At 70.8% G+C, this 57,547-nt stretch carries 46 protein-coding genes and 6 pseudogenes (2 of these 52 cut by a window edge); 28 read left to right on the forward strand and 24 right to left on the reverse strand.

The window, feature by feature from the left end:
• Positions 1 to 365, reverse strand: the 5' portion of a protein-coding gene (gene egtA / locus E4N62_RS40020; protein ID WP_230222617.1) for an ergothioneine biosynthesis glutamate--cysteine ligase EgtA. Its footprint begins 910 nt before the window's first position; the window shows 365 of its 1,275 coding nt (coding positions 1–365); it begins with the start codon at positions 363 to 365; the stop codon falls past the left edge of the window.
• Positions 366 to 672: 307 nt separating this feature from the next.
• On the opposite strand from egtA, the gene E4N62_RS40025 reads away from it, so the two are divergent.
• Complete coding sequence (locus E4N62_RS40025; protein ID WP_230222619.1) at positions 673 to 1,566, forward strand: TIGR02452 family protein; 894 nt, start codon at positions 673 to 675, stop codon at positions 1,564 to 1,566.
• Positions 1,567 to 1,618: 52 nt separating this feature from the next.
• Here the strand turns inward: E4N62_RS40025 and E4N62_RS40030 are convergent, their stop codons facing one another.
• The 4 genes from E4N62_RS40030 to E4N62_RS40045 form a co-directional block, all read right to left on the reverse strand.
• Positions 1,619 to 2,065, reverse strand: a complete 447-nt coding sequence (locus tag E4N62_RS40030; RefSeq protein ID WP_230222621.1) for a type II toxin-antitoxin system PemK/MazF family toxin — start codon at positions 2,063 to 2,065, stop codon at positions 1,619 to 1,621.
• 132 nt (positions 2,066 to 2,197) lie between these two features.
• Complete coding sequence (locus tag E4N62_RS40035) at positions 2,198 to 3,610, reverse strand: flotillin family protein (RefSeq protein ID WP_230222623.1); 1,413 nt, start codon at positions 3,608 to 3,610, stop codon at positions 2,198 to 2,200.
• Between the two features lie 160 nt (positions 3,611 to 3,770).
• Positions 3,771 to 3,995, reverse strand: coding sequence for a hypothetical protein (locus E4N62_RS40040; RefSeq protein ID WP_184902426.1), 225 nt, complete (start codon positions 3,993 to 3,995; stop codon positions 3,771 to 3,773).
• Between the two features lie 34 nt (positions 3,996 to 4,029).
• Positions 4,030 to 5,454 carry an amidase gene (locus tag E4N62_RS40045; RefSeq protein WP_230222625.1) on the reverse strand — a complete coding sequence of 475 codons (1,425 nt, stop codon included), beginning with the start codon at positions 5,452 to 5,454 and terminating at the stop codon, positions 4,030 to 4,032.
• A gap of 1,292 nt (positions 5,455 to 6,746) precedes the next feature.
• Here E4N62_RS40045 and E4N62_RS40055 point away from each other — a divergent pair.
• Positions 6,747 to 7,781 (forward strand): LacI family DNA-binding transcriptional regulator, encoded by a 1,035-nt coding sequence (locus tag E4N62_RS40055; RefSeq protein WP_230222628.1) that lies wholly within the window; start codon positions 6,747 to 6,749, stop codon positions 7,779 to 7,781.
• A 36-nt stretch (positions 7,782 to 7,817) separates the two neighbouring features.
• Here the strand turns inward: E4N62_RS40055 and trxA are convergent, their stop codons facing one another.
• Entirely contained in the window at positions 7,818 to 8,204 is a 387-nt protein-coding gene (trxA, locus tag E4N62_RS40060) for a thioredoxin (RefSeq protein WP_184902431.1), read from the reverse strand.
• Between the two features lie 130 nt (positions 8,205 to 8,334).
• On the opposite strand from trxA, the gene E4N62_RS40065 reads away from it, so the two are divergent.
• From E4N62_RS40065 to E4N62_RS40080, 4 genes are all read left to right on the forward strand, one after another.
• Entirely contained in the window at positions 8,335 to 9,801 is a 1,467-nt protein-coding gene (locus E4N62_RS40065) for an NAD(P)/FAD-dependent oxidoreductase (protein WP_230222629.1), read from the forward strand.
• A gap of 551 nt (positions 9,802 to 10,352) precedes the next feature.
• Positions 10,353 to 10,670: a hypothetical protein gene (locus E4N62_RS40070; protein WP_230222631.1), complete on the forward strand. Its 318-nt coding sequence runs from the start codon at positions 10,353 to 10,355 to the stop codon at positions 10,668 to 10,670.
• A gap of 43 nt (positions 10,671 to 10,713) precedes the next feature.
• Positions 10,714 to 13,020: a beta-L-arabinofuranosidase domain-containing protein gene (locus tag E4N62_RS40075; protein ID WP_230222633.1), complete on the forward strand. Its 2,307-nt coding sequence runs from the start codon at positions 10,714 to 10,716 to the stop codon at positions 13,018 to 13,020.
• 160 nt (positions 13,021 to 13,180) lie between these two features.
• Positions 13,181 to 14,827: a lectin gene (locus tag E4N62_RS40080; protein WP_230222635.1), complete on the forward strand. Its 1,647-nt coding sequence runs from the start codon at positions 13,181 to 13,183 to the stop codon at positions 14,825 to 14,827.
• 198 nt (positions 14,828 to 15,025) lie between these two features.
• On the opposite strand, the gene E4N62_RS40085 is transcribed toward E4N62_RS40080, so the two are convergent.
• Positions 15,026 to 15,685: a peptide deformylase gene (locus tag E4N62_RS40085; protein ID WP_230222637.1), complete on the reverse strand. Its 660-nt coding sequence runs from the start codon at positions 15,683 to 15,685 to the stop codon at positions 15,026 to 15,028.
• Positions 15,686 to 15,883: 198 nt separating this feature from the next.
• Here E4N62_RS40085 and E4N62_RS40090 point away from each other — a divergent pair, with 198 nt between their 5' ends.
• Positions 15,884 to 17,293 (forward strand): PepSY domain-containing protein, encoded by a 1,410-nt coding sequence (locus E4N62_RS40090; protein WP_230222639.1) that lies wholly within the window; start codon positions 15,884 to 15,886, stop codon positions 17,291 to 17,293.
• Between the two features lie 9 nt (positions 17,294 to 17,302).
• On the opposite strand, the gene E4N62_RS40095 is transcribed toward E4N62_RS40090, so the two are convergent.
• Both E4N62_RS40095 and E4N62_RS40100 read right to left on the reverse strand, forming a co-directional pair.
• Positions 17,303 to 17,752: a MarR family transcriptional regulator gene (locus tag E4N62_RS40095; RefSeq protein WP_230222641.1), complete on the reverse strand. Its 450-nt coding sequence runs from the start codon at positions 17,750 to 17,752 to the stop codon at positions 17,303 to 17,305.
• Positions 17,749 to 18,249 carry a MarR family winged helix-turn-helix transcriptional regulator gene (locus E4N62_RS40100; protein WP_230222643.1) on the reverse strand — a complete coding sequence of 167 codons (501 nt, stop codon included), beginning with the start codon at positions 18,247 to 18,249 and terminating at the stop codon, positions 17,749 to 17,751. The genes E4N62_RS40095 and E4N62_RS40100 overlap by 4 nt, the downstream gene beginning before the upstream one ends.
• A 156-nt stretch (positions 18,250 to 18,405) precedes the next feature.
• On the opposite strand from E4N62_RS40100, the gene E4N62_RS40105 reads away from it, so the two are divergent.
• Entirely contained in the window at positions 18,406 to 19,371 is a 966-nt protein-coding gene (locus E4N62_RS40105) for a pirin family protein (protein WP_230222645.1), read from the forward strand.
• Between the two features lie 125 nt (positions 19,372 to 19,496).
• Here E4N62_RS40105 and E4N62_RS40110 read toward each other — a convergent pair.
• A protein-coding gene (locus tag E4N62_RS40110) for an IS5 family transposase (protein WP_230222647.1) occupies positions 19,497 to 20,371 on the reverse strand; the annotation gives its coding sequence in 2 pieces (ribosomal slippage) (positions 19,497 to 19,979 and positions 19,982 to 20,371; 873 coding nt in all).
• A 1,024-nt stretch (positions 20,372 to 21,395) separates the two neighbouring features.
• On the opposite strand from E4N62_RS40110, the gene E4N62_RS40115 reads away from it, so the two are divergent.
• From E4N62_RS40115 to E4N62_RS49000, 4 genes are all read left to right on the forward strand, one after another.
• Entirely contained in the window at positions 21,396 to 21,986 is a 591-nt protein-coding gene (locus tag E4N62_RS40115) for a redoxin domain-containing protein (protein ID WP_230222649.1), read from the forward strand.
• Between the two features lie 7 nt (positions 21,987 to 21,993).
• Positions 21,994 to 22,857, forward strand: a complete 864-nt coding sequence (locus E4N62_RS40120; RefSeq protein WP_230222651.1) for a cytochrome c biogenesis CcdA family protein — start codon at positions 21,994 to 21,996, stop codon at positions 22,855 to 22,857.
• Positions 22,858 to 23,314: 457 nt separating this feature from the next.
• On the forward strand, positions 23,315 to 24,565 hold the full coding sequence (locus tag E4N62_RS40125) for a serine/threonine-protein kinase (RefSeq protein ID WP_308186129.1): 1,251 nt from the start codon (positions 23,315 to 23,317) through the stop codon (positions 24,563 to 24,565).
• A complete protein-coding gene (locus E4N62_RS49000) occupies positions 24,535 to 24,960 on the forward strand; it encodes a hypothetical protein (RefSeq protein ID WP_308186130.1) in 426 nt (141 codons plus the stop codon). The genes E4N62_RS40125 and E4N62_RS49000 overlap by 31 nt, the downstream gene beginning before the upstream one ends.
• A gap of 796 nt (positions 24,961 to 25,756) precedes the next feature.
• Here E4N62_RS49000 and E4N62_RS40130 read toward each other — a convergent pair.
• Positions 25,757 to 27,190: a hypothetical protein gene (locus E4N62_RS40130; RefSeq protein ID WP_230222653.1), complete on the reverse strand. Its 1,434-nt coding sequence runs from the start codon at positions 27,188 to 27,190 to the stop codon at positions 25,757 to 25,759.
• A gap of 604 nt (positions 27,191 to 27,794) precedes the next feature.
• On the opposite strand from E4N62_RS40130, the gene E4N62_RS40135 reads away from it, so the two are divergent.
• The 4 genes from E4N62_RS40135 to E4N62_RS40150 all read left to right on the forward strand — a co-directional run bounded on the left by E4N62_RS40135 (position 27,795) and on the right by E4N62_RS40150 (position 31,167).
• Positions 27,795 to 28,931 carry a molybdopterin-dependent oxidoreductase gene (locus tag E4N62_RS40135; protein WP_230222655.1) on the forward strand — a complete coding sequence of 379 codons (1,137 nt, stop codon included), beginning with the start codon at positions 27,795 to 27,797 and terminating at the stop codon, positions 28,929 to 28,931.
• On the forward strand, positions 28,928 to 29,329 hold the full coding sequence (locus E4N62_RS40140; protein ID WP_220650821.1) for a hypothetical protein: 402 nt from the start codon (positions 28,928 to 28,930) through the stop codon (positions 29,327 to 29,329). The genes E4N62_RS40135 and E4N62_RS40140 overlap by 4 nt, the downstream gene beginning before the upstream one ends.
• A 93-nt stretch (positions 29,330 to 29,422) precedes the next feature.
• Entirely contained in the window at positions 29,423 to 30,043 is a 621-nt protein-coding gene (locus tag E4N62_RS40145) for a hypothetical protein (protein ID WP_230222657.1), read from the forward strand.
• Positions 30,044 to 30,114: 71 nt separating this feature from the next.
• Positions 30,115 to 31,167, forward strand: a complete 1,053-nt coding sequence (locus E4N62_RS40150; RefSeq protein ID WP_230222659.1) for an NAD(P)-dependent oxidoreductase — start codon at positions 30,115 to 30,117, stop codon at positions 31,165 to 31,167.
• A 106-nt stretch (positions 31,168 to 31,273) separates the two neighbouring features.
• Here the strand turns inward: E4N62_RS40150 and E4N62_RS40155 are convergent, their stop codons facing one another.
• On the reverse strand, positions 31,274 to 32,386 hold the full coding sequence (locus tag E4N62_RS40155; RefSeq protein ID WP_230222661.1) for a sensor histidine kinase KdpD: 1,113 nt from the start codon (positions 32,384 to 32,386) through the stop codon (positions 31,274 to 31,276).
• A complete protein-coding gene (locus E4N62_RS40160; protein ID WP_230222663.1) occupies positions 32,376 to 33,110 on the reverse strand; it encodes a response regulator transcription factor in 735 nt (244 codons plus the stop codon). The genes E4N62_RS40155 and E4N62_RS40160 overlap by 11 nt, the downstream gene beginning before the upstream one ends.
• Before the next feature lie 94 nt (positions 33,111 to 33,204).
• Here E4N62_RS40160 and E4N62_RS40165 point away from each other — a divergent pair, with 94 nt between their 5' ends.
• The 8 genes and pseudogenes from E4N62_RS40165 (at position 33,205) to E4N62_RS40195 (ending at position 40,611) form a co-directional block, all read left to right on the forward strand.
• A complete protein-coding gene (locus E4N62_RS40165; RefSeq protein WP_268270320.1) occupies positions 33,205 to 33,984 on the forward strand; it encodes a glycosyltransferase family 2 protein in 780 nt (259 codons plus the stop codon).
• On the forward strand, positions 33,981 to 34,628 hold the full coding sequence (locus tag E4N62_RS40170) for a DUF2064 domain-containing protein (RefSeq protein ID WP_230222668.1): 648 nt from the start codon (positions 33,981 to 33,983) through the stop codon (positions 34,626 to 34,628). Before E4N62_RS40165 ends, E4N62_RS40170 begins: the two co-directional genes overlap by 4 nt.
• Positions 34,625 to 35,491: a methyltransferase domain-containing protein gene (locus tag E4N62_RS40175; RefSeq protein WP_374117193.1), complete on the forward strand. Its 867-nt coding sequence runs from the start codon at positions 34,625 to 34,627 to the stop codon at positions 35,489 to 35,491. The genes E4N62_RS40170 and E4N62_RS40175 overlap by 4 nt, the downstream gene beginning before the upstream one ends.
• 57 nt (positions 35,492 to 35,548) lie before the next feature.
• Positions 35,549 to 36,160 (forward strand): annotated as a pseudogene (locus E4N62_RS40180) (TerC family protein); the annotation flags it as partial.
• A 560-nt stretch (positions 36,161 to 36,720) separates the two neighbouring features.
• Positions 36,721 to 36,927 (forward strand): DUF2180 family protein, encoded by a 207-nt coding sequence (locus E4N62_RS49900; protein ID WP_374117194.1) that lies wholly within the window; start codon positions 36,721 to 36,723, stop codon positions 36,925 to 36,927.
• Between the two features lie 119 nt (positions 36,928 to 37,046).
• Positions 37,047 to 38,338 (forward strand): annotated as a pseudogene (locus E4N62_RS40185) (NAD-binding protein).
• 205 nt (positions 38,339 to 38,543) lie between these two features.
• Positions 38,544 to 39,059, forward strand: coding sequence for a hypothetical protein (locus E4N62_RS40190; protein WP_230222670.1), 516 nt, complete (start codon positions 38,544 to 38,546; stop codon positions 39,057 to 39,059).
• Positions 39,060 to 39,177: 118 nt separating this feature from the next.
• Positions 39,178 to 40,611: a flotillin family protein gene (locus tag E4N62_RS40195; protein WP_230222672.1), complete on the forward strand. Its 1,434-nt coding sequence runs from the start codon at positions 39,178 to 39,180 to the stop codon at positions 40,609 to 40,611.
• 118 nt (positions 40,612 to 40,729) lie between these two features.
• On the opposite strand, the pseudogene E4N62_RS49905 reads toward E4N62_RS40195, so the two are convergent.
• From E4N62_RS49905 to E4N62_RS40220, 5 genes and pseudogenes are all read right to left on the reverse strand, one after another.
• A pseudogene (locus E4N62_RS49905) lies at positions 40,730 to 40,867 on the reverse strand (IS256 family transposase); the annotation flags it as partial.
• Positions 40,868 to 40,870: 3 nt separating this feature from the next.
• Positions 40,871 to 42,258 (reverse strand): annotated as a pseudogene (locus tag E4N62_RS40205) (SulP family inorganic anion transporter).
• 911 nt (positions 42,259 to 43,169) lie between these two features.
• Complete coding sequence (locus E4N62_RS40210; protein ID WP_230222674.1) at positions 43,170 to 44,987, reverse strand: copper resistance protein CopC; 1,818 nt, start codon at positions 44,985 to 44,987, stop codon at positions 43,170 to 43,172.
• Positions 44,988 to 45,192: 205 nt separating this feature from the next.
• Complete coding sequence (locus tag E4N62_RS40215) at positions 45,193 to 45,810, reverse strand: DUF1775 domain-containing protein (RefSeq protein ID WP_230222677.1); 618 nt, start codon at positions 45,808 to 45,810, stop codon at positions 45,193 to 45,195.
• Positions 45,811 to 46,738: 928 nt separating this feature from the next.
• On the reverse strand, positions 46,739 to 47,038 hold the full coding sequence (locus E4N62_RS40220; protein WP_230222679.1) for a hypothetical protein: 300 nt from the start codon (positions 47,036 to 47,038) through the stop codon (positions 46,739 to 46,741).
• 740 nt (positions 47,039 to 47,778) lie between these two features.
• Between E4N62_RS40220 and E4N62_RS40225 the strand changes: the two genes are divergently transcribed.
• The gene (locus E4N62_RS40225) at positions 47,779 to 48,933 is read left to right on the forward strand and encodes a lactonase family protein (RefSeq protein ID WP_230222681.1); all 1,155 of its coding nucleotides are present in this window, start codon (positions 47,779 to 47,781) and stop codon (positions 48,931 to 48,933) included.
• 375 nt (positions 48,934 to 49,308) lie between these two features.
• Here E4N62_RS40225 and E4N62_RS40230 read toward each other — a convergent pair whose 3' ends face one another.
• Complete coding sequence (locus E4N62_RS40230) at positions 49,309 to 49,815, reverse strand: nitroreductase family deazaflavin-dependent oxidoreductase (protein WP_230222683.1); 507 nt, start codon at positions 49,813 to 49,815, stop codon at positions 49,309 to 49,311.
• 159 nt (positions 49,816 to 49,974) lie between these two features.
• Between E4N62_RS40230 and E4N62_RS40235 the strand changes: the two genes are divergently transcribed.
• The 3 genes from E4N62_RS40235 to E4N62_RS40245 all read left to right on the forward strand — a co-directional run bounded on the left by E4N62_RS40235 (position 49,975) and on the right by E4N62_RS40245 (position 52,578).
• Positions 49,975 to 51,063, forward strand: a complete 1,089-nt coding sequence (locus E4N62_RS40235) for a PP2C family protein-serine/threonine phosphatase (RefSeq protein WP_230222686.1) — start codon at positions 49,975 to 49,977, stop codon at positions 51,061 to 51,063.
• Positions 51,064 to 51,097: 34 nt separating this feature from the next.
• A complete protein-coding gene (locus E4N62_RS40240) occupies positions 51,098 to 51,631 on the forward strand; it encodes a MarR family winged helix-turn-helix transcriptional regulator (RefSeq protein WP_230222688.1) in 534 nt (177 codons plus the stop codon).
• Between the two features lie 242 nt (positions 51,632 to 51,873).
• Entirely contained in the window at positions 51,874 to 52,578 is a 705-nt protein-coding gene (locus E4N62_RS40245) for a hypothetical protein (RefSeq protein WP_230222690.1), read from the forward strand.
• Here E4N62_RS40245 and E4N62_RS40250 read toward each other — a convergent pair.
• The 5 genes and pseudogenes from E4N62_RS40250 to E4N62_RS40270 all read right to left on the reverse strand — a co-directional run.
• Positions 52,570 to 53,325 carry a DUF4142 domain-containing protein gene (locus E4N62_RS40250; RefSeq protein ID WP_230222692.1) on the reverse strand — a complete coding sequence of 252 codons (756 nt, stop codon included), beginning with the start codon at positions 53,323 to 53,325 and terminating at the stop codon, positions 52,570 to 52,572. The genes E4N62_RS40245 and E4N62_RS40250 overlap by 9 nt on opposite strands.
• Positions 53,326 to 54,196: 871 nt before the next feature.
• Positions 54,197 to 55,030: an alpha/beta fold hydrolase gene (locus E4N62_RS40255; RefSeq protein ID WP_230222694.1), complete on the reverse strand. Its 834-nt coding sequence runs from the start codon at positions 55,028 to 55,030 to the stop codon at positions 54,197 to 54,199.
• Between the two features lie 307 nt (positions 55,031 to 55,337).
• Positions 55,338 to 56,120 carry a transposase gene (locus E4N62_RS40260; protein WP_230222696.1) on the reverse strand — a complete coding sequence of 261 codons (783 nt, stop codon included), beginning with the start codon at positions 56,118 to 56,120 and terminating at the stop codon, positions 55,338 to 55,340.
• A 182-nt stretch (positions 56,121 to 56,302) separates the two neighbouring features.
• A pseudogene (locus E4N62_RS40265) lies at positions 56,303 to 56,998 on the reverse strand (ISL3 family transposase); the annotation flags it as partial.
• 96 nt (positions 56,999 to 57,094) lie between these two features.
• Positions 57,095 to 57,547 (reverse strand): annotated as a pseudogene (locus E4N62_RS40270) (IS5 family transposase); it runs 521 nt beyond the window's last position.

Genomic DNA, 57,547 nt, shown 5'->3' on the forward strand with positions numbered 1-57,547 from the left:
AAGCCGCTGATGCCGAGATCCAGCTCCCGCAGCGTCGCGCGGACGGCGGTGAGGTCGGCGGAGACGGACCCGACGCACTCCATCAGGGAGGCGGCCGGTGCCGAGCTGAGCTCCAGCTGGCCGCCGGGTTCGACGGTCAGGGGCGAGTTCAGGGTCAGGGTCCGCAGTGCGGCGTAGGCCGCTTCGAGTCGTGCGGGTGTTGCCGGGAGCCGTGGGTCACTCAGCTCGTGGACGTGCCATTCCAGCTCGACACCGAGGGTGCGGGGTGGACCGGTCTTGAAGCAGATGCCCCGGACCAGGGCCTCGACCTCCGCCTCGGTGACCGGGGAGCGGTGCTCCGTACAGCCACTCGTCGAATCTGACATGTCGGGATCCTCCTGAGATGCCATCTCGTCAGCCAAGCCGCCGATCGCCGCCCGGTGGGGCCGGAGCGGCAGCGCTCGTCCCACCCAAAACCCTCGCGCCGCTTTCGCACAAGGGGGCACATCGTGGCAATGCGGATCGGCGATCTCCGTCTTCGGGGACTCCTGGCACCTCTTCCCGTACCCGAGCGGGTCATTCACGCGAGGAAACTCCGTTGCGGACACTCACCAGCATCGCCCAGGATGCGCCCATGAGCACGACGGGGGAGTACGCGCGGGCGGCGCTCGCGGAACACACCGGGGTGACGCGATGAGCGCCCGCCTGCGTGGAATCGCACAGGAGACCGAGCGGATCGTCGCGGCGGGCGGCTACCGGGCCCCCGCCGGCCACGAGGTCTCCCTCGCGGCGGAGATCGAGGCCGCGCGGTCCGCCACCCGCCTGTACGGCCCGGCCCCGGTGCCGGTCCCGGCGGTCGATCCCGTGCCGTCGACCGTCGAGGTCACGGGCGAGAGCAGCCTGGAGGCCGCCCACCGCCTGACGACCACCGGCGCCACTCCCGTGGCCGTCCTCAACTTCTCCTCCGCGCGCAACCCCGGCGGTGGCTATCTCAACGGCGCCCAGGCCCAGGAGGAAGCCCTCTGCCGGGCCTCCGCCCTCTACACCTGCGTCCGTGAGGCCCGTGCCTTCTACGACCACCACCGCACCCACCGCGATCCCTTCTACACGGACCGTGTCATCCACTCACCCGCCGTCCCCGTCTTCCGGGACGACCGGGGAACCTTCCTCGACACCCCGTACACGACCGGCTTCCTGACCTCGGCCGCCCCGAACGCGTCGGTCGTCCGCCGTACGACGCCGGAGCGAGCCCCCGAACTCCCGCGCGCGCTCGCGGTACGCGCCGAGCGCGTCCTGGAGACGGCGGCGGCGCACGGCTACCGCCGCCTGGTCCTGGGCGCCTGGGGCTGCGGCGTCTTCGGCAACGACCCCACTCAGGTGGCCACCGCCTTCCGTGCGCTGCTCATGGACGGCGGCGGTCGTTTCGTCGGTGCTTTCGCACATGTCGTGTTCGCCGTCCTGGACCGCACGAGGGGAACGTCAACCCGGGTCGCCTTCGAACGAGAGTTCGCAACAGTCGCGTCCCGCCAGGGGCGCGGGGAACTGTGCGACCAGCCACGCACGACCCGCACCCGGCCCACGACCTAACGCCACCCGCACCCGGCCCACGACCTAACGCCACCCGCACCCGGCCCACGACCTAACGCCACCCGTACCGCTCCCGCAACCGCTGCACAACGGAGTTGAACCGCATCCGGTCCAGCGCGCACGCCTCCCGCCGCATGCCCGCCTCGCGCAGCCGCAGCACCCGGTCCACGGCCACCCACGAGTCACGCCCCGACCGGTCCCACGGCCCGCTCCCGATCGGCACCCACTCCCGGTCCCCGTCGTGCCGCTTGCTCGACAACTGCACGGCGAGCAGGGTCCCTCCGGGCTCCCGGGCCACGACCAGCACGGGCCGGTCCTTCCCCCGCCCGTCGTTCTCCTCGAAGGGCACCCACGTCCAGACGATCTCCCCGGGATCCGGGTCCCCGTCGTACGCGGGCGAGTACTCGGTCCGCACCCGCCCGACCTCACGGGGATCGGCTTCGGTGGTGGCGGAGGGCCCGTAACGCCCCGGTACGTCCTGCTCGGCAAAGGAAGTCACGCCCTCACGCTAGCCGTAGCGTGGACCCGCGCCCCGTCGGGGGCGTGGGTCCGTGTCGATCTGCGGCTCCGCCGCGTGAGCGCGATCACCCCCCGCCACCCGCAGTCGACCACTGCGGTCGAAGCCACGGCGCTACGAATCCTTGTCGACCTGTACCTTCTCCGCCTTCTCCACCGGCATCCCGTTGACCTCGGCCGAGCCGTCGGAAGGCACCCCGTTCTGGTTCATCGAGGCCAGCAACTGCCGCGCCAGCCCCAACCCCGTCCCGCCCATCGTGAGTGCCTTGGCGAACATGTCCGCCATTCCGTCGGCCCCGTTGAGCAGCACCATGTTGTCGACGTTCCCGAACGCGGACGCCCTCGCCTGCACGATCTCCGGCCACCGCTCGGCCAGTTGCTGCGCGATCACCGCTTCCTGGTTCTCCGCCAGCGCGGCGCTTCGCGCCTTGATGCCCTCGGCCTCGGCGAGCCCCTTCGCCCGCGTGGCCTCGGCGACCGCGAGCCCCTTGGCCTGCCGGGCGGCGGCCTCGGCCTCACCGGTGACCTGCGTCGCGGTCGCCTCGGCGGCGGCCGCGAGTTCGGTCTCCTTGGCCTTGGCCTGCGCGGCGGAGATACGGGCGTCTCGCTCGGCCTCGGCGAGGGTCCGCTTCTCGTAGGCCTTGGCGTCGGCCGGCTTGCGGACGTCCGCCTGGAGCTGCTGCTCGCGCCGGGCCGCCGCCAGCTCCGCGACGCGGGTCTCCTGGACGACGACCTCCTGCAGGGCGGCCGCCTCGGCCAGGGGGCCGGCCTGCTTGGCCTTCGCCGAGGCGTTGTCCCGCTCGGCCTGGTAGCCGGCCTGGAGGATCTCGCTGTCCCGGGTGGCCTCCGCCATGCGCGCGGCGGCCTGCTGCTCGGCCTCGGTGGCGAGCCGGTTGGCCTCGGCCTGCGCGATACGGGCGTCCCGCTGGACGGCCGCCGCGTGCGGCATGGCCAGGTTCTTGATGTAGCCGGTCGGGTCCTCGATCTCGTGGATCTGCAGCGAGTCGACGATCAGGCCCAGTTTCTCCATCTCCGTACCGCACGCGGCCCGCGTCTGACCGGTCAGCTTCTCGCGGTCACGGATCATGTCCTCGACCGTCAACCCGCCCACGATGGACCGGAGATGGCCGGCGAACACGTTGTGCACCCGCTCCGAGACCCGTTTCTGCTGGCCGAGGAATCGGCGTGCGGCGTTGGCGATGGACACGAAGTCGTCGCCCACCTTGAAGATGACCACGCCCCGGATCTTCAGCGGAATGCCCTGGAAGGTCACGCACTCCACGGCCAGTTCGGTCTGGTTGAGGTCGAGCGACAGCTTGCGCACCGCCTGCATCCCGGGCAGCACGAGCGTGCCGCGCCCGGTGACGATACGGAAGTTCATGCCCTCCGTCAGGCCCTCCATCTTGTGCTTGGAGCCGGAGATGATCAGGGCCTCGTTCGGTTCGGCGACACGCCACATGAGCTTGAACAGAGCGATCAGTACCAGAGCCACCGCTACGGTCGCCCCCGCGATGATGCCGATGAACATCGGCACACCCCCCTCGGCCAGGTGCCCTTTCGGCACCGAACGTCGGGAGTGTCCCGCGTGGTTCAGCGGGGGTACAGGTACCGGGAGACCGTTGTTGCAGTCCTGATGCCAACCGGTTCCCGAAAGCCGACAGAGCACGGTCCGAGCGCCTCACGGACCGTCAACTGTCGTACGCCGCCGACACATACACGGTGCGCGGCGGCAGATACTCCATCACCATCACCAGGGTCCCCGGTTCGATCCGGTCCTTCGCGGAGGCGGGGTAGGCGAGGAAATGCTCGGCGCCGCCCCGCACCCGGACGATCACCTCGCCGACGAGCCCGGGACCGACCGCACCGGTCACCCGTCCCATCAGCCCGACCATCGACGCTTCGTCCATGGTCACAGCCTACGGGGCAGGTGCCGGGCTCCGAACCCGCTCAGACGGCGGGCGAGTTCGCGGTGGTGTGCTCCGGCGGCCACAGCTCGTGCCAGCGCTGGTCCGCCTCCAACTGCGCGGCCAGGGACAGCAGGAGAGGCTCGCTGTTCGCGGGGCCGAGCAACTGCGCGCCCACCGGCAGTCCGCCGTCCACGAACCCCGCCGGTACGTTCACCCCGGGCCAGCCCAGCACGTTCCACGGCCAGGCGAACGGGCAGGCCGCGATCATCGCCCGGTCGGTGCCGAGCCCGCCGAGGTTCAGCATGGCGCCGACGCGGGGCGGGGGAGCGGCGGTCGTCGGGGCCAGCAGCACGTCGTACGACGAGAAGAGCGCGCCGATCCGCCGGTGCAGCGTGACCTCCGCACGGCGGGCCAGCCGCAGGGGCGCCCCGCCGAGCAGTCGGCCGAGGCGGGCGGCGTCGAGGGTGCGTCGGTCGAGGAGGCCCTGCTCGGTGATGGCGCCGACCCGTTCGGCGATACCGGCGGTGGCGCGCGGGACGAACGTCAGCCCGATCTGCCCGTACCGGGGCTCCGCCTCCTCCACCACGTGCCCCAGCGCGGCGAGCCGCTCCGCCACCGCCCGCACCCGCTTCTCCACACGGGCGTCGAGCCGCGCGGGCAGCGCGGTGAACGGCGGCTTCAGCGACAGGGCGATCCTGAGCCGGCCCGGATCCCTCCCGACGGCCTCGGAGGCGTCGATCGCGTCCGGCCGGTGCAGGTCGCCCTCGTGGTTGCCGCTCGCCGCGTCGAGGAGGAGTGCGGCGTCGGCGACGGTGCGGGCGAGGGTGCCGTTGACGGTGATGCCCTGGAAGGACTCCGCGTGGGGCCAGGTCGAGATGCGGCCGCGCTGCGGCTTGATGCCGACGAGATGGGTCCAGGAGGCCGGGATACGGACCGAGCCGGCGCCGTCCGAGCCCAGCGCGGCCGGTACCAGCCCGGCGGCGACGGCCGCCGCCGAGCCACCGGAGGAGCCGCCCGGGGTGTGGTCCGGGTGCCAGGGGTTCCGGGTGGCGCCGAAGGCCGGCCCCTCGGTGAACGGCCACTGGCCCAGCTCGCAGGTGTTGGTCTTGCCGACGACGATCGCCCCGGCCGCGCGCAGTCGCCGTACGGCCTCGCCGTCCTCCGGCAGCGAGGGGAACTCGCCCTGGCAGCCGAACGCGGTCGGCTCCCCGGCCACGTCCATGTCGTCCTTCACAGCCACCGGGACACCGAGCAACGGCCGCCGCCCGCCCTCCGCCAGCTCCTTGTCCGCCGCCTCCGCCTCCACGAGCGCCGCCTCGGCACGCACCCGCCGGAACGCGTTCACGGTCCCCTGACTCGCCTCGATCCGCGCCAGCGCCGCCTCCACCAGCGCCCGCGATGTCACCTCCCCGGCGGCCAGCGCCCGAGCACACTCCACGAGACCCGGCGCACGGTCCACACCCATACGGAACACCTCCGGAAGCAGGATTTTTCTACCGAACGGTAACGTCCAGTCGGCCACGGCGGTACGGGGAACACGCGTTGAGCGGCAGGGGCGGCGATTCTCGGGGGAGGCGGCGAGTCGCCGCGCTGTCGCTGCCGCCGCCCCGGGGTCGCTCAGCCCCGGGCCAAGTGGCGCATGGTGAGGGCCAGACGGAGGCGGAGGCGGCCCTGGGGGGCGGACCGGCCGGCCGAGGAGGGCCTCGGCGTGGATCAGGCGGTCCTGGAGGGTGGAGTGGTGGACGTTGACGGCGGTGGCCGCGGACCGCAGGCCGGCCGTCGAGGCGACCGCGTGGAGTGTCGCCGGCATCCAGGGCGAGTCCGCTGCCGCCCGATCCAAGTCCCGTACGTCGGCCGGGGGTTCGGCTTCGGGGGCGATCAGTTCGGCGAGCAGGGCGATGCCGCCGAGGTCGTCGGTGCGCACCACCCGCTCACCGGGATCCCGCGCGGAGCCCTCGGCCGTGAACCGCAACGCGGTCCGCGCGCCCTCCCGGGACCCGGGCAGTCCGAGCACCGGCACCGCGGGCCCGACCCCCACCCGCCCGTCGGGCAGCCCGGCCGCACCGGCCGCCCTCGCGTCCCGCTCGTCCCCGTGTACGCGCAGGATGCGGGGACGGCCACCGAGGGGAGCGACGGCGCGGGCCAGGGCCGTGTCCTTCAGCGCCTCCAGAGCCGCGGCGAGTTCCGGGTCGAAGGGGGGCGGGATCATGGTCATGGGCTTCTCCTCGTGCGGGTACCGCGGCCACGGTGCGTTCCGGCGTACCGCGACGCGCGCGGGCGATTCGTACCGTGATGATGGGCGTCGCGGCGGGGCACTTGGACGCCGTCGTGCGGCGGAGCTTGCCCGCCGGTCGGCGGGTGGCCGTGGGGGGTCCGGAGCGGCGTCGCACCCATGGCCAACACATAGTTCACGCCATAGCTTTCGGGCATCATCGCCACAGGACACCCACCCGGGTGACCGAAGAGTGGACGGGCAAGAGGCGCCCCACCGCACTGCCGCGCACCGGTCATAGGTCTTTGGCCAGGCACGGCGTCACCCGTCGGGCGCGCGGGCCGACAGGTCGTACGTGTGTGCGGGGTGACCCTCGGCCCGCCCAGGTGGTGATGGCGCGAAATGGCTGCCGGGTTGCACGGATTTCGAACAGATTCGCCAAACTGCCCTGCCACAAAGATCGGTGGCCCGAACCCGAGCTCCCGCATGGCCGGCACGCCCCCGGCCGGAACGACCTTCACCGCTTCTGCAAGGATGCCGTCCTCATGGTGCAGATACCGAAAGAGCCCGCCCCGCCCTCGCCCCTGCAGCGATCCGTGCCGACCAGCTCCGACGTGGCTCGACTCGCGGGTGTCTCACGCGCGACGGTCAGCTACGTCCTGAACAACACCAGCGCTGTCCGGATCAGCGAACCCACCCGCCGCCGGGTCCACGAGGCGGCCAAGGAACTCGGCTACGTACCCCACGCGGCGGCCCGCAGCCTGCGCGCCGGCCACAGCCGCCTGGTCCTCATGCCCACCCCGAACGTGCCCATCGGCCCGCTCTACAGCCAGTTCATCAACGAGATCCAGTGGGCCCTGAGTCGGCTCGACTACATCGTCGTACAACACGGCGGCATCGGCCTGCGCGGCGACGACGCCGCCCGCGCCTGGGCCGAACTGCGTCCGGTCGCCGTGATCGTGCCCGGGGTCGGGATCGGCCCGCAGGGCGTGGCCGTCCTCAAGCGCTCCGGAGCCAAGGCCGTCGTCACCCTCACCCCCGAACCCGTCGAGGGCGCCCACGCGTTGATCCTGGACCACGCGGGCGTCGGCCACAGCGCGGGACGGCACCTGGTCGAGCGCGGCCGCCGCCGGATCGGGGTCGTCGTTCCCGAGGAGCCCGGCTTCGGGGTCTTCTCCCTGCCCCGCCTCGCCGGCGTACGACGCGCCGTGCAGGGCACGGAGGCGACGGTCACCGAGCTGCCGCTCGCGTACGACGAGGCGGCCGCCGCACGGCTCGCCCGTGACTGGCGGTCCCGCGGGCTGGACGCGGTGTTCGCCTACAACGACGAGTACGCGATGCTGCTGATGCGGGCCCTGCAGGACGAGGGCATCGGCATCCCCGACGAGACGGCCGTGGTCGGGGCCGACGACCTGATGATCGGACGGCTGCTGCGGCCGCGCCTCAGCACCGTCCACCTGGAACTGCCGTCCGGGCGCGACCTCGCCGAACTGGTCGACCGCGTGGTGCGCGACCCCACCACGATCCCCACGACGCACGACGTACTGGCCGCGAGGATCGTCCACCGTGAGTCGAGCTGAACGCGCCCGGGTGACGAATCCGGGCGACGGGTCCGGCTACTGACCGTTCTGCTCGACCTGCGCCTGCTGCTCGGCGACGGCCTTGCGGACCTCGTCCATGTCCAGCCTGCGGGCCTGCCCGATGACATCGGTCAGCGCCGCCTCCGGCAGCGCGCCCGGCTGCGCGAACACCGCGACCTGGTCACGGACGATCATCAGCGTCGGGATCGACTGGATACCGAAGGCCTGCGCCAGCTCCGGCTGGGCCTCGGTGTCGACCTTGCCGAACACCAGGTCGGGGTTCTCGTCGGCCGCCTTCTCGTAGACCGGGGCGAACTGCCGGCACGGCCCGCACCAGGACGCCCAGAAGTCGATCAGGACGAACTCGTTGTCGGTGACCGTCTGGTCGAAGTTCTCCTTGGTGAGCTCCACGGTGCTGCTCATGGCGTGCATCCCTCTTCCTGGTCTCTCTAGGTGCTCGGGCGAGCCGCTCTCGACAACGTCACCCCGCGGTGGCGTATTCCGCGCGCGTACCCGTGTGGCCACGGCGCACACCACCAACCAGACTGGCCCCATGACGGATACGGAAAACACCGGAACCACCGAGAGCGCGGCTGAAGCGACGGCGACCGAGTACGACGTCGTGGTGCTCGGTGCCGGACCCGTGGGGGAGAACGTCGCCGACCGCACCCGCGCCGCCGGACTGTCCACCGCTGTCGTGGAGAGCGAACTGGTCGGCGGCGAATGCTCGTACTGGGCGTGCATGCCCAGCAAGGCCCTGCTGCGCCCCGCGATCGCCCGCGCCGACGCCCGTCGCGTCCCCGGCCTGCGCCACCTGGTCGACGGCCCGCTGGACGCCGCCGAGGTGCTCGCCCACCGCGACTACCAGACCGCCCACTGGAAGGACGACGGCCAGGTGGGCTGGCTGGAGAGCGTCGGAGCGACCCTCTACCGGGGGCACGGGCGTCTGGCCGGACCCCGCCGCGTGGTCGTGGACGCCTCCGACGGCGGCCGCCACGTCCTCACCGCCCGGCGCGCGGTGGTCGTCTCCACCGGCAGCCGCGCCCTCCTGCCCGACCTGCCGGGAATCGCGCAGGTCCGGCCCTGGACCAGCCGGGAGGCCACCAGCGCGCAGCAGGTGCCCGGCCGGCTGATCGTCGTCGGCGGCGGTGTCGTGGCCGTCGAGATGGCCACCGCCTGGCGCTCCCTCGGCTCCGAGGTCACCGTCCTCGTCCGCGGCAAGGGCCTGCTGCCCCGCATGGAACCCTTCGCCGGCGAACTGGTCGCCGAGGCGCTCACCGAGGCGGGCGCGGACGTCCGCACGGGTACGTCGGTGACGGCGGTGTCCCGCGAGAACGGGACCGTGGTGGCCCTGACCGACACCGGCGACCGTCTGGAGGCCGACGAGATCCTCTTCGCCACGGGTCGCGCCCCGCGCACCGACGGCATCGGCCTCGACACGGTCGGCCTGGAACCGGGCTCCTGGCTGCCCGTCGACGACAGCCTGCGCGTGACGGGCAGCGACTGGCTGTACGCGGTCGGCGACGTCAACCACCGCGCGCTCCTCACCCACCAGGGCAAGTACCAGGCCCGGATCGCCGGGGCCGCCATCGCCGCCCGCGCGGCCGGTGTCCCGCTCCTGGAGAGCGATCCGTGGGGCGCCCACGCGGCCACCGCCGACCACGCGGCCGTCCCCCAGGTCGTCTTCACCGACCCCGAGGCCGCCGCCGTCGGCCTCTCCCTCGCCGAGGCCGAACAGGCCGGCCACCGCGTCCGCGCGGTCGACGTCGAGTTCTCCTCCGTCGCGGGCGCGGGCCTGTACGCCGACGGCTACCGGGGCCGCGCCCGCATGGTCGTCGACCTGGACCGCGAGATCCTCCGCGGCGTCACCTTCGTCGGCCCCGCCGTCGGCGAGCTCATCCACTCCGCCACCATCGCGGTCGCGGGAGAGGTCCCGATCAACCGCCTCTGGCACGCGGTGCCGTCGTACCCGACGATCAGCGAGGTGTGGCTGCGGCTGCTGGAGGCGTACCGAGGCTGAAACGCGCAGCGGGGCGATCGGGACGATCGGGGCCGCGCGGCCGGCCGCGCGGGTTCGGTGGGGCGCGCGGTCGGCGCGCCGGCTGCCTGCGTCGGCCGGCCCGTGTCGGTTGGTCGCTGTCGGCTGGTCGGCGTCGGCTGGTCGGCGTCGGCCAGGACCTGTCCGGCCGATCCGCCGAGCAGAGAAGGAGACCCGCACCCGCGAACGGGTGAGTCCCAGGCTCGGCCGCCTCGGCGCTCGCACCGGCTGGCTCTGGCTGACCGGCGGCCTGCTCGCTGTGGTCCGACCGGGCTGACGGTGCCACCGCTGGCCAGAGGGAAAGTGAATCCACCGACGGCGATTTCAGCTCTCTGGGCGGCAATGTCACCCTTGTTCCCCGAAAAGACAGGCCATGTCTGGCGAAACTGCAGGCATACCCGTCAGAAACATTGACGTCATCACGCCCCATATCTATTTTCTGCTCGAACTACCGCACGCTGTTCGCAATTTCGAACGTCGAGAGGTCTCGCTACAGCGATCGGCCAAGCGGACCGGCCAAGCCGGAGGAAGAGTTGAAGAGACCCGTGAGAACGCTGCTCGCCCTGCTGGGCCCGCTGCTGCTGGTCCTGCTGGGCGTCCCCGCCCTCCATGGTCCCGCCGCCGCGGCCGCCCCGCCGGCCGGGCAGGCCACGCGGTACACGATGACCGCGTTCGCCAACTCCAGTGAGCCGAACAGGTGCGACAACTTCGGCCTCGCCGACGCCAACCGCTACTCCTTCCGCGACTCCTGCGCCCGATCTCTCCGCCACCCGCGCCACTACGTCTACGCGCTGCGTGTGAGCCCCTTCAGCACACCGACACCTTCCGCGCCGACAGTTCCGTCACCGTAGTCACCCCTTGGACCTGGCCACTTCCGCTCACCGAAAGGTTCAGATGTCTTCCTCCCTCAGTAGACGGCGCCTCCTGCAAGCAGCCGGGGTCACCGTCGTCGCCTCTGCCACCGGGCCCCTCCTCGGCGCATCCTCCGCCCATGCGGTCGTCCTTCCCGCCAGGGCCGACATCGGGGTCTCGGCCCACCCCTTCGAGATCGGCCAGGTCCGGCTGACCGCGAGCCGCTGGCTGGACAACCAGGACCGTACGCGGAACTACCTGCGGTTCGTCGACGTGGACCGGCTGCTGTACAACTTCCGCGCCAACCACAGGCTGTCCACCAACGGCGCGGCCGCCACCGGCGGCTGGGAGGCGCCCAACTTCCCCTTCCGCACCCACGTCCAGGGCCACTTCCTCACGGCATGGGCGCAGCTGTACGCCGTGACCGGGGACACCGTCTGCCGGGACAAGGCCACGTACATGGTCGCGGAGCTGGCCAAGTGCCAGGCCAACAACAGTGCCGCCGGTTTCAGCGCCGGGTACCTGTCCGGCTATCCCGAGTCCGACTTCACCGCTCTTGAGCAGCGGACCCTGAGCAACGGCAACGTGCCGTACTACACCATCCACAAGACCCTCGCCGGCCTGCTGGACGTGTGGCGCCTCATCGGCAGCACCCAGGCCCGTGACGTGCTGCTCGCCCTGGCGGGATGGGTCGACCTGCGCACCGGCCGGCTGACCGGCCAGCAGATGCAGGCCATGCTCCAGACCGAGTTCGGCGGCATGAACACCGTGCTGGCCGACCTCTACCAGCAGACCGATGACGCGCGATGGCTCACGGTCGCCCGGCGGTTCGACCACGCCGCGGTGTTCGATCCTCTGGCCGCAGGCCAGGACCGGCTCAGCGGACTGCACGCCAACACCCAGGTGCCCAAGTGGATCGGGGCCGCCCGGGAGTTCAAGGCGACCGGCACCACCCGCTACCGGGACATCGCCACCCATGCCTGGGACTTCACCGTGGACGCGCACACCTATGCCATCGGCGGCAACAGCCAGGCGGAGCACTTCCGCGCCCCGAACGCCATCGCCGGCTTCCTGAACAACGACACGTGCGAGAGCTGCAACACCTTCAACATGCTCACCCTCACCCGTGAGTTGTTCACGCTGGACCCGAACCGGGCCGAGCTCTTCGACTACTACGAGCGGGCGTGGCTGAACCAGATGATCGGCCAGCAGAACCCGGCCGACGACCACGGTCACGTCACCTACTTCACCCCGCTCAGGCCGGGCGGCCGGCGCGGTGTGGGCCCGGCGTGGGGCGGCGGCACCTGGAGCACCGACTACGGCACCTTCTGGTGCTGCCAGGGCACGGGCCTGGAGATGCACACGAGGCTGATGGACTCCATCTACTTCCGCACCGACACCACCCTCATCGTGAACATGTTCGTGCCCTCGGTACTGAACTGGACGGAGCGCGGCATCACGGTCACCCAGACCACCTCGTATCCGACCAGCGACACCACGAACCTGCAGGTCACCGGCAGTGTCAGCGGGACCTGGGCGATGCGCATCCGTATCCCCGGCTGGACCACCGGGGCCACCGTCAGCGTCAACGGTGTCAAGCAGAACATCGCCACCGACCCCGGCGGCTACGCCACCCTGAGCCGTTCCTGGACCTCCGGCGACACGGTCACCGTCCGCCTGCCCATGCGGGTCGTGATGCGAGCGGCCAACGACAACGCGAACGTCGCCGCGATCACCTACGGCCCGGTCGTCCTGTCGGGCAACTACGGTGACACCGCGCTCGGTTCGCTGCCGACGCTGAACACGTCCTCGATCACGCGGACCAGCAGCAGTTCGCTCGCCTTCACCGCCACCGCCAACGGCTCCACGGTCAACCTCGGCCCGTTCCACGACGCGCACGGCCACAACTACACGGTGTACTGGAACACCACCGGCAGCGTCCGTCTGGTCAACGCGGCCAGCGGTCTGCTGCTGGGCATCCAGAACATGTCCACGGCCGACGGCGGCCGCGCTCTGCAGTGGTCGGACAACGGCACCGCCGACCACGACTGGTACATGATCACCGACGGGAGCGCGGTCCGCTTCCGCAACGCCCACAGCGGCAAGGTGCTCGGCGTTCTGAACATGTCCACCGCGGACGGCGCGACGGTCCTGCAGTGGTCGGACAACGGCACCGCCGACCACCGGTGGACGCTGCTCGACCAAGGAGACGGCACCTACAAGATCCGCAACGCCAACAGCGGCAAGCTGCTCGCCGTCGCGGGCAACTCCACCGCCGTCGGCGCGTTCGCGGTCCAGGACGCGGACGACGGCACCGCCGACAACCGGTGGCGCATCGTGCGGAACTGAGTGCGCCGCGGAACCGGGTCTCCATCGCTCCTGAAGCTGCCGTACCGGCAAGGCCTGCTCACCCTGCAGCGCCGACCGGGCGCGTCAACCCGAGCTCGTGACCATGCCCCCGACGCCCGCACAGCGGCCTCCGCTGCGCGGGCCAGGAAGGACCCCCCTCATGGCCCCCCTGCACACACGACTGCTACGCCTCCTCACAGCCGCCGCGCTGACGCTCACCGCCTGCGTCACCGCCTCCGCCGGTTCGGTCGCCGAGGCCGCACCGGGCAGCCCCGCGCTCACCCCGCCCCTGGGCTGGAACAGTTGGAACAGCTTCGGATGCGGGATCACCGAGGCGCAGGTCCGCCAGGCCGCCGACGCGATGGTGTCCTCCGGTATGAAGGACGCCGGCTACCAGTACGTCGTCGTCGACGACTGCTGGTTCGACCCGCAGCGTGACAGCGCGGGCAACCTCCGGGCCAACCCGACCAAGTTCCCCAGCGGCATGAAGGCGCTGGGCGACTACATCCACAGCAAGGGCCTGAAGTTCGGCATCTACCAGGCGCCCAACGAGAAGACGTGCGCCCAGGGCGTGGGCACCTACCCCGGCTCCACCGGCAGCAAGGGGCACGAGGCACAGGACGCCGCCTCGTTCGCCTCATGGGGCGTGGACTACCTCAAGTACGACTGGTGCTCCGGCAGCGGCACCCTCAGCGAGCAGATCGCACAGTTCACCATGATGCGTGACGCCCTGCGCGCCACCGGGCGTCCGATCGTCTACAGCATCAACCCCAACAGCTTCCACGCCCCCACCGGAGCCTCCTACAACTGGGGCCAGGTCGCCGACCTGTGGCGGACGACCGAGGACCTGCTCGACATCTGGCAGAACAACAACACCAACAGCTATCCGATGGGTGTCGGGAACGTCCTGGACATCACCGCGCCGCTGGCCGCGCAGTCGGGCCCAGGCCACTGGAACGACCCGGACATGCTGGTCGTCGGGCGTCCCGGGTTGTCGCTGACCGAGGCCCGCTCCCACTTCGCCCTGTGGTCGCTGCTCTCGGCTCCCCTCATGGCCGGCAATGACATCCGTACCATGTCCGCCGACGTGAGCGCGATCCTCCGCAACCCCCGCCTGCTGGCGGTGAACCAGGACTCGCTGGGCGCGGGCGGGCGCCGGGTGCGCGACGACGGCGCCGCCGAGGTCTTCGCCAAGCGCCTGTCCGACGGCTCGGTCGCCGTGGGCCTGTTCAACCGGGGCGACAGCACCGCCACGATCACCACCAACGCCGCACAGGTCGGCCTCACCGGAGGGCCGTTCACCCTCACCGACCTGTGGACCGGCGGCACTTCCAGCACGTCCGGTCAGGTCTCGGCGAGCGTCCCGGCGCACGGTGTCGCCGTGTTCAGGATGAGCGGCGGCAGCCCGCTGGCCTCCACCACCGCCCGCCTGCGCGGTACCGGATCCGGCCGCTGTCTGGATGTGGAAGGTGGGAGCACCGCGGCCGGGACGGCGACGCTGATCTGGGACTGCCACACCGCCGCCAACCAGCTGTGGACCACCTGGGCCGGGGGTGAGATCCGCGTCTTCGGCGACAAGTGCCTGGATGCCAACAACCAGGGCACCACCAACGGCACACAGGTCATCATCTGGCCCTGCAACGGCCAGAACAACCAGAAGTGGACCACGCAGGCCGACGGCTCGATCCGCAACGTCAACGCCGGACTGTGCCTCGACGCCAACGGGGGCGCCACCGCGAACGGGACCCGACTGATCCTTTGGACCTGCAACGGCCAGAACAACCAGAAGTGGACGTCTCTGGCGTAACCAGCCACCGGGTGCGCGGGGAGACCCCCGGCAGGGAGACCCGGCGGGAAGGGGGCAGCCCCACTGCAGCGTGCCTCGTGCCGCGCTGCGGGGGCTGCCCTCCTCCACCGGAAGGAGGTGTGTACGGGCCGGCCCCCTGCGGCCGCCCCCTGCCCAGCCCTCGGAGACGCCGCAGACAGTCCACGACCTGACGAAGCACTACTGGTCGGGCAGGAGGAAGCCCAGCTCGCGTGCGGCCCTGGCCGGGGTCGGGTCGTTCCAGCGATCGGCCATCGTCTGGTTCGAGGAGAGGGAACGCAGTTCGGCGTGGTCGAGGTAGAGCGTGCCGTTGAGGTGGTCCGTCTCGTGCTGGACGATCCGGGCGGGCCACCCCGCGAACTCCTCGTCGACCGCCCGCCCGTGCTCGTCGAACGCCCGTAGCCGCACCTTGGCGTGCCGGGCCACCACTGCCTGCCAGCCCGGCACGCTCAGACAGCCTTCGTAGAACGCGTCACGGAACGACCCGACGGCCTCGTACGCCGGATTGACCAGGACGCGGAACGGCTGCGGCACCCGGCCCCGAGCCAGCCGTACCTCCTCCGGAACCGGCGCGGGGTCCTCGATCACCGCGATGCGCAGGGACACACCCACCTGGGGTGCGGCGAGGCCGACGCCCGGTGCCGCGTGCATGGTGGCGCGCAGGGCGGCCACGAAGCGGGCGAGGAGGCCCGGGTCCAGCTGGCCGTCGAAGGGCTCGGCGGTGCGGCGCAGCACCGGGGCGCCCGCGGCGACGATCGGCAGCGGCCCCTCGTGGGCGAGGAGTTCCTCGACCCGGTCGCTCAGGGGGCGGGACTCGGGACGGTCACGTTCGGAAGCCATCGGGCCAGGATGCCAACCGTGTGCGCGCGACGCGAGGCGGCTCTCGCACGACTGCCCGCGCGACCGCCCTTCTCGGCGGCGGCGCGGGACCGGCACCCCATCATGTGACCCACGTCACAGAAGATGCCGGGAACTCGGAGCCCGCGCGCCCCGACTACTGAACCGCCACGACGTCCCCGCATCCCGGAGCATCCGCCGATGACCATCGCCCCCTCGACCGAGACGGACGAGTCCCAGAAACCCCTCGCCAAGCCGGACGGCTCACCGAGGGGCTGGGCCGCGCTCCGGCCGCTCGTCCTGCGGCTGCACTTCTACGCGGGCGTCCTCGTCGCCCCGTTCCTACTGGTCGCCGCCCTGACCGGCGGGTTGTACGCCGCCTCGTTCTCCGTCGAGGACATCGTCTACGCGGACCGGACGACCGTCGCGAAGGTGGGCGAGGAGAAGCTGCCGATCTCCAAGCAGGTGGCCGCCGCCCGCGAGGCGCACCCGGAGGGCGAGATCGCCGCCGTACGGCCGTCCCCGGAGGACGACGCGACGACCAGGGTGATGCTGACGGGCGTCGAGGGCATCGACGAGGCCGACACCCTCGCGGTGTTCGTCGATCCGTACACGGCCCAGGTGCGCGGGGCGTTGGAGCAGTACGGCTCCACGGGCGCGCTGCCGGTGCGGACCTGGATCGACAAGTTCCACGCCAATCTCCACCTCGGCGAGCCCGGCCGCCTCTACAGCGAACTCGCCGCCAGTTGGCTGTGGGTCATCTCGGGCGGTGGCCTGGTGCTCTGGTTCGCCCGCAGCCGCGCCCAGCGCAAGGTGCGCGGCACCTCCGGCCGCCGTCGCACCCTGGGTCTGCACGGCACGGTGGGCGTCTGGGCGGCCCTCGGGTTCTTCTTCCTCTCGGCGACCGGCCTGACCTGGTCCACGTACGCGGGCGCCAACATCGAGGTCCTGCGTACCGAACTCCATCAGGCGACGCCGACCGTGTCCGCCGCGGCGGGCGACCACGGCGACCACGGGGGCGGTTCGACGGGCGAAGGGGCGGCCGCGGAGGGCGACCTGGACAGGATCCTGGCCGCCGCGCGTGCCGAGGGCCTCGGCGACCCGGTGGAGATCGTGCCGCCCGCCGACGCGTCCTCGGCGTACGTGGTCAAGCAGGTCCAGCGCAGCTGGCCCACCAAGCAGGACGCGGTGGCCGTGGACCCGGCGACCGCCGAGGTCACCGACACCCTTCGGTTCGCCGACTTCCCGATCCTCGCCAAGCTGTCCCGCTGGGGCATCGACGCCCACACCGGTGTCCTGTTCGGCCTCGCCAACCAGCTCCTGCTGATGGCGCTCGCGGCCTCCCTGGTCGTGCTGATCGTCTGGGGCTACCGCATGTGGTGGCAGCGCGGCCGTGCCTCGTCCTTCGGGCGCCCGCTCCCGCGCGGCGCCTGGCAGCACGTACCGCCCCAGCTCCTCGTCCCCGCCCTCGCCGTCGTCGCGGTCCTCGGCTACTTCGTGCCCCTGCTCGGCATCCCTTTGGCGGCGTTCATCGCGGTGGACGTCGTCCTGGGCGAGGTGGCCCACCGGCGCGGCAAGCGGTCGTACGGCGGCCGGGTGGAGGCGAAGTAGCGGTCGGGCTCACTTCATCGCGGCCAGCTCGGCGTTGGCGCGTTCGGTGATGAGGGCCAGCGTGCGACCGGCGGCGGCCAGTTCCTCGGCCGGGATGTCGGCGTAGATCCGGGCGGAGATCGGTGCCGTCTCGGCGACGGACCTGCTGTGGGCCTCCTGCCCGGCGTCCGTCATCCTGAGCCGGGACGGCCGCGTGGGGTCCGCCTCCAAGAGCCGCGCGGCGACCAACTCCTCGACCACGGCCCGTATCTCGGCCTTCTCGGCCTTGAGCGAGTCGACGACCTGGTCCACGAGGGCCTCGCGGTCGAGCGGTTCGTCGGAGCCCGCGACGGCCCGCAGGGCCAGCGACTGCTGGAACGTCAGACCGTGTCGGGCCAGGACCTTCTCCAGCACCCCGCGGGCGGCGTAGTGGGCGAGGCCGACGACCCGGGAGTTGAGGACGGGGGCGGTGGTGGTCATGGTTGCTCCTTCTCGTGTTCCTGTGCGGTGGAGGGGGCGAGCGATACGTCGAGCGGTACGTCGAGCAGGGTGGTCAGCTCGCGGGTGAACTCTCGGGTCCGGGCACCGTCGAGCCCGCCGAGCGGTTCCAGCAACTGATCCATCAATGCCTGGACGACATCGATCGCGCGCCGGGTGACCTCACGCCCCTGCTCGGTGAGCGCGAGCTGCACGGCGCGGGGATCGCGGGGGTCCCGGGTGCGTTCGAGAAGTCCGGCGGTCTCCAGGGCGCGGGCCAGCTTGGAGACGTACAGGGCCTCCAGGCCGGTGTGGTCCGCGAGTTGCCGCTGACTGGGCCGCAGTCCGTCCCGGTGCATGCCGTACAACGACGCCACCAGCGCGTACTGCGCGTGCGTCAGCCCCAGCGGAGCGAGCGCGCGGTCGACCGCGACCCGCCACTTCATGGACAGGCGCCAGACGAGAAATCCGGGCGTCGCGCCCTCGATGACCGAACTCATGACAGATACCGTACATGGCTACTATAGCCATGGCTAGTAAATGTGACCGCCTTGCGGGAAAGGCGGCCGTACGGTCGCCGCGGTCGGCCCTGCCCGCGCCCATGGAGTGCCGGGGGACGACTGACGGCGTGAGCCGGACGGGGCTAGGTTGGGGGCATGAGCAATCTTGATCGCGAGGCGGTGCCCGCGGTGTGCGGCGGCCGGGGCTTCGTGGTGGCCGAGCCGGTTCGTGAACTCCTCAGCCCCCGCCGGGTGAAGCTCGGCGAGTCCACCGAGGTGCGGCGCCTGCTGCCCAACCTGGGCCGCCGCATGGTGGGCGCGTGGGCCTTCGTCGATCACTACGGCCCCGACGACATCGCCGACGAGCCCGGCATGCAGGTGCCGCCGCATCCGCACATGGGTCTGCAGACGGTCAGTTGGCTGCACCAGGGCGAGGTGCTGCACCGCGACTCCACGGGCAGCCTCCAGACCATCCGCCCCCGCGAGCTGGGCCTGATGACCTCCGGCCGGGCGATCAGTCACTCGGAGGAGAGCCCGAAGTCGCACGCCCGCTTTCTGCACGGCGCCCAGCTCTGGGTGGCGCTGCCGGACGGCCACCGGCACACCGACCCGCGCTTCGAGCACCACGCCGAACTGCCCGTCGTCACGGCGGCCGGCCTGAGCGCGACCCTCATCCTCGGCAGCCTGGACGGCGCGACCTCGCCCGGTACGACGTTCACGCCGATCGTCGGTGCCGACCTCACGCTCACGCCGGGCGCCGACCTGCGCCTGCCTCTCGAACCCGACTTCGAGTACGCGGTCCTGTCCATGTCCGGCGAGGCCCACGTGGACGGCGTCCCCGTCCTCCCCGGCTCCATGCTCTACCTCGGCTGCGGCCGCACGGAACTCCCCCTGCGCACCGACGCACACGCCTCTTTGATGCTCCTCGGCGGCGAGCCGTTCGAGGAGGAGTTGATCATGTTCTGGAACTGGATCGGACGGTCGCAGGAGGAGATCGAACAGGCCCGTCAGGACTGGATGGAAGGCTCCCGGTTCGGTGAGGTGAAGGGCTACGACGGGGATCCACTGCCCGCGCCGGCACTGCCGCCGGTGCCGTTGAAGCCGCGGGGAAGAGTGCGCTGACCTGCGGAAACTCGTCAGCTCTACGGGGTGGCTGTCTGTGGGTGGCCGTGGCAGGACTCTTGCTGACCGAATGCCGACTTTGCTGACGACCCGTCAGGCCCTAGGGTGCGTTTTGAAAGTGCTGGTCACAGCCACTCGTTGATGGCTGCGACCAGCACCGTCGCTTCGTAACGGACGGCGAGCTTGTCGTATCTCGTGGCGACCGCACGGTGCCGTTTCAGGCGATTGATTCCGCACTCCACTGCGTGGCGCTGCTTGTAGTCGTCCTTGTCGAACTTCCACGGGCGTCCGCCGTGGGAACCGCGTTTCTTGCGGTTGGCGATCTGGTCGCGCTTCTCCGGGATCGTGCAGCGGATGCCACGTTTGCGCAGGTAGGTGCGGTTCGCGCGGGAGCCGTACGCCTTGTCGGCACGCACCTTGTCCGGCCGGGTGCGCGGGCGGCCAGGCCCGAGCCGGGGCACCCGGATACGGCCCAGGACCACCTGGAACTGTGGGGAGTCCCCGCGCTGGCCGGCCGTGATGACCAGGGCCATCGGCTTCTGGGCCTGCTCGACCGCCAGGTGCAACTTGGTGGTCAGCCCGCCCCGGGACCGTCCGAGCCCGTGGTCGTCGGGCTCGGTGAACACACCGCCTGGCGGCTCGATCTGCAGATCCCCTTTTTGCGGGCACCGGCCGCATGCTGGTGGGCGCGGGCGATGGTCGAGTCCACCGAGACGTCCCAGGTGATCAGTCCCTCGGCGTCGGCCCGGGCCTGGAGCTGCTCGAAGATGCGGTGCCAGGTGCCGTCCCGCTGCCAGCGCCGGAACAGGCCGTAGACCGTTTCCCACGGGCCGTACCGCTCGGGCACGTCCCGCCACGGAGCACCTGCGCGGGTGCGCCAGCGTATGCCGTCTATCAACTGCCGCTTGGTGTGCACCGGTGGCCGGCCAGGCTTCTTGCCGACCGGGAGCAAGGGCTCCAGCTTCGCCCACTGCGCATTCGTCAGATCATGCCGTCCCACAAAGTGGATCTTGACACATCAAGATCCACTTCTGAAACGCACCCTAGCGGGGGCCTCTTTTCCCAGCTGTGCGGCCTTCGGAGGCGTTTGCAGGTTCGGTGGCGTCCGGACCGATGCTGACCTGGCTGGCGGTCGAGTCAGGCGTGGTGGAGGGACGGCGTCGCTCACGCTGCCTCCTTGTTGAGGTTCCACAAATTCCGTTGCCGCCGCTGTCTCCCGGCAGCGCCGCTTGCGTCCGATCCGAGTATCACGCCTGCTGACCTGCAAAAGAAGGGGGACAGAGGCAGCCCGCAGTGCGTTGGCCCGTGACTGGTCCGGATCTTGGATCTTGGATCTGGAGGGATCTGCGGGCTTGGCCCCTGCCGTAGGTGAGATCGGATAGCACTGGCCAGGCGCCACGCCCGGCCAGTACGGAATCTGGATGGGTTCCGGTCCCGGAGGGCTACGTCGTCCTGTAGTTGTCCATGTGGTGGCGCGGACCTGCACTTATGCAGCTGCATTCGTTGCTGACCTGCGTAGATGCGTCATTCGCGGCGCTTCAGGTTCGTGCCGTTGATGCGGCCGATCCTCCCCACGCGCTCCCCAGCCGCCGCGGATACTCCCCAGGGAGAACCGACGTCACCAGCGGCGACAACACAGACCGTGGCCCAAAGCAGGCGAGAGACCCGGCCGCCCGTCCCTCGCACCGGAACGGGGGCGGAGGGACAACGGGCACCTCGACAGCTGCATCGGTCGGCAGAACTACCCGAGCATGCCCGTTGATCACGCTGCCGCACCGGGAAACTCCAAGATCCCCGACAGAGTCAAGCTACGGGACGTGGGCGGACTCTGGCCCGCGCATGGTCCGGATCTTGGTTGTGAGGAGGTGCGGCAAGCGAGCTGCGAAGGCGTCACCGTCCTCGACCTCGAACGACGCAACGAAGCCGTCGGCGGATGTCACCAATCCGTAAGGCCCCGCCCTCCTGTCCGCTAGAGCCGCGACGAACTACGCTCGCCAACGGTCCCGACCTCACAGGAGTTCTCCTTGCATGCCCGTATCCTCCTCCCGGCCGCCCTCGCCGCTGCTCTTCTCACCCTGACCGCATGCGGCTCGGGCGACGGCTCCGCGTCCGCCGGCGCCGCAAGGACCTCCCCGTCGAAGGCGTCTTCCCCCGCGCAGTCGCCAGCCGACTCCTACGACGGCGGCAGCGGGTCGCAGGGTGTGAAGGTGCCCGAGGCGCTGGACTTCTCCGCGACCACGGTGGACGGCAAGCCGTTCGACGCGAAGACGCTCGCGGGCAAGCCCACGGTGCTGTGGTTCTGGGCGCCCTGGTGCCCCACGTGCAAGGGGCAGGCCGCCGAGACCGCCAAGGTCGCCGCCGACTACCAGGGCAAGGCGAACGTCGTCGGCGTCGCGGGCCTGGACAAGAACGCCGCCATGCGCGGCTTCGTCGCCGACACCGGTGCCGGCTCGTTCCCCCACCTGTCCGACGAGAAGGGCGAGGTGTGGAAGCGGTTCGAGGTGACCCAGCAGAGCCACTACGTGATCCTCGACCAGACCGGAAAGACCGTCTACGAGGGCGTCCTCCCCGGCGGCAAGGGGCTGGCGGCAAAGGTCGCCGCCGTCACCGGCTGACCCCGCCATGGCCGACCTGCCCCTCGCCCTCGCGCTCGGCGCCGGGATGCTCGCCGCCGTCAACCCGTGCGGCTTCGCCCTGCTGCCCGCCTACCTGTCCCTGCTCGTCCTCGGCGACGACAGCCCCAGCCGCACCGTCGCCGTCGGCCGCGCGCTCGCCGCCACCGCCGCGATGACCCTCGGCTTCGCCGCCTTCTTCGGCCTCTTCGGACTCGTCATCCAGCCCGTCGCCGGCCAGGTCCAGCAGCACCTGCCCTGGTTCACCATCGCCTTCGGCCTGCTCATCACCACGGCCGGAGCATGGCTCCTCGCCGGCCGCCAACTGCCCGCCCTGGCCCCGAAACTCCGCCGCGCCCCCGCCGTCACGCGTTCCGTGCCCTCGATGGCCGTGTTCGGCATGGCGTATGCCACCGCCTCCCTCGGCTGCACCATCGCCCCGTTCCTCGCCATCGTCGTCTCCGCCTTCCGCAGCAGCTCCACCATGGAAGGCATCGCCCTGTTCACGGCCTACGCCACCGGGATGGGCCTGATCGTCGGCGCCGCCTCCCTCACCGTCGCCCTCACCCGCACCACCGCCGTCACCCGGCTGCGCCGTCTCGGCGCGATCGCCCCCCGGCTCGGCGGCGGTCTGCTCCTCCTGGTCGGCGCGTATGTCGCCTACTACGGCTGGTACGAGATCCGCGCCCTGCGTAACCCCACCACCACCGACCCGGTCATCGACACGGCGGCCACCGTCCAGCGAGCCGTTGCCGACACCCTGGACACCGCCGGTCCAGCCGTGATCGCTGTGTTCTTTGGGACTCTGCTCCTTGCGACACCGCTGGTCCGGCGCTACAGGCGCACACGTCGGCGCACCGGCTCCCGAGCGTGATCAGGCACCTTTCGACATACGCCCACGAGACATGGCCTCACACGTGAATCACCCGGTATCGCGATGCATGATCGCCAGAGGCACGCCTCCCGGCCTTACCCGGCAAGGGCGCCGAGCCCACCTGCGTTTCATTACCAGCGGCAGCCAGCGCCAGGCCCCAGGCACCTAACGTTGTACGACTGGAGCGTGAACTCTCATCAAAGCCGATCTGACCTCAGTCCCTCTCCTCCGTGTTTCGGGTGAAGCTCACTCCGAGACCGCGCTTTCACCTCCGCAGAACCGCGTTACCGCCGTGTTTTCCGTTGCTTGAACGGCCTGACGGCTAGGGGAAATGTCCTTTCCTTTACCCGTGTGGTCGAGTGCCTTCGAAGGAAAGACACGGAATCCCACCGGAGTCGCGGCCGATTGAACGGATCCCGAAGCGTCCCCCGTACTTCCGGGAAAGGAAGGAAACCCGGTGTCTCAGCGAAGGACGACCGTGGTCAAGGCGCATGTGTCCACGCACGAGTTGATTGCCGGAAGGTACCGGCTCATCGACATCGTGCACCGTGAGACCAACCGCGTCAGCTGGCACGGTGAGGACGTGCAAGAGGGGCGTCCGTGCCTGGTCACCCGGATCGGTCTCCCCGCCCACCTGGGCGAGGAGGAGGCGGTGCAGGCCGCGGACCGGGTGGTGCGTATGTCGGAGACGATGGCGCGGGTCAGCCCCGGCCGGGTGGCCGCGGTCCTTGACGCGCTGACGGAGGCTGGCTCCTTGTGGACCGTCTCCGAGTGGGTCGACGGACTGCCGCTCGGTCAGCTCGTAGATCAGGACGGTCCGTTCGACCCGGTCGCGACGGCCGCGGTCGCACTGCAGTTACTCGACGTGCTGGAGGCCGCGCACGGCGAGGGCATCACGCACGGCGAACTCAGCCCGGGGCAGGTGTTCCTCCGGGAGCAAGGCCACGTGGTAGTCACCGGCTTCGGACTGGCGGGGGCAACCCTCGTGCCCAGGCTGGCGGCACCGTCGTACGCCTCTCCCGAGCAGGCCCGGGACGAGCGCATCGGCCCTGCGGCCGATCTGTGGGCCCTGGGCGCCATCCTGTACACGATGCTCGAGGGAAGGCCGCCGTACCGGGACCCGGACTGGTCGGCGAGCACCCCACGTGGCGCGGCCCGGCTGCCGCTCGGGAGCACGCTGCGGGCGGGCCCGCTCGCAGCCACAGTCCAGGGGCTGCTGCGCACGGACTCCTGGGAGCGGCTGACGCGGACCACGGTGCGCCAGAGCCTGAACCGCGTGCTGGAGCAGGATCCGCACGCCGTCGTGGCGGCATCCCGGCTGCGGCGGGCCCGTGCCGTGGCCCGGCGCCTGCGGCCACGGCGGAGCGGACGTGCCATGGCCGCAGGGACGGCGCTGGCCGTGGCCGCGGTGGCGATCACAGCCCTGGCTGTGACTCACCGGCCGCCCCACACCGAGGAGACTACGGGCGGGGGCACGCAGACCCAGCCGCCGGTGTCCACCGCATCCGCGGCCCAGGACGCCGGCGAGTCGGCCGACGCGAGTACTCGCCCGTCCGACGCGTCCTCGGGCCCCTTCACCCCGCTCCGACGGCCACCGCCGCTCCGTCCCCTCCCGCCGCGTCCGTCGACGCGCTCCCGGAGGGGTACTGGATGTACCGTGCGCCCGAGGGGTTCTCCGTGGCATTGCCCAAAGGCTGGAAGCGGCTGAGCACCCGGAAGCAGGGCGATGTGGCGTACCGGGTCACCTTCGGATCGGAGGGCGACGCGCGCACACTCGCGGTGACGTACAGCACGCGGGCCGGTTCGGACCCGGTCGCAGTCTGGCGCGACGACGTTGAGCCCGCGCTGCGCCGGCAGGCGGGTTTCCAGCGGATCGGCGCGATCGAGGCAACGACGTACCAGGGGTACGAGGCTGCCGACATGGAGTGGTTCTCGGACACCGACGGCCAACGGGGCCGCACCTTCGGGCGGGGCTTCCTCCTCGGCGGACACCGCAGTTTCTCACTGCGCTGGACGACGCCGTCCGCCGACTGGGCCAAGGCCGCCAACCGCCAAGCGCTGGAGACGTTCCTCGGGACCTTTCGTCCGGACCCGGCCGTCTGAGGCCGACGGTCCGCAGTCCCTGCCCCGGCGCACGGAGACTGGCATCACATGGCGTCGATCCGATACACCAAGATGACCCGGCAGGCCGGCCCATGTGGACCGGGTCGGCCCCTCTGGTGCGGTGCCAGGGCTTTCCGGGTCGCCGCTCCAGGACGAGGGCGGCGGCGGAGATCGACGGCAGGCGGTGCGGGCTGCGGCGGCGACCGGGGAAAGGTGCGCCAGGACTTCGGCGTCGCGACACTCCAACCCGGCTCGGGGCCCGTACGACAAGTCATTGTGGGGACGGTTCGGGTGGCGACCTGCCCCACCCTCCGGGCGGACGGGTGCGCCGGCTCTCGTGGGCGGTCTCTGCTGCGCGAGGGCCACCAGTGGCACGGTGCCTGGCGTGAGCGCACATCACGTCGACCGGCTGAGCACCGAAGAACGAGTACGAGGGTTTCCCGCTGTCTCGCCGACGGCACGTACATCCGGTTGACGCACCGCACCTGTGCCTTGGGTGAACTCCGATGCCGGTAGAGAGTCGGCGGCCTCGGGCTCGCGTCGTCGCGGCGGTGACGCGCACGCCCGGCGGTCACCATCGGTCCCGAGCATGGTGCGGTTGGGCCGTGGCCTCCATCCGGATCCACCCCTGCTGACCCATGGCGGTCCCCGTGAGGCAGGGGTGCGGACCTGGGACGTCCTGCCCGCAGGTGCTTCGCAGGACGCGACAGGGAAATGCCGACGACAAACCAGTGCGTGCGCGCTTCTCCAAGCGGCGTCCGGCCCTGTGGACCGTGTCCCGCGCCGGTCCGGACCTTCACCAGCCGGTGAGCAGCAGGTGGTTGACGAGCAGTGCGAGCGCGGCCTGTGCGGCCAGCCAAGCGCGGGGCCGGGGGAGCAGGGCGCCCGCCGCGAGCAGCCAGACGGCGAAGGGCAGCCAGATCCGTTCGGTCTCCGCCTTGCTCATACCCGACAGGTCGGCGACGAGAAGTGCGACAAGAGCGAGGAGCACCAGCAGGGCCAGGCGGAGTTCGGGAGTGTGACGGGGCGTGTTGTGGACGGGCAAGGAGCGTGCGCGTGCCCGGATCGGCCTGAGCCGCTCGCGTTCACGGACGAGTACGGCCGCTATCCGTCGCAGCCCCGCCACCGTGGCCGGGCCAACCACCAGCACGGTGCAGGCGAGGTTCGCCCACACCCAGTAGCCGTAGGGTCTGAACCCGCCGGCTCCCTGGTAGTAGCGTTCGACGAGCAGGTGGTATGCCTCCCACCAGTCGAAGCCCACGAATGTGAAGGCCAGCGGTACGACGGCGGTTCCCGCGAACAGGATGGGCAGTGCCCTGAGCCTCCTTCGCCCGAGGACCAGCACCCCTGCCCCGATCACCGCGAACAGCGTGAGCCCGTACGAGAGGTAGCAGACCAGGCCGAACAGCAGGCCCGCGCTGAACGCGGCAGTCCACGACCGGCGTTTCGTCCGTGCCGTCCCCGCGAGTGCGACGAGGGCAACGAACCACGCGGCGACAGCCGCGAAGTAGCCGTCGGCCGACGTCCCCATCCATACGGCGGCAGGTGCGAGTACCAGGAAGGGTGCCGCCTGGCGGGCCAGGGCCTCATCGGCCAGCGCCCGCGCGGTGACGAGGACGGCGACCGCCGTGGTCGCCCCGACGGTGATGACCCATACCCCGGCCCATGCGCCTCCGCCCAGACCGATCCGGTCCAGGTAGACGAAGGTGAGGGTGGCGGCCGGGGGGTGACCGGCGATGTGCGGGGGCCAGTGATCGGGTGAGTGCAGCAGTATGTGGTTCGTGAAGTCTCGCAATGTCGCGGGGATGTCGTTGAAGCGGTCGATGACCTGGAGGTACTCGTACCGGGTGGTCAGCCGTCGGGCGATGCCCCGGTGCCAGCCGTCGATGAGCGCGAGGGAGAACGTCCAGGTGGTCGCGGTGGCCCAGGAGGCGAGTAGCAGGGCGCGCCATGGCAGGCGTGCGGCGACGGCGGGGCCGTAGGCCACGACGACCACCGCGACGGTGAGCGCGGCCGGGGTACCGGGGCCGAGGTGGGGAAGCCAGTTCGCGTACAGGGGTGGCCAGCCGACGTGGAGGACGTCCTTCGACCGCTTGATGGCGACACCGACCAGCGCGGCCGTCAGGACGAGCAGTGCGGCGCCTGCCACGGCGTACAGGTCGCGGTGGAGATCGCGGCGAAGGCCGGGGCTGGTGTCGCCACGCAGGTTGCTGCGGAGATCACGGTTCACGCGTGAACGTTAGGCCGGACGGCGGCGGCCGGGCCCGGATCGGATGGGGACGTCAGCATTTCGTCATGGTTCACGGACGCGGTGCGTGCCGACCACCCGCGTAGCCCTGCTGGTCCTGACCGATCGCGGGGCCGGGCGAGCGCCTTCTCGCGCAGAGGCATAAGCCGGACGTTCGTACTACTGGCCCGTTCTCCGTCTGCAGGACGGCACTCAGGAGTTCGACGCCGGCCGGCAGGGCGGTGGCGCCGAGGGCAACGTGGGCAGGATCCTCACCGCGTCGTAGGTGACGCTCGAGCGGCCAGGCCCCGCGCTGGTTCCCGGTGCTCGATGTCTGTGCACTCCGGCGTGGGCTGCGTCGACCGGACCCGTGCTCACCCTTACGAGACCGGCGTGGCCGCCGACCGCCGGAGGAAGGGGCGCGCCGTGCAGGGCGCGTTGACCACCGCGCCGCTTCGCAGGCACCGGTCCGAGCCGATGCTGTCCGCGCCCGGGGCACGCCTGGTCAGCCGCTGCTCCCTTGACATCTCCCAGGGTCCGGGGGCGTTCCGACTTCGTAAGGAGCGCACACATTCCCCGGCGGCCTGGCACCGGGTGGGATGGAGACATGAAACTGCGTGTCTCTTCGCCGGTGTTCAAGGGCAGCCTGCATGACGCCCGCACGGCGACCTCCATCGGCCGGCTGCTGGGGGCGGCGTTCTTCGTCTGCTTCGCCACCGGGCTGGTCAGCCACTTCATGCAACACCCGCCGGGCTGGCTGGCCCACGACATCCCCAGCCGCCCGGCGTGGGGGTACCGGTTCACCCAGGGGCTGCACGTCGCCTCCGGCATCGCGGCGGTTCCCCTGCTGCTGGCCAAGCTGTGGACGGTCTACCCGCGGTTGTTCGCGCGGCCGCCGCTGCGGTCGTTCCGGCACGCGCTGGAGCGTCTGTCGATCGCGATGCTGGTGGCCGGCGCCGTCTTCGAGCTGGCGAGCGGGCTGTTGAACACGGTTCAGTGGTACCCGTGGCCGTTCTCGTTCGTACCGGTGCACTACGCGGTGGCGTGGCTGGTGACGGGGGCGCTGGTGCTGCACATCGCGGTCAAGGCGCCGGAGATCCGGGCGCACTGGAGTCGGCGGTCGCCGGGGACTCTCACACTGCCGGCGCGGGACGAGGCCGACCGGCGGTCGCTGCTGGCCGCGGTGGGGGCAGCTGTCGGGGCTGTCACCCTCACCACGGTGGGCCAGTCCTTCACCCCGTTGAAGGACTTGATCCTGTTCGCGCCCCGTCACCCCGATCGGGGTCCGCAGGGTCTGCCCGTCAACCGGACGGCCGCTGCGGCCGGGGTGGGCCGGATCGCCGACGAGGAGTACCGCCTGGTCGTGGACGGCCCGCGGCGGTACACCCTGACGTTGGACGAGCTGCGCGCACTGCCGCAGCACGAGGCGGAGCTGCCGATCGCGTGCGTGGAAGGCTGGAGCAAGTCGGCGCACTGGTCGGGTGTGCGGGTCGTGGATCTGCTGGAGCGGGCGGGCGCGCGGCCGGACGCACGGGTGCGGGTGGTGTCCTTGCAACTGCGTGGTGGCTACCGGGTGTCGGAGATGGGGCAGGAGCACGCCCGGGATCCGCTGACTCTGCTCGCCCTGCGCCTGAACGGAGGGGAACTCGACCCCGACCACGGCTACCCGGTGCGGCTCATCGCGCCGAACCGGCCCGGTGTGCTGCAGACCAAGTGGGTGGGTCGGCTGGAGGTGCTGTCGTGAGGGCGACGCGGGTCCTCGCGGGCGTGGCCGGTGTAGCACTCATGGGCTTCGGTGTGTCGCTGTTGCTGGAAGTCCGTGACCTGACCGGCGTTCTGGTCTGGCTGGGAGGGGCGGTCGTCCTCCACGACGTGGTGATCGCGCCGCTGGTGCTGCTGGCCGGACTGGTGGCGGTGCGCGGTCGTGCGCGTGGTCCCGTGCGCGGGGCGCTGGTTGTCGCGGGCGCCTTGACGGTGGTGGCGTTGCCCGCCCTGCTCCGCCCGGGACGAACGGCCAACTCCTCCGTGCTGCCGCTGGATTACCCGCGCAACTGGATGATCGCACTGGTCGTCGTGGCCGCGGGGACAGCGCTCGTCCTGGCCGCTCGGGGACTCATCCGCCGTCGGCGGCCGCCTACCTGAGGAAGGCGGCGGCCGCGCCGCGCCGTCTTACGGGTGTCTTACGCCTTCCCGCCCGACGGTGCCGCTGAGCAGAGGGCCTCCTACGGTGACCGGATGCGATCCCTCCGTGTTCTTCGTTCAACGGCGCTGGTGACGGCCGCGCCACTGATGCTGGCCGTCGCGGGTCTGCTGCATCCGCGGCATCTGACGGCGGCGACGGCAGGTGACTGGGCGGGACTGCACATCGCCCTGCTGCCCGTGTTCCCTCTTCTGGCGCTCGGCCTGATCGTCCCGTTGTGGGGCAGGCCGGGCCGGGATGCCGAGGGTGCCCTGACGGTGCTCGCGTGGTCCGGGTGCCTGGTCTACGCGGCGTACTACTCCGGGCTCGACGCGGTGGCGGGGATCTCCGCCGGCACCGTGGTGGATCACGGCATCCGTGGCGCTGCCGGGCGGCTGTTCGCGGTCGGCGGCGACCTGGGCCGGACGGGGGTGTACGCGCTGGCCGTGGCCTGCCTCGCCACGTGCGCGGTGCTGTGGCGCCGGCACGGGGCACGGGTCCTGCCCGGAACCGTGGTGCTCCTCGTCGCCTGCTGGTTCTTCGTCGACAGCCACATCTTCTGGCCGCGGGGCGTGTTCACCATGCTCGGCTTCGCCGTCGGCTTCGCCCTGCTGACGGTGGCGACGTACCAGCCGGCGAAGAACACGGCACGAACCGAGATGCCTGCGAACCGCTGAAAGGCTTACGAACCGCTGACGTTCCCGAGCCGATCGGCCCGCGAGCGGATGGACGGCCCTACGGTCGGAACATGTTGATCGTGGTCACCGGAGGCGCTGGCTTCATCGGCTCGCACGTCGTCACCGCCCTCATCGGCGCCGGGCACGCGGTGCGCGTCCTCGACGCACTGCTGCCCGCCGCCCACCGCATCCCGCCGCAGATCCCTCCCGGGGTGGACTGGCGGCACGCGGACATCCGAGACAGGGCGGCCGTCACCGACGCCGTGCGGGGCGTGGACGCAGTCTGTCACCAGGCCGCGATGGTCGGCCTCGGCAAGGACTTCGCCGACGCGCCCGACTACGTCGGCTGCAACGATCTCGGCACCGCGGTGCTGCTGGCCGGCATGGCGGAAGCCCGGGTGAGGCGCCTGGTACTGGCGAGTTCGATGGTGGTGTACGACGAGGGACACTACGCATGTTCCCGGCACGGCGTGGTCCGGCCGGGGCCGCGCCTGGTGGCGGACCTGGAGGTGGGGCGCTTCGAACCGCCGTGTCCGCACTGCGGTGAGCCGCTCACCGGCGGGCTGGTGGACGAGGACGCGCCCGCGGACCCGCGCAATGTGTACGCCGCCACGAAGCTCGCCCAGGAGCATCTGGCCGCCGCGTGGGCGCGGGCCACGGACGGCAAGGTCTCCGCCCTGCGCTACCACAACGTCTACGGCCCCGGCATGCCGCGCGACACCCCGTACGCCGGGGTCGCGTCCCTGTTCCGGTCCGCGCTGGCGCGCGGGGAGGTCCCGCGCGTGTTCGAGGACGGCGGGCAGCGGCGGGACTTCGTGCACGTCCGGGACGTGGCCGGGGCCAACCTCGCCGCGCTCGACGGCGTGCCTGGCCTCCCGGAAGGCGGGCTGCGAGCGTACAACGTCGGCAGCGGGGAGCCGCACACCGTGGGGGAGATGGCCACCGCGCTGGCCGCGTCGTACGGCGACCGCGTACCGGTCGTCACCGGCGAGTTCCGGCTCGGCGACGTCCGCCACATCACGGCCTCCTCACGACGTCTCCGCGAGGAACTGGGGTGGAAGCCGCAGGTCGCCTTCGCGGAAGGGATGGCGGAGTTCGCGGTGGCACCCCTACGAGCCGGATGAGTCCGGCCGGACGTCGAGTCGGCCCAGGGGGAGTGCAGGGACCGGCCGGGCTTCGTCCGGTCGGTCCGCTCGTCCGGACGATCACGGATCGTTCTCGCCCCGGACCTCAGACCGCCGCGGGCAGATGGACCTCGAACCGGCATCCGCCCGGCACGTTGGACACGGCCGCGTGCCCCTGGTGGGCCTCGACGATGCCGCGCACGATGGCCAGCCCCAGTCCGGCTCCGGCGGGCGGGGTCCGGGCGTGGGTGCCGCGCCACCCGGTGTCGAAGACCCGGGGCAGGTCCTCGGGGGCGATGCCGCCACAGCCGTCGGTCACTGCCAGTACGACACGGTCGGCCTCCCGGCGTGCGGAGATCGCCACGGTGCCGTCGGCCGGAGTGCGGCGGATGGCGTTGACGAGCAGGTTCACCAGGACACGGGACATCTCGCGCCCGTCGACCTCGACGGGCACCTGCTCCACCCCGGCGCCCACCAGGCGTACCCCGTGCTCCCTTGCCAGGGCGTCGGTACCCGCGATGGCGTCGCCGACCAGGTCGTAGACCGACATGCGGGTCGGGGCCAGGGCGAGGACACCGGCCTGGATCCGTGACAGTTCGAAGAGGTCGCTGACCATCGCGCTCATCCTCCCGACCTCGGTGCGGATGCGGCTGTGGTAGACGTGCGGGTCGTCGACCATGCCGTCCTCCAGGGCCTCGGTCATCGCCTGGAGTCCGGCCAGCGGCGTGCGCAGGTCGTGGGAGATCCAGGCCACCAGCTCACGGCGGGAGGCCTCCAGGGCCTGCTCGCGCTCCCGGGAAGCGGCCAGCCTGGCGCTGGTCGAGGCCAGCTGACGGCTCAGCTGGGCGAGTTCGGCGGTGAGCGCGGTGGTGGGCGGGACGAAACTGCCGTCGTCACCGAGGGCACGGGTGGCCTCGGCGAGGGCCCTGCTTCCCCGGACGACACGGCGGCCCAGCAGCAGGGCGACGGCGAAGGAGGCGACGGCGGCCATGAGGCACACCATCGTCACCACCCACAGGTCGTGCTCCGACAGGAGCATCGCCCAGGACACCAGCATCGTTCCGGCGAGCATCGCGGCGACCGTGACGGCCGCGACGACGGCCAGGGACAACGCGACCGACCGGTCGCGGAGCAGCCGCAGGGCCGCCGCACCGGTCAGCCCCGCGGCCGCCGCACCGACGGCCGCGTAGAGGGCGATGAGCAGCGTGTCACCGACCATCGTCGGCTCCTCTCCCGTGCGTACCGTCCGACGGGAGAGGGTCGAAACGGTAACCGACCCCCCAGACGGTACTGATCAGATGAGGTCTGGCAGGGTCGTCCTCGACCTTCTCCCGCAGCCTCCGGACGTGGACCGTCACAGTCGACAGGTCACCGAACTCCCAGCCCCAGACCTGGAGCATGAGTTCCTCCCGGCTCGTCGCCCGGCCGGGGTTGCGCAGGAAGAACTCCAGCAGATCGAACTCCCTCGTCGTGAGGGCCAGTTCGCGGCCACTGCGCATGGCGCGTCGGGCGGTGGGATCCAAGGCGAGCGGGCCGCTGCGCAGCCAGGGCTCCGCGGGCACGGTCGGGGCGGTGGCCAGGGATCCGGCGCGGCGGAGCACCGACTCCACGCGCAACACCAGCTCGCGCGGACTGAAGGGCTTGGTGACGTAGTCGTCCGCTCCGACCTCCAAGCCGAGAATGCGATCCTCCTCGTCCCCGCGCGCGGTCAGCATGATCACCGGCAGCGGTCCGTGCTCGCGAATCCGGCGGCACACCTCCAGCCCGTCCATTCCCGGCAGCATCAGGTCCAGCACCACCAGGTCGGGCGGCCGGGAGGCTGCCGTCGACACGGCGCTGGGACCGTCGGCGGCGACGTCGACCGAGAAGCCCGCCCGCTGCAGATACCCCGCGACGACTTCGGAGACAGTGGGATCGTCGTCCACGACAAGTACGCGTTTCACACGAGTGAGTCTCGCACCGGCGTTCCGTCCCCCACCGGGGCGGTGGGGGACGTCAGCGATCCGTAAGGAACGGCGACGTCAGCGATCCGTAAGGATGCCAAGTCCCTTATGTCCGCTCTGCGTTCGTAGGCTCAGTGGGGTGATCGAGACAACTCCTCTCTCCGTGGACGTCGTGCTGCCCTGCCTCGACGAGGCCGAAGCCCTGCCCTGGGTGCTGCACCGCATCCCGCCCGGCTGGCGCGCGATCGTCGTCGACAACGGCTCCACCGACGGTTCCCCCGACATCGCCCGCGATCTCGGGGCGCATGTGGTCCACGAGCCCCGCCGCGGCTTCGGTGCCGCCTGTCACGCGGGGCTCACCGCTGCCACGGCCGACGTGGTCTGCTTCTGCGACTGCGACGCCTCCCTCGACCCCCGTCTGTTGCCGGCTGTCGCCGGACCCGTCCTCAACGGCTCCGCCGACCTGGCCATGTGCCGACGTCGGCCCACAACACTCGGGGCTTGGCCCCCGCACGCCCGGCTCGCCAATCTCGAACTGGCTCGGCTGGTCCGTCGTCGTACCGGTCTGCCCTTGCGTGACCTGGGTCCGATGCGCGCGGCTCGCCGCGAAGCGCTGCTGGGCCTGGGCCTGAGCGATCGGCGCTCCGGCTACCCGCTGCAGATGCTCGTCCGTGCCGCCGACGCCGGCTGGCGCATCCAGGAGACGGACGTGCCGTACCACCCGCGCACGGGCCGCTCGAAGGTCACCGGTACCTGGCGCGGTACCTGGCAGGCGGTCCGTGACATGCGCGCCGTTCTCGCAGAACAACAGCCGGTCGCCGTCGGCCAGAACTCCACCGGACCGGACGCCTCGGTCGCAGGGGGCGCGCGATGACCATCGTCACTGCGGCGGCCACACTGCTGATCATCGCCAAGGAACCGGTTCCCGGCCGCGTCAAGACCCGGCTCACGCCGCCCTACACGCCCTCCGAGGCGGCGGCCCTGGCCGAGGCCGCGCTCACCGACACCCTGCACACCCTGCTCCGGGTCCCGGCCCGGCGCCGGGTGCTCGTCCTCGACGGAACGCCGGGCCCGTGGCTGCAGTCAGGCTTCGACATCGTCCCGCAGGTGCCAGGAGGGCTGGACGAGCGGATCGCGGGCGCCTTCGCCCTCTGCGACGACGGGCCGGCGTTGCTGGTCGGCATGGACACCCCGCAGCTCACCGCCGACCTGCTGGCCGATGTCGGCAGGGACGGCCACGACGCGTGGTTCGGCCCGGCCGCCGACGGCGGCTTCTGGGCGCTCGGTCTCGCCGACCCCTCCCACGCCGGGCCTCTCGTCCGGGGCGTCCCGATGTCCACCGAACGCACCGGCCCGATTCTGCGACGCAGACTCGTCGAGGCGGGTCTGGCGGTCTGTGACCTCCCGCTGCTGCGGGACGTCGACACCGCGTCCGATGCGGCCTCGGTCGCCGGTCTGTGTCCACCCGGCTCGAGATTCGCCACCGCCCTGGACTTGCTCGCGGAGGTCGCCCGGTGAGCGGCGCGGCTGTCGGTACGGAATCCGTCGTCGAGCCGACGGAACGAAGCGACACGGCGTCCCAGTCTCAGACGGGCGTGCTGCTGCCCGAGCGGCTCGTCGTGCCTTCCACCGCCCGCTCGGTGACGTCCGCGACGCCGGGCGAGCCCTGGTCGGACGACCCTTACGCCGAGGCCCTGCGCACCGGCCGGGGCCCGCTGTACCTGCGCCGCCTGGGGCCCGGCACTCACGGGGAGGCCCAACTGTTCCCCCTGGAGGTGGAGCGCTGGTGTGCCGCCCCCGACGCCGCCGACACCAAGGTGCTGGGCCGTTGTACCGGCCCGGTCCTGGACGTCGGCTGCGGTCCAGGACGCCTGGTGGCCGCACTGGCCTCACGTGGCGGCACAGCCCTCGGCGTGGACGTCAGCCCGGCCGCCGTCGCCCGGACCCGGCAGCACGGCGGAGCCGCCCTGCGACGCTCCGTCTTCGACCGCCTGCCCAGAGAGGGCCGCTGGGGCACCGTCCTGCTGATGGACGGCAACGTCGGAATCGGGGGAGACCCTTCGGCCCTGCTCGCCCGCCTGCGCGACCTCCTCCGCCCCGGTGGCCGCCTCCTGGCCGAGGCGGCGGACGAAGACGTGGACCAGCGTCTCACCGTCCGCGTGGAGGACGCCCACGGCCGCCACGGCCGCCCCTTCCTCTGGGCCCGCGTCGGTACGACCGGCCTGCTGCGCGCGGCCGACTCCACCGGCTGGATCCTCACCGGCCGGTGGAGTGTCGATGGGCGCTCCTTCCTGGAACTGCACCGCGCCCCGTCGGAGCGCCAGGAGTCGGCCTCCCGGCCGGGCACGTCGCGGCGCCCGGCCACGCCCCGTAGCCGGTGAGGGGCCGCAGGTCGACGTCATGTCCCGGCTCCATGGACAGGGTTCGACGACGTGTCATTCACCGCGGTGCCGTTTGCCTTCGCCGCGGTGCTCTTCTACAGCACCTACAAACTCCTCAAGGGCGACGAGGAGGGCTTCGACCCCGGCAAGAGCTTCACGCTGCGGGTGCTGCGCAAGGTCATCCCGGTTCGGGACGAGTACGCGGGCATGAGGTTCACCGTCAAGGAGGCCGGGAAGCGCGTGGCCACGCCGCTGCTCGCGGTGTTGGCCGCCATCGAGGCGGCCGACCTGGTGTTCGCGGTCGACAGCGTGCCCGCAGTTCTCGCAGTGAGCGACGACCTCTTCATCGTCTACACCAGCAACGCGTTCGCCATTCTGGGTCTGCGCGCCCTGTATTTCCTGCTCGCGGGGCTGCTCGACCGTTTCCACTACCTGAACATGGGCCTGGTGGTGATCCTCGGCTTCATCGGCGTCGAACTGGTCTTTCAGGCGGCTCACAAGACGATCAGCCCCAGCGTCCCGGAGATCCCTTCGCCGATCAGCCTCGCGGTCGTCGTCGTTGTGCTGGCCGGATCCGTCGTTCTCGGTCTGCTCCGGCCGGCCACGGCCCATCAGGCTCCTGAAGCGCAGGCGGACACGGCTGCCGATGACCCGGGGTCGACCGGTTGAAGAATGAGTAAGACCGAGCATGAGACTGGCCCTCAGGGGGTGCCGGTGTGCCCGGCCTGTCGGCAGCCCTTGAACATGAGCGTCACGAGACGGCACAAGACCTTGGGAGTGTTCGTCCCCGTGTGGGGCCCGGACCCCTGTCACAACCCCCACTGTTCCGAGTACATGGCGGAGACGGAGCCCGGCAACCACCCACGGAGGCGTTGACAGCCACGCATCCGCCACCGGGCCGCAGTCCCCTGTGCGGGCTGCCCTCCTCGCCGGTTCGGTGGCTTCGCCGACGCGGTTCCCGCCGTCCCGGTGGTCCACGAGTCGGCAGATGCGCAGGCGTGTGCTCTCCAGCTTCTCGCGTTCCGTCGGGTGAGTCGTATGGCAGGAAGTCGAAGTGGATGGCCTACGGGCAGGACGTGCGTGAGCGGGAGCTGCGAGAAATGAGGCATTTCGCCCGCCTCGCCGTCGGCCGAGGCGCCTGGTGAGGTGTTTGGGTTGCGGCCGCGAGGGGACCTGGGAAGCGGAGCCGGGGACGTGTGATGCGGATTTTCGGCTGAAGGGCTCTGGTCATGAACTGTTACGAGTGTGCTCAGCAACGCCGTACGGCGGCCGCCGTCGCTGTGTGCTGCGTGTGCGGAGCGGCTGTGTGCGCCGATCACGTACGTTCCGAGAGCAAGGTGCTGCGCGGGCCCGCCAGTCCGGGGAAAGTGACGCACGACCGGGCAGCCCGTCAGCTGACCTGTCCGGTGTGCCGGGCGGCGGAGCAATCCCCGTGAGGTCGCGGTCCCATCGCCCTCCTCACCTCGAACGCGTGCATGGAAACTGCTGCCGGGCTGCGGCAAAATGATCTTTCATGTCCTCCCTCCCGCGCCAACTGCGGTCCCGCAGCGGGCACATGATCGTCTGCGGTGATGACGGACTGGCTCACCGGCTGTCCGGCGAACTGCGCGAGGTCTACCGCGAGCAGGTCACGCTCGTCACTCCCGCCCGCGCCGGTGTTGCTCCGGGCGCGTCGCCCACCGGCCGGGAACGGGCCACGGCGCTCTTCGGGCGGGTGCCCTGGGCGATGACGTGGGCCGCGGGCACCGTGCCGGATGCCGCCGAGGACGTGCAGAGGCTTGAGGCGTCGGAGCTCACCGACGAGGTGCTGGCCGCGGCCGGTGTGGCAGGAGCCGTCGCGGTCGCCCCTGGTGTACGAGGACGATGAGGTGAACATCCGCGCGGCCTTGATCGCCCGGCGGCTCAACCCGCAGCTGCGGCTGGTGATCCGGCTCTACAACCGCAAGGCCTGGTCCAGCAGCTGGAGGAACTGCTGGACCAGGCCGCCGTGGTCGCCTCGCCGGGGCTGGACCCGGTGGCTCTGGACACCTCCACCACCGTCCCGTCCGACGCGGACACCGCTGCACCGGCACTGGCCGCCACCGCCGTCGCGGGCACCAGCAAGGTCGTTCAGGCGGACGGGCTGCTGCTGCGCGCGGTGGAACGCACTCCACCGCGCCGCGGTGAGGTCGCCGACCCCGGCCTCTGCACCTTGGCTCTGCTGCCCGCCGCCTGCGCATCCCCACCGTCATCGGAGACGTCGCCGAGGAGGGCGTCCTGGAGTCCGCCAAGGTTCACCGCGCGCACGCCCTGCTCGCCCTGACCAGCTCCGACACCATCACCCTCGAAGCCGCCCTGGACGCCCGCTCCGTCAATTCCGACCTGCGGGTCGCGCTGCGGCTGTACGACGACGACTTCGCCGCCGCGGTCGACCGCACTCTGCGGGCCGCCCACCCGCACGCTCTCACTCGCAGCCGCAGCGTCTCCAGCCTCGCGGCCCCGGCGTTCGCCGGTGCGATGATGGGCCGCCAGATCCTCGGCGCCATCCCCGTCGAACGCAAGGTGCTGCTGTTCGCCGCCCTCGTCGTCGCCGGGCACCCGCGGCTGGAGGGCCGCACGGTCGCCGGAGCCTTCCGTCCTGGGGCCTGGCGCGTCCTGGCCCTGGACGCCGCAGCCCCCGACCGGCGCCCCGACCTTGCCGCGGCACATCCGGCCGACGGCGACGACCGGCCTCCCGGGCTGGTCTGGGAACTGCACCCCGGATATGTCCTGCGGCCCGAGGACCGGGTCGTCCTGGCTACCACCCGGCAGGGTCTGGCCGAGCTCCTCGGCTGCCACCCCCGGTCGGCCGATCCCGCCGCACCGTAGAAACCGGTCGCCCCACACCGCAGACCCGCTCCCGCGAGCCGACCGCCCTGACCCCGGGCGACTGTCGCGGCGCGCGGAGGCGGTGCGTGGCACCGGCATCAAGGGAGCGTAAAGATTGCCGGAACCTGGCAGTGTTTTGCCGTCGCTCATATGTGAGGATGCGGTCACCGGCGCGGTGACAATGGGGGAGAGGCGGTGAGCGCGGATGACCTGGTTTCTGGGTCTCGGCATCGCAGGAGTCGTACTCCTCGTCCTGTCCCTCGTTCTCGACGGTGTCCTTGAGGGCCTCTTCGGCGGCGTCGACGCTATGGACGGCCTCTTCGACGGCTGGCTGTCGCTCCCGGTCATCGCCGGCTTTGTATCCATGCTCGGCTTCTCCGGCGCGATCGTCATGGGCACCACCGGACTCGGCGCCGTCGGTGCCACCGCGATCGGCGTGCCCGCCGGGGCCGCCACGGGCTGGCTCGCGTACCGCCTCAGCCGCGCACTGTTGAACGACCGGGCCGGTGCCGCACCGCGCGACGACGACCTGATCGGTGCGGCGGGCTCCGTGGTGACGGCCATTCCGGCAGGCGGCTACGGCGAGGTGCTGGTCCACCGGGCCGGGCAGCCGGTGAAGCTCGCGGCCAAGAGCCCGGCCCCGGTGGCGCGAGGCGCCGAGATCTGGGTGGAGGAGGCGCTGTCGCAGACAGCGGTCTCCGTACGCCCGGTCGAACGCTGACCCACCGCCCCGCGCCACACACCGGGCACCGAACAGCCGATACATCGGCGCTCTCGCATCCACCGCATGAACCCATATCGATCTGCCGTCCCCTGGGAGGGCTGAGGGGAAAGACATCATGAGTCCAGTAGTCATCGCCGTGACAGGAGTCTTCGTACTCCTTGTCCTGCTCGCCCTCGTCGTGGTCACCCGCTACAAGGTCGCGGGTCCCAGTGAGGCGTTCATCGTGACCGGGCGGCGCGGCAAGCAGGCCACCGATCCGGAGACCGGTCGGGTGTTCACCGACAACAGCGGGCAGAAGGTCGTGGTCGGCGGCGGGGTGTTCGTCGTGCCGTTCGTGCAGCAGAAGTTCACCCTCGACCTGTCCTCCCGACACATCCCGATCGCGGTCCGGGGCGCGGTCACGCTGCGGGGTGTCAAGGCGCACCTGGAAGGTGTCGCCATTGTCAAGGTGGGCGGGACCGAGGACTCGATCCGGGCCGCCGCGCAGCGGTTCCTGATGCAGCAGGACGGCATCGTCGGCTTCACCCAGGAGGTGCTGTCGGGCGCGCTGCGGGCCATCGTCGGCCGGATGTCCGTGGAGGACATCATCCGGGACCGGGCGGCGTTCGCCAGTCAGGTCGCCGAGGAGGCGGAGGCCAGTCTGTCCGGGCAGGGCCTGGTCCTGGACGCCTTCCAGATCCAGGACATCACCACCGAGGGCTCCTATCTGGAGGACCTCGGCCGTCCGGAGGCCGCGCGCGCCAAGCAGGAGGCGGACATCGCCGAGGCCGTCGCCCGCCGTGCCGCCGAGCAGGCCCGGCTGAAGGCGGAGGAGGAGATCGCGATCGCCCAGCGGACCTTCTACCTCAAGCAGGCCGAGATCAAGGCGGAGACCGACGAGGCCGCAGCCCGTGCGGCAGCCGCCGGCCCGCTGGCCGAGGCGGCCCGTCAGCAGGAGGTGCTCAGCGAACAGGAAAAGGTCGCCGAACGCCAGGCCGCGCTGACCGACCGCGAGCTGGACACCAAGGTCCGCAAGCCCGCCGACGCCGCCCGCTATCAGGCCGAGCAGGAGGCCGAGGCGCGTCGTGTCGCGCTGGTCAAGGAGGCCGAGGCAACTGCTGAGCGGGCCAGGCTGACGGGTGAGGGCGAGAAGGCGCAGCGCGCCGCGCTCGCCGCGGCAGTACGCATCGAGGGTGAGGCGGAGGCCGCCGCCATCGGTGCGAAGGGTGCCGCCGAGGCCGAGGCGATGCAGAAGAAGGCCGACGCGTTCGCTCAGTACGGCGACGCGGCCGTTCTGCAGATGCTGGTGGAGGTGCTGCCGCAGGTGGTCGCCAAGGCGTCCGAGCCGCTCAGCGCCATCGACAAGATGACGGTGATCTCCACCGACGGCGCCAGCCAGCTGTCCCGTACGGTCGCCGACAACGTGGCCCAGGGCCTCGAACTGCTCGGCTCCACCACCGGAGTCGACATCGCCGAGCTGCTGAAGGGCATCACCGGGCGTGCCGGTGCCGCACAGCCCGCCCCGACGGCGCCCGCTGAGACCAACGGGAAGGTCGAAATCACCGGCTGACGTCGGCATCGAAGCGAGAAAGGCCCGGGCGGCCCTGCAACCAACCGCCCGGGCTTGTGCGAGAAGGGGGCCGCAGCTGTCCGGAATCGCACCGGAGCAAGGGTGCGGATTCTTCGCAGCTGACCTGCCAGTGTTCGGCGTTGCAGAGGGCGTCGGCTTCCGCCGACATGAGCGCATCGGCAAACGTCTTGACCATCGCGCGCAGCAGGTCCGGACTCGCCGAGACGAGAGCCGCAGCGCTCGGTAGCGGGTACACCGGTCAGTGACTGCCGGTGAGTTCGCCGCTGAGCGTCTTGTGGATGCGGGCGCTGGGTTCGTTCAGCCCGGTGATCGCGACGTTCTTGCCGCGCTGGGCGTACTTGGTCTCGATCGCGTCCAGGGCGGCGACGGAGGAGGCGTCCCAGATGTGCGCGGCGGACAGATCGATGACGACCTTGTCGGCGTCGGTGGCGTAGTTGAACTGGCCGACCAGGTCGTTGGAGGAGGCGAAGAACAGTTCGCCGGTGACCCGGTAGACAACGGTGGTGTGGTCGGGGTCGGTGACCACCATGACGGTGATCTCCCCGGCGGGCATCCGCCGAAGTGTCTTCGGGGCGATGGAGTGCCAGTCGAAGGTGGCCACGGACACCATGATCATGACGGCTACCAGCGCGGCCATGGGAATGTCGGAGACGATGGGCCCGAATACGATGCACAGCACCATCAGGAACGCGCCCGCCAGGAACGTCGACAGCCGCGTGCGGGCGCCGGACACCCTACGTTGATCATCGTCTGCCCGATCATGGTGCAGCCGCCCATGCCGCCGAAGAAGCCGGTGACAATGTTGGCGATGCCCTGGCCGACGGACTCGCGGGTCTTGGAGGAGTGGGTGTCGGTGATGTCGTCGACCAGCTTGGCGGTCATCAGCGACTCCATCAGGCCGACGAGCGCCATGGCGAGCGCGTACGGTGCGATGGTCGTGAGGGTGTCCAGGGTGAACAGCACGTCCGGCAGCCCGGGAACCGGTAGTGAGGAGGGCAGTTCGCCCTTGTCGCCCACGGTCGGCACCGCGACGGCGGCGGCCACGGTGATCACGGTCAGGATGACAATGGACACCAGCGGCGCCGGTACCACGGTCGTGACCTTCGGGAAGAGCACCATCAGCGCCAGACCGGCCGCGATCAGCGGATAGACGGCCCACGGCACGTCCGTCATCTCCGGTATCTGCGCCATGAAGATGAGGATGGCGAGGGAGTTGACGAAGCCGACCATCACGCTGCGCGGTACGAACCGCATCAGCTTCGCCACCCCGAACGCACCGAGGACGATCTGGAACACGCCGGCGAGGATGACTGCCGCGACGAGGTAGCCGAAGCCGTGCTCGCGGTTGAGGGGAGCGATGACCAGGGCGACTGCACCCGTCGCGGCGGAGATCATGGCCCGACGGCCGCCGACGATCGCGATGGTCACTGCCATGGTGAACGAGGCGAACAGGCCGATGGCCGGGTCGACCCCGGCGATGATCGAGAAGGAGATCGCCTCGGGAATCAGGGCGAGCGCGACGACCAGGCCGGCAAGCACCTCGGTACGCCAGACCTTCGGGTCACTCAGCCAGTCGGGACGCAAGGTCCGTAGGCGCGCGGAGGAGGACGGTGCGGAAGAAGACAAGGGTGCGGACACCTGTCGTACTCGGGCACATCCCTGCGACAGGCCGGGCGTGCGAAGGAAAGCGTGGGAAACCGGATTGCGTCCCCGCGGTTGGCCCCTTGGGCGGGCCGGAAGGCGATGAGGGGGCGAGCCGGGAAGGCGCAACAGTTGCGTATAGGGCTCTGGTCAGGGGCGAAGTATCACGGCGGACAGGCGACGGCGCCGGGCACCACGGACTCGCGCACTCGTCTCTCCTGCAGGACTCGGGGGTGTTCGCCGGGGGCGACATCGGCCCCGACACGGCAGTGGCCGGGCTGTGCAGCCCAATGCCGCACGACGGGGGCAGCTCTTTCGCCGAGGAGGCGGGCGCCCAGGCTCCCACGACGCAAAGTGACGGCGACCGAAGGGTGTTGTCGGCTGCCGGTGTCCCCGACGGCCAAGCGGGCGGTCCGCAGCGCTGTGGTGCGGACGGCTTCGCTGACGAAGCGGCTCCCCCCATACTGTGACGAGCAGTTCGTTCTTTTGGCAGAGGACCGTGAGCACTGAGTCCCCTGACTCGAACGCTTCCTTTTCGCTCAGGCGGTGTCGGCGCATACGGTGCTTCGGCGCGGCGGTCGAAGGCGGGGGCTTTCGAATGGCGGGGACTTGCGAGGCCCGGGGCATTGCTGCACGGCAGCTTCCGTACGGACCGCCATCAGCCGGGTGCTCAGTGTGTCGGGATCCCGCAGGGTGCGAGGGGCCGTGGTGCGCAAACGGTCGCCTGTGGTCATGGACCGCAGTGTGTCAGGCGCCGCTGACAACGAGGACCACGGTCTCAGGCGCTCTGTCAGACCGTCACCTGAAGAGTCGGAGCATGGCCCAGCCGGTCACCACCACACACAGCGCCGAGAAGACTGCGGCCCGCATCGGAACGCAGGACGTCGGCGGCTTTCTCACGGGGTGATCTCCACGGTCCCGGAGACGGTGACCTGGTCGATGTCGGACACACGGACGGTGGCCCGCACCGTCCAGGTTCCGGCGAGGGGGAGATCGAGGGTGTCGCTGCCCCAGTAGCCGCTCTGGTCGACGAGTTCGGCGTCGAGGGGACCGACGCGATTCTCGGACTGGGTGAAGGTCAGGCGTAGTTCGGGGATGGCGATGAGGCCGCCGTCGGCACCGAACACCACGGCCTCCACCACGTTCCGACCGACCCGGCCCGGTTCGAGAGTGATCTGCACCCTGCCGCGCGCGGCAGGAGCGCCCGTGTCGAACGGGACCACGGTCAGGTTCACGTCCGGCTGCCCGGACACTGCGGAGGTCTTCGCCGCCTCGGTAGCGGCCCGCCCAGGTTGGCTGCCTGTCAGCACGGTCGTGACCGCGAGCACCACGACACCGACCACGATCTCCGCCAGCACGGACCTGCGCAGACCCTGCCGCTGCCGCTCGGAGCCGCTTCCTGCCGGGTCGGCCCCGGCACCGGGTTCGTCCTTCGGCGGTCGGTCGGTCAGCGGGCCGGGGGCACCGCCGCCGGCGTTGACCAGCACCGGTCGTTCCCGGGGCGTGTGCGACAGCCGAGCAGTCCATTTCCGGGAGTACGACGCCGCCGTCAGCATGAGGATGACGGCACCTGTCTTCAGCGCGAGCGCTCTGCCGTAGGGAGTGGTGAAGGCGTCCCAGGAACCGATTCCGCGCCAGGACTGGTAGACGCCGGTGGTCGCCAGGACGCCCACGGCGCCGAGGGCGAGCCGGGAAAACCGGGCGACGACGTCGGGCCGGAGCGGGTCGTCGGCAGACGTGCGGTACAGCGTGACCAGCAGCGCGGCGAGCCCGCCGAGCCATACGGACATGGCGAGCAGGTGCAGTACGGCGGATGCCATGGCCACCGGCACCTGGATGCCCGTGGAGGCGTGCTCGGCCGCTGCCCAGGTGGCGGCCAGCGCGAGGGCGAGGGTGATGCCCGCCGTGACCGTGCGCCGTGCGGCCGGAGCCTCGGGCCGGCCGTGTTTCAGGAGCAGGGCGATCAGCAGGAGCAGGGCCAGACGGACCATCAGGGCGACGCCCGGTCGGCTGACCACCGTGTCGCGCAGGAGCTGTGGGTCGAACACCCCGGCCGCTCCGTCTCCGCTCGCGTACGGACCGCGCAGCAGGAGCAGTGCGGTCGTCGACAGCGTCAGCGCCCACCAGCCCGCCAGGAACGGTCCGTGCACCTTCCGCGGGGAGCCGGGGCGGCAGACCAGAGCGAACACGGCGACCCCGATCAGCAGGGCCAGGCCCCCGTAGGCGACATAACGGCCGATGCCGTACAGCACGTCGACGGTAGGGTCCACGGCCGGCTCCGCGGCGGTCTCGGCGCGGTTCGTCGAGGGCGCGCCGATGGAGAAGGTGAACGCACCGGAGATGGCGTGGCTGTCCTCGGAGAGCACCCGCCAGGAGACCGTGTACGTGCCCTGCTCCAGGCCGTCGGTCAGGGGCACGCGGGCGGTGTCCGCCCTGCCTTGAGCGCGCTCGGGGTCGCCGGCGGTCACCGGTCGGCTGTCGGGGTCGAGGACGCGCACCGAGTCCTCGGTGAGCGCGACCGACTCGCTGAAGGAGACCGTGACCTGTTTCGGCGCGGTCTTCAGCACCGTGCCCTCGCGTGGGTCGCTGCCGGTCAGCACCGCGTGTGCGGAGGCGGGTGTCGCGCCGCAGAGCAGGGTGGGGACGAGTACGGCGGCCATCACCAGCAGTGCCCTGCCCATGCGCCGTACGTGGTGCGTGTGTTGTCGTTTCATGTCGTGTCTCCGGAGCGGGTCCTGGGTCTCGCGGATCTCGGCTGTGGCCGAACGCGTAGCGAGTGCGGGGGAAGGCGTCGGGCGTCGTGTCGTTCGCGGGGGCGGGGCCGGCCCCGCGAACGACCGCACGGTCACTCCGTCCCGGCGGTCGCCCGACGCCTGGCCAGCCACCCGATGCCGCCGCCCGACACGAGGAGCACGGCGATCACGGATCCGGTGAACAGTCCGGCGGACCGGTCGCCGTTCGGTGCGACGGCGGTTCCTGCAGCGGGTGGGGCGTCGGTGATCGTCTCGGTGGATGTGCCCGGCGCGGGTACGCCGCCGGCCGTGGCGGCGGTGGACGGGCCGGGGGAGGGAGGACGTTTCCGGAAGCGGCGGGCTCCAACCGCAGTACGGGGGCGGGTTGTTCGCCCTCCTTGTCGTCGGTGGGCAGTTCGATCCAGCGGGCGACCTCACCGTCGTCGTAGGTCTCGACGGTCCTGAACACCAGCTGCTCGGCATCCGGCAGCCGCCGGCCCCTGATGCTGTGTTCGCCGTCGGCTCCGGTGGCGAGGGCGGGTCCCGAGAGCGTGTAGCCGTCGTCGGCGCTCTTCAGCTCCCAGCCTTCGGGAGCGTCGGTGAGCGTGACGTCACCGGGGGCGATGCCCTTCGGTGGGACGACGCGCACCTGGGTGAGGCCCGCGGTGTCGGACTCGGCCTCGGAGACGAAGGAGAGGGTGGCGTTCACGGCGAGGGCCCGAGCGGCGTCGGACTCGACCTCCGCGTGCGCGGTACCGGTCAGGGCACAGCGCAGTGCCGTGCGGGCGGGGAGGTGCGGGGACACGGGGAAGCTCCTTGCGGGTGGGACCGGGCAGGGCGAAGCCTCGGCCCGGATGCGGGACGAACCGGGGTGGGGATCGGTCCCGGTGGTCCTCTGCGCACCAGCTGGTGTTCCAGGGGTGGTGTCCGTGGTGCTTCGGGAGGGGCGAAGCCACCGATCCCTTCGAGGGAGGGAAGGAGACACGGCCCGGAGCGGAGCGCGCCGGCCGACGGTCGGCCGACGGCGCACACGACCCAGCGCGCGATGTCCCGAAAGGCTCGCGCGACCCGTACGGCAGTGACGAGAGCGGTGTCGGCCCGGTGCAACAGCCAGGCCACCGTCACCGCCGCGAGTACGTGGACGGCCGTCATCGTGCCGGACGCCTCGTGCCAGGCGGGTCCGCCTGCCGGGGAGGCCGGGGCCCGCGGGCCTGCGACGTGTGCGAGGTGACCGCTCTCCGCGCCTGCCGGACCGGTCGTCACGGCCAACGACCCGTGCAGGACCGCTTGGAAGCCCAGTGCGCAGCCGAGCGTCGCCACGGGCGCGAAACGTCGTCGGGCGGCCGGCCAGGCCGCAGCGAACTGCGCGAGGACGAGCAGCGTCACCAGGTGCCACGGGGGGACCCCGTCGGCGACCGCGAAGTGGCCCGTCAGCGCGAGGAGGCTGCCGGCGACCGCGCACACGGTGGCCCGCACCCAGGTTCCCGCCCGGTCCGTCGGCCGAGGGCCAGGGTGCCCGCCGGGCGGCGGTGCATGGTCGCTCGCCACGCTCGCGCCTCCCTCCCCCTCGTTGATGGCCCTGAGCCCTTCCTTGCGCATACGGCCGTGATCGCCATGGTGTTCACGCCCTACGACAACCACGACGGTCACCGGTGAGGCTCTGTTGACGTGCTGCGGGCCTCGCGGCGTGCACCACTGCGGGTGGGCCGGTGGCGCGATGCGGTCGACGGCACTCAGCCGGACGGCAGGGCCGTGATGCCGGGGCTGGCGGCGGGCCACCCGGTGGGAGCCTGCTCCGACTGCTGCGAGGTGGTGTCGTCCTGTCCGTCGTACGGGCTGGTCGGGTCCGTGAGCTGTGAGAAGAGGCCAAGGACGAGAGTGATCGCGGCCACCGTGCCGAGTACGCGACCGAGGCGGCCGCACCTGGCTCGGCCGTCGAGTTCCCGCCAGGGCGTGCCGGGCGACGGGTCGATCGGTTGCCACAGCTCACCGACCGTCCCACTCTCGTACGACGATTCCGGCTTCCGCCGCACGGGGGCCGCTGGACTTCCTCGCCTGTGTTCTCGCTCCTCGGGAAGGGAAGGCGGGCGTGCTTCCCCCGGGCCGAGCCGGCGTTCCCGGGCGGAGGGCTCCCTGGGCGCGGTCGCCCGTATGGCGTGTTCACTGTCGGTCAGGAATCTGCGCCATACCTCGTCGGGTACGGGCGCCGGTGTGCGGCCGTCGTTGTCCGGTGCCCCGTCTCCGTCCGGCATGCGAGCGGTCACTGTCGCACCTCTTGTTCCCCACCTCTGGCCGACCACGTCGATGTGTGCCGGACTCCTGCCAGGAGCCGTTCCCTGCCACCGGCTCTCGGATACCGCGACCACGGTGCGCGGCCGAGGACGAGGGTGGACCTGCTGGTGGGGCCTCCGGCGGCCGACGCGTCGATGGTCACCTCGGTGTTCGGCCGACATCACTCCCGGGCGTCTGGCGGTCGGCCGCCGGACGGGCCCCGTCCGATAATTGCACAGTGCAAAGCGAGAGTGCCAGCTGTGGGACGACTCTTCCGGAGGTCCGGTGACGACCAGGGGCCCGGTGATCGTCACGCGGACACCAGGGTTATTACGAGAACCTGACGCCCCGGCGGAACCCCTTTAGCCACAGGTGTCTCGCAGGCAACTCTGGTTCTGCCCGCCACCGTTCGAGGGTGGCGGAAGGGTTCGAGGAGCGAGCTATGAGCAGGCACACCAGGCGCAGGTCCCCGTTACAGGTTCGACTGACCGTCGCTGGGGCAGTGGCCCTGGCCACGGTGGCGGCCGCCGTGACGGTGACCGTGGCCTCGGCAGGGGAGACCGCTCGGCGGTACACGGGCTCGAAAGGGAACGGCGCCGATCACGCGGTGTTCGTGCAGGGCAACGAACTCGACGGCAACACCATTCATGTCTTCGAACGCGGTGACGATGGCGCGCTGACCGCCGCGGGCCGCTATGCCACCGGCGGAAAGGGCGGCGACCAGATCGACGCGCCGACCGACTCTCTCGCCTCCCAGGGCTCGCTCGTCTACGACGACCGGTCGGGGCGACTGCTGGCGGTCAACGCCGGAAGCGGCACGGTGACCTCGTTCCGGGTCGAGGGCCGGAAGCTGATGGATCGGCAAGTGGTGGCTTCCAGGGGTGACTTCCCGGCGTCGATCACCGTCTCCGGCAGTCTGGCGTACGTCATGAACGCGGGTGGGGAGGGAAGTGTCCAGGGCTTCCGCATCACACCCGACGGCCTGAAGCCCCTGCGCGGTTCGCAGCGTTCGTTGGGGCTGGACAACGAGAAGGTGCCGTTGTTCAGCAGTTCGCCGGGACAGGTCGCATTCACCCCGAACGGTCGTGCGCTCGTCGTCACCACCAAGTCCGCGAACACCGTCGAGGTCTTCCCCATGGGGCGGGACGGGCGGCCCGCGCAGGAGCCGGTCGTCAACGAGTCCGCAGGCGGGGTGCCGTTCGCGATCACCTTCGACCGGGGCGGTCGCATGCTGGTGGCCGAGGCGGAGAGGTCCACGGTCAGTACCTACAAGGTGCGTGCCGACGGCACCCTGAAGGTCGTGCAGGGGCCGCTGTCCAACGGACAGGAGACGCTGTGCTGGTTGGAGCGTGCCGGTGACTTCTTCTACGGGGGCAACACCGGCAACTCCACGGTCAGCGGCTATCGGGTGGACGAGCGCGGGCGCCTGGCGCTCACCAACGACGTGGGCCTGGCGACACCGCCGTCGGGCCGGTCGCAGGGCGTCATCGACCTGGCTGTGACGGAGGACGAGAGGTTCTTGTACGTGCAGAACGCGGTCTCTGGCACGGTGGACGGCTTCCGGGTGGGCGATGACGGGTCACTCACGAAGGTCACGACCGCGACAGGGCTGCCTGTCTTCGGCGAATCCGGTATGGAGGGAATCGCCGCGGTGTGACGGGGAAGCGGCCGTCATACCGCGGTACGCCGGGATCCGCGTGTCCGAGAGACGTTCGACGTGTCGAGCCCTGACGCAGTACCTCTCGAGGTCCGAGATCTTGCTCTGCCGTTGACACGTTTGACACGTTCTCAGTGAGGGCCCGGCATGGAGCACCAGGAGAAGACTGCCGGGGACCGGCAATGCGGGGGGGACGATTCCCGTGGGCACGATGAGGCGGTGGGGAACACGCTAGGTGTTTCCGGTGCGGGGCATCGGCGCTCGTGCTGTTCCGGCGATGGCCCGGCCGGGCCCGTGCAGGCACGCGGTTCGCTGGGCGCGCGGCTCCCGCGGTGCCAAGAAGTGTCGGGGGCGAGGGCAGGTCGGAGGCGTTGCTCAGTGCATGTGCTGCCCGGAGGAATCGAGCCGTACGAACGGGATGGACGTGCCCGCCTCCTGGAACGAGGCCGCGCTGCCGTCCACGGCCAGGCCCATGAAGGCGCAGAGGCGGCGAGCGGTCCGTGGATGGCGCACCGCGTAAGCGGCCATGACCTTCGCCCCCTCTCCCGGTGTCAGGAACACCGCGTCGACCGCGTAGTGACGATTCCCCACCTGGACGATGGTCTGCGGCCGGTGGCGCAGGTTGCGGTACCAGTCCGCCTTCGGCCCGAAGCCGGACGCGACGGTCCAACTGACCTCTGCCGGATCGTGGGCCACGACCTCCAGCGCCACGTGGCGGTCGGCTCCGGTGACGCGACCGGTGTGGTGCAGCAGCAGGAACCGTCTGCCGAAGACGGGCCCCAGGCCCGCACGGAACAGCAGGATCGGCAGCCGTAGGGCGGAGCGTCTCCATCCGGAGGGGAGTCGGGGGCGGTGAGAGGTGGCGTTGTCCGGTTGCCGCATCAGGTCTCCAGGGCCGGGGGTGTCGACTCTCGGCATCGATTGCGTAAAGGGCCGGAGCGAGAGCCGTGCCGTCGAGGCAACCATTGCATAGTCTAAGTGTTAGGGAGGGGTGTCAGCGCGGGGCGGCTCTCCAGTGCCGTGACATCGCTGGAGTACGCCATGACCATGAAGAAGTCGCCGTCCAACGGGACGGTGTTGTCCTGCATGCCGGTCGCGGTGATGGCTGTGGTGACCGGGGTCGACATCGTGGCCGGGCCCGGAGTGGGGCTGCTGCCGCTGGTGTCACTCGGGCCGGCCTTCTCCGGGCTGGTCGGGGGGTGGCGGCGTACCGCCGTGATCGGTGCGGTCGCGCTGCTGCTGTGCATGGGACTCGGCCTGTACAACGGGCTGTTCGAGGAGAGTCGGGGCTTCGCGGCCCTGGGATCGGTGGCAGGTGTCACCGGTGTGGGTATCGCTGCCGCCGTGATGCGCTCACGCCGGGAAGCGGAGTTGGCCGGTGTGCGCTCGATCGCCGAGGTCGCCCAGCGGGTGCTGTTGCGGCCGGTGCCCCTGACGGCGGGCCCGCTACGGGTGGCGGTGTCGTACACCTCCGCCGTGGCCGAGGCGCGGATCGGCGGCGATCTGTACGAGGTGGTCGCCTCGCCGCACGGTGTCCGGGTGATCGTCGGCGACGTGCAGGGCAAGGGGCTGGCCGCCGTCGAGACGGCCGCGGTGGTGCTCGGCGCCTTCCGGGAGGCGGCCCACGACGAACCCGACCTGGTGGGGCTCGGTGAGCGGCTGGAGCGGAGTGTTGCCCGGGAGTTGGAGGGTGAGAAATTCGTCACCGCGATCCTCGCCGAGTTCGGCCCCGACCACGAGGTCGTCTTCCTCAACTACGGTCACCCGGACCCGATGCGGGTGCGCCGGGACGGCACCGCCGACTTCCTGCAACCGCCTTCCTATGCTCTGCCGCTCGGGTTGGGCGCCCACGGGGGCGACGGCCCGAAACCGTACGAGGTGGCCTTCGAGCCCGGTGAGCAGTTACTGCTGTACACCGACGGTGTCACCGAGGCGCGTGACGAGCAAGGCGAGTTCTATCCGCTGGCCGACCGGTCCCACCTGCTGGAAGACCTCGACCCGGGCAGCGCGCTGACCGCGCTGCGCGAGGACGTGGTGCGGCACGCGTCCGGTCCGCCGCACGACGACGCCGCGATGCTCCTGCTGCGTTACCACGGTCATGGAAAGGGAAAATCTGTTCCGACCGATTGAGTGCACGGGTGCCACAGCGCGTAAAAAGGGAGGCATGGCGGAACGTGGGACCCCCTCAAGGGGCATGGACGATGTCGACGCGGTCACCCGAGCGGTGCTCACCGCGTCGCGGCTGCTGGTGGCGGTCTCGGCGAGATCTCTGGCCGAGGTCGAGGAGCGGGTGACGCTGCCGCAGTTCCGCATGCTGGTCGTGTTGTCGACCCGTGGTGCCACCAAGCTCGTCGGGCTCGCGGACCTGCTTCAGGTGGCGCCGTCCACCGCCATGCGGATGATCGACCGGCTGATCGCGGCCGGGCTCGCCGACCGCCAGACCAACCCGGACAACCGCCGCGAGACGATGCTCCAGCTCACGGACGAGGGACGGCGCACGGTCGCCGACGTCACCGGTCGGCGCCGCGCCGAGATCGCGACGATCGTCGAGCGGCTCGCTCCGGACCAGCGGACGGCGCTCGTCGGCGCGCTCACCGCGTTCAACGAGGCGGGTGGCGAGCCCCTGGCTCCGGCGGCGGACGATCCGGACCTGTATCCGCTCGGTTGGGTGGACACGCCGGTGGGGCGCGGCGCCTGAGGGGCGTGCGCCGGCTCATGTCGCAGCTCCTGTGGGCGTGTCCGGCAGACCGGCCTCGCCCTTGACAGGTTTTGCATAATGCAAGGGAGTTGCGGGGGCGTTACGAGATGTGGTGGACCAGCTGGTCCAAGCCTGCCTCGGAGGTGGCCGCGGCTCGCGGGCAGTGGATGACTCGGGGGTGGGGGGCAATGCCCAGGTTGCGTCGACGACCGCGCGTGACGGAAGCGGGACTGTCGGCCCACGTGAGGTCGGTCGTGTGGGGTCCTGCGGAGTTCGTCGGGCTGCCGCCCCGTCGGCTCCTCGTCAAGGGGCTGCTCGCCGGGATCCTGGCCGCGAGCGCGATCACCGGCGCGGGGGCGATGGGCGGGTGGATCGGGCGACAGGCCCTGGTGGGCGGAGAGGTGGGGCTGGCAGTCGCTGTCATGCTGGCCGCTTATCTGCTCGTGATCGGGGCCGGGCGGGCACTCGTCGGGACAGTCGCGGTGCTCGGGGTGTGCCTCGCGTTGCAGGCGCCGCCGACCGCGGCTGGGCTGGTGCTGGAGATACGGGGGCGGGTGGAGTCCGTGGTCGTCACCGCGGTCGAGGGCGGGCCTGGCACGGGGATCCGAGGCGGCCGATACCTGTGCTCGGTGACCAGCCCCGAGGGGGTCCCCCTCAGCACGCGGATCTGGCGGGGCTGCGGACGGACGACCCGGGCCGGCGACGCGCTGCAGGTGGTGTACGACCCCGAAGGCCATGTTCCGCCCCGCGGCGTGGATCCGGAGGGGGAGCGCACTCGACGGGGCCGTGTCGCCGCTCTGGCGTGTGCCCTGATCTCCGGTTGTGCGGTCGCGGTGGTGCGTTCCTTCCGGATGAGCCCTGCCGGTACGACGACCGGGACCCGGCCCCGTCCTGCTGGTGAGGGAGAACGAGGCGGGCGCGGTGGGTCGCCGGGCTCCTCACTCTGACGACGGCGAAGGAGTGGGGGTCGGGCCCGCCGTCGGGGCGGCGGTCTGTACGTCCAGATCCGGTCGTGGGGTGAGGACCACCATCGGAGCTCCCTGCTGGGGCACGGGCGGGGTGACCTGCTCGCTGGGGAGCTTCGGCGGGTTGGTCTGCTGGTAGTTGACCTGGTCGTGGTTGACCAGCCCGGTCTTCTCCAGCACGGTGATGTGGTCGAGCACGGTGTCGTTGGCCAGGTCGGCCAGCTGACGTACCAGGGTGTTGCGCGTACTGGCACGGATCTTGGCGATGGCGGGGAAGATCTGGCCGTGCGTGACGCGCATGATCTGCACCGCGGTGGAGTCGAACTCCTTGCCCTTGGCCGCGTCGACGGTCGCGACGAACTGTTGCTGTTGAGGGCTCGCCTGGTTGTTGAGCGTGATGTTCAGCTCGGGCGCGATCTTGCGGCACATCTCATCGAGGCCGGCGTGCCCGACGACCAGATGTTCACCGGCCTCCTTCATCTCCGGCGTCGTACCGCGCTCCATGGCCATCTCGCCCAGGGGGTACTCCCACAGGCCGGCGGAGCGCACCTTGATGACGAAGTCCCGGTCGGCTTCCGTCAGCGGTCCGTAGGGGGTGTTGGCGATGATCCGCTCCGTGCCCGTGGCCGTCTTGTCGATTCCCAGCATGGCGGGGTAGGCGAGTGCGGCGACGGTCAGCAGCATTCCGCCGCTGACGAAGATCGTTCCGATGTTTCTGATGCGGGCCATGGCAGCTCCTGACAGCGGGTGTCCGCACCCGCGGATCCGACGGGGGGCGTCGGACCCGCCGTGCGGCTGGGTCGCCAGGGGGTACGGACGAGAAGGCCGAATGAATCATTGCTCTGGGTAAAATTTGCAGTGTGATCGATGTGTGATCGATGCGGGGTCTCGGGCGCGGGGACGTAGATCGCTCTGACCTGCGGGAGGGCGAGGGTGTTCGATAAATCGAACGCTCGAGTGTCCGGGTCGTGGGCGGGGATCCTCGATGAGATGGTGACGACCGTGGACCGAACCGGCGACGAGGGACCCACTGCATAGGGTGCGGGAACGGAGAGAGTCCCTGCGGGCACGCGGTTCGGTGGCCAGGGCGGCGGAGTAGTGGTCGAGAGGCCGCCGATGGGGCCCGCCCCCGCGCAGCAAGCGGTGCGAACCTGATTCTCGATCACCATCCGGACGTCCAGGCGCAGTTGGCGCGATGGCCGACCGCTCCTGCGGGTGCCCTGCCTTCGGGGCCCGCTCGGTGTTCCCGCGATCACATCCTTCCGCGCACGGAGCGCACCGACGGCCTTCTGGGGCAGGACGCTCGGGCGCTGCCCAACTTCTTCTCCTCGCCGTCCGGGCTGCCGATCGGCCTGCCGAACCAGGGGGCGAGGAACACGGGCAGCTCCGCGACGACCAGGTCCCTCGATCCCGGACTCCGCGTCCGCGCTACCCATGGCTAATCAGGAGGATTTGCATGAGATGGCGAAATAGCACGCAAACCTCCCAAGATAGAGAAAACAGGACCGTCGACATTTGTGGATGTCCGCAGGCAATGGACACCCGCCAGGCGGCTTGAGCTGCGCAGCTCAAGCCGCCTGGCGGGGTGCTTCCTTGCTGCTCAGCTGTCGTGCATGACGGTGCGTAGGCATGAGGCGAAGGCATCGGGGTTGTCGACGAAGCCGGTGTGGCCGCCAGGGAAGGCGGCCGGCTGGGTGTCCAGCGCCCGGGCGAGCGCGCGGGCGGTGCGGTCGCAGAGCTGTCCGGTGGAGTCCTCGCCGATGCCGACCATGATGCGACAGGCCGCCCGGCGCAGGGCGGCTAGGTCGGGCCGCCAGTAGGTGGAGGCCCGCATCTCGTGGGCGAACCAGCGGCGTTCGTCCGCGACCTGTTGCGCGTCTCGCGCTCCGCCGAACATCTGCTCCACCACGGGCTCAGGCATGAAGATGCCGGCCTGGGCGAAGAACTTCTTCCACGCTCCGATCACGCCGTCGGCGAGATAGGCGGCGACGGTCTCCTCGGTGCCGGCCCGCAGCTGCTCACGATCCTCCAGCAGCTCGATCAGCGGGGGCTCGTGGGCGATGACGGTGTGCACGAGCTCGGGGTGGGCCTGGGCGAGGGCCAACGCGCTGACCGCGCCGCCGCTGGAGCCCACCACCACCGCCGGGCCCGCGTCGACGTGGGCGATCAGCCGGGACAGGTCGTCGGCGCGCAGCTGCGGTGTCGAGTCCTGTTCGGGATCGTCGAGCCGACTGCGGTTGATCCCCCGCGGGTCGGTGGTGAGCACGGTGTGGTCAGCCGCGAGGAGGCCGGCCAGCGGGGCGAAGGCGGCGGCGTCCATCGGGGCGCCGACCAGCACGACGAGCGGGCCTTGGCCACGCAGCTCGTAGTGCAGGCGAGCGTCGGGCACCTTGAGGGAACGGGCGTCAGCGGCATCGGTCGCGTTGGTGAGCATGCATCCTCCGGCGGGGCTGAGCTTGGCTGTTGATCACTTCGACCTCTCTGCAGGTGCGGATTCATCGCTCGAAGAGAAGCTTTTTTAGCGGTGGTACGCGGGCTGCCTGTGTCGAGGGGGCTCTGGCGGAGACCGTTCAGCCCGCGGAGCTGGAGCAGGACGCAGGGCTGGAGCCGCCGCCGAGAAAAGCCGCGCTGGTTCGAGCGCGGTCAGCAACACCATCCGCGGTCACCGTCCCCATGAGGACTCGTGACCATGGCGGTGGGGAATCACGGGCTCTGTCGGCGATCTTGTGACGGCTTCGCGGTCATGGGCTGTGAAGGATGCGTTTGCGGAGAAGCGGGAGGTGCGCGCGGCCGAAGCCCATGCGCTTGAGGAGCTTGGCTCTCGTGACGTGACCTTCGACTTGGCCCGAGCTCCAGGGGGTAGCGAAGGCGGCGGTGACGGCGTCGAGGTCGCGGCGGAAGCCGTTGACCAGCGAGTGCAGGGCCGGCAGGTCGTCGGCCATGACCCGGTCCATCCAATCTGGGAGGGCCGCGGCGTTGTGGTCTCGCATCATCGCGGCGAAGTCACGTACGTGCCGGACGGTGAGGTCCAGGTGCGGACAGCCGGTGCGGATCTCCTTGAGCTCTGCGGCGTTGGCCTCGGAGAGCCGGTCGGGGGCGGACATGATCCAGCGGACCACACGCCGGGGTTTAGGAAGGGTCCTGACCGGGGGCGGGGGTGCGGATGGTGACTTCGGCAGGGGGCTGTGCGGCCTCTTGAACGGGCGGAAGTACCGGCGGACGCTCTGGATGTCGCCGGTGAATCCCTGTTCTTGGATCTCGTGGTGGAGACGTGGGACGTCGTGGCAGCCCTCGCGCCAGCGTTCATGGAGGTACGGCTTGTAGGGGTCGAGTATCGAAGCCCGGTGAGTGGCCTTGACCAGCAGTTCCTCCAGGCTCTGGGCGCGGGCGAATCGGCGGACGGTGGAGTGGTCCAGCCGCAGTTCCCGCCGGATCGTGGCCAGGGACTTCCCCTCGGCGAGTCGTTGCTGGACGGCCTCGTAGCGTTCGGTGGTCCGGGCCACCAGCCGCCGGGGGCGGCCCAAGACGTCGAGCGTGCCGTCGGGTGGGACGAGGTCAGGCTCCGGCGGCTCCGCCGTGACCAGGGGTGCTGGAGGCGGCTCTTGGATGGCGGGGTCGGGGTGAGCGCGGCGCGGATGCAGGGGTGGTGGGCGCCGATGGTCTTCTCCACGGCTTCGGCGAGGTTACGCCACAGATGCCAAGCGTCGGCGACTTGGAGGGCCTGCGGGGCCCCGGTGCGGGCGCCTTCGGCGTAGGCGCCGGCCCGGTCGCGGCAGATCACTTCGACCTCGGGGTGATCACGCAGCCAGGTGGCCAGCGGCTCGGCGTCCCGGCCCGGCAGCACATCGACCGGGCGCCGCTCTTCCAGGTCCACCAGGATCGTGGCGTAGGAGTCGCCCTTGCGCAGCGCGAAGTCGTCGACGCCGAGGACACGCACGCTGGCCTGCGGTAACTCCGGCAGCCCTTGGAGGAGTTCAAGGAGCTTGTCCTTGGCGACGCGGATGCTCAGTGTGGCCGCGAGCCGTGCACCCGGCCGGCCCGCCAGACATGCCGCAATCGAGGTGAGCAGCGTGCGCAGCAGCGGCGTGTACCGAGCATACGGGCTGGTCAGCCCCTCGACCTGCTCGGCGAACGTCACCGCTGGACACTGCGGATTGAGGCACTTGAACCGGCGCACCATGAGTTCGATCACCGCCGGAGCCCCGCCGACGGGCGCGTCAGCGAGCCGGCGCGCGTATCGGCCGTGCACACGCCACGACACCACCCCGCATCTTGGGCACCTCGCCGTCGGTACTGCGGAGTACGCGCAGAACGTGACCGTCCCGGCCGCACGCTCGATCGACTCGACCACCACACCGGCTAAATGCGGTAGCAACCGTCCCAAACTCCCTGAACCGCACACCCGGTTGATGCCCAGTTCAGGCGGGCTCCGTCACAAGATCTACGACAGAGCCGAATTGCATGACCGTCGACACTTAGGGTCTGTATGGAGTTGTGATCAAGGCTGTGATCCGAGGTGTCGGATCCAGAGGAGGCCGGCGCATAATTCGAGTCCGGCCTGGTAGCTTTCAGGCTTTTTGTCGTAGCGGACGGCGAGGCCACGCCAGTCCTTGATCTTGTTGATGGTGCGTTCGACGCTGTTGCGGAGCTTGTACAACTGCTTGTCCCAGGTGACGGGCCGTCCGCCGCGTGAGCCACGGTTCTTGCGGTGGGCGGCCTGATCCTTCTTCTCGGGGATGACCGCTTTGATCCCGCGTTTGCGCAGGTGGGAACGGTTCTGGCGGGACGAGTACGCCTTATCGCCCGCGACTGCGTCCGGCCGGGTGCGGGGCCGGCCGACCGGGCCGGGGACGTGGATCTTGTTCAGGACGGGGATGAACTGCGGACTGTCCCCGGCTTGCCCCGCAGTGATCTTCAGTGAGAGGGGCAGGCACTGCGGCACACAGGACAG

It is taken from the genome of Streptomyces sp. MNU76 (assembly GCF_020982545.1).
Classification (GTDB): Bacteria; Actinomycetota; Actinomycetes; order Streptomycetales; family Streptomycetaceae; genus Streptomyces.

Excerpts from the sequence above, each read along its gene's own strand:
- E4N62_RS40165 (WP_268270320.1), top strand. The coding sequence starts at position 33,205 with ATGCCAAGTCCCTTATGTCCGCTCTGCGTTCGTAGGCTCAGTGGGGTG.
- E4N62_RS40170 (WP_230222668.1), top strand. The coding sequence starts at position 33,981 with ATGACCATCGTCACTGCGGCGGCCACACTGCTGATCATCGCCAAGGAA.
- E4N62_RS40250 (WP_230222692.1), bottom strand. The coding sequence starts at position 53,325 with ATGGCCCGCATCAGAAACATCGGAACGATCTTCGTCAGCGGCGGAATG.
- E4N62_RS40155 (WP_230222661.1), bottom strand. The coding sequence starts at position 32,386 with ATGGTCGGTGACACGCTGCTCATCGCCCTCTACGCGGCCGTCGGTGCG.
- E4N62_RS40105 (WP_230222645.1), top strand. The coding sequence starts at position 18,406 with ATGAGCAATCTTGATCGCGAGGCGGTGCCCGCGGTGTGCGGCGGCCGG.
- E4N62_RS40135 (WP_230222655.1), top strand. The coding sequence starts at position 27,795 with ATGAAACTGCGTGTCTCTTCGCCGGTGTTCAAGGGCAGCCTGCATGAC.
- E4N62_RS49900 (WP_374117194.1), top strand. The coding sequence starts at position 36,721 with ATGAACTGTTACGAGTGTGCTCAGCAACGCCGTACGGCGGCCGCCGTC.
- E4N62_RS40055 (WP_230222628.1), top strand. The coding sequence starts at position 6,747 with ATGGTGCAGATACCGAAAGAGCCCGCCCCGCCCTCGCCCCTGCAGCGA.
- E4N62_RS40150 (WP_230222659.1), top strand. The coding sequence starts at position 30,115 with ATGTTGATCGTGGTCACCGGAGGCGCTGGCTTCATCGGCTCGCACGTC.
- E4N62_RS40100 (WP_230222643.1), bottom strand. The coding sequence starts at position 18,249 with ATGAGTTCGGTCATCGAGGGCGCGACGCCCGGATTTCTCGTCTGGCGC.
- E4N62_RS40085 (WP_230222637.1), bottom strand. The coding sequence starts at position 15,685 with ATGGCTTCCGAACGTGACCGTCCCGAGTCCCGCCCCCTGAGCGACCGG.
- E4N62_RS40210 (WP_230222674.1), bottom strand. The coding sequence starts at position 44,987 with ATGAAACGACAACACACGCACCACGTACGGCGCATGGGCAGGGCACTG.
- E4N62_RS40235 (WP_230222686.1), top strand. The coding sequence starts at position 49,975 with ATGACCATGAAGAAGTCGCCGTCCAACGGGACGGTGTTGTCCTGCATG.
- E4N62_RS40240 (WP_230222688.1), top strand. The coding sequence starts at position 51,098 with ATGGCGGAACGTGGGACCCCCTCAAGGGGCATGGACGATGTCGACGCG.
- E4N62_RS40035 (WP_230222623.1), bottom strand. The coding sequence starts at position 3,610 with ATGTTCATCGGCATCATCGCGGGGGCGACCGTAGCGGTGGCTCTGGTA.
- E4N62_RS40075 (WP_230222633.1), top strand. The coding sequence starts at position 10,714 with ATGTCTTCCTCCCTCAGTAGACGGCGCCTCCTGCAAGCAGCCGGGGTC.
- E4N62_RS40095 (WP_230222641.1), bottom strand. The coding sequence starts at position 17,752 with ATGACCACCACCGCCCCCGTCCTCAACTCCCGGGTCGTCGGCCTCGCC.
- E4N62_RS40120 (WP_230222651.1), top strand. The coding sequence starts at position 21,994 with ATGGCCGACCTGCCCCTCGCCCTCGCGCTCGGCGCCGGGATGCTCGCC.
- E4N62_RS40145 (WP_230222657.1), top strand. The coding sequence starts at position 29,423 with ATGCGATCCCTCCGTGTTCTTCGTTCAACGGCGCTGGTGACGGCCGCG.
- E4N62_RS40080 (WP_230222635.1), top strand. The coding sequence starts at position 13,181 with ATGGCCCCCCTGCACACACGACTGCTACGCCTCCTCACAGCCGCCGCG.
- E4N62_RS40195 (WP_230222672.1), top strand. The coding sequence starts at position 39,178 with ATGAGTCCAGTAGTCATCGCCGTGACAGGAGTCTTCGTACTCCTTGTC.
- E4N62_RS40230 (WP_230222683.1), bottom strand. The coding sequence starts at position 49,815 with ATGCGGCAACCGGACAACGCCACCTCTCACCGCCCCCGACTCCCCTCC.
- E4N62_RS40090 (WP_230222639.1), top strand. The coding sequence starts at position 15,884 with ATGACCATCGCCCCCTCGACCGAGACGGACGAGTCCCAGAAACCCCTC.
- E4N62_RS40065 (WP_230222629.1), top strand. The coding sequence starts at position 8,335 with ATGACGGATACGGAAAACACCGGAACCACCGAGAGCGCGGCTGAAGCG.
- E4N62_RS40045 (WP_230222625.1), bottom strand. The coding sequence starts at position 5,454 with ATGGGTGTGGACCGTGCGCCGGGTCTCGTGGAGTGTGCTCGGGCGCTG.
- trxA (WP_184902431.1), bottom strand. The coding sequence starts at position 8,204 with ATGAGCAGCACCGTGGAGCTCACCAAGGAGAACTTCGACCAGACGGTC.
- E4N62_RS40025 (WP_230222619.1), top strand. The coding sequence starts at position 673 with ATGAGCGCCCGCCTGCGTGGAATCGCACAGGAGACCGAGCGGATCGTC.
- E4N62_RS40190 (WP_230222670.1), top strand. The coding sequence starts at position 38,544 with ATGACCTGGTTTCTGGGTCTCGGCATCGCAGGAGTCGTACTCCTCGTC.
- E4N62_RS40255 (WP_230222694.1), bottom strand. The coding sequence starts at position 55,030 with ATGCTCACCAACGCGACCGATGCCGCTGACGCCCGTTCCCTCAAGGTG.